The sequence below is a fragment of the Tepidimonas sp. genome (assembly GCF_036825565.1).
GTDB lineage: Bacteria > Pseudomonadota > Gammaproteobacteria > Burkholderiales > Burkholderiaceae_C > Tepidimonas.
On the sequence record NZ_DAISXZ010000001.1, the window covers coordinates 56,703 to 107,204 of the forward strand.

The 50,502-nt window shown below is 69.9% G+C and carries 48 protein-coding genes, 2 pseudogenes and 1 riboswitch; of the genes and pseudogenes, 14 read left to right on the top strand and 36 right to left on the bottom strand.

Annotated elements, in window-relative coordinates:
* Positions 1 to 31 precede the first annotated feature (31 nt).
* From V7026_RS00285 to V7026_RS00375, 19 genes and pseudogenes are all read right to left on the bottom strand, one after another.
* Entirely contained in the window at positions 32 to 1,885 is a 1,854-nt protein-coding gene (locus V7026_RS00285; RefSeq protein ID WP_334153244.1) for a sodium:solute symporter family protein, read from the bottom strand.
* Between the two features lie 16 nt (positions 1,886 to 1,901).
* Positions 1,902 to 2,162, bottom strand: coding sequence for a DUF4212 domain-containing protein (locus V7026_RS00290; RefSeq protein WP_334153245.1), 261 nt, complete (start codon positions 2,160 to 2,162; stop codon positions 1,902 to 1,904).
* A gap of 155 nt (positions 2,163 to 2,317) precedes the next feature.
* Positions 2,318 to 2,893: a histidine phosphatase family protein gene (locus V7026_RS00295; protein WP_334153246.1), complete on the bottom strand. Its 576-nt coding sequence runs from the start codon at positions 2,891 to 2,893 to the stop codon at positions 2,318 to 2,320.
* Positions 2,894 to 2,897: 4 nt separating this feature from the next.
* Complete coding sequence (locus V7026_RS00300; RefSeq protein WP_334153247.1) at positions 2,898 to 3,761, bottom strand: adenosylcobinamide-GDP ribazoletransferase; 864 nt, start codon at positions 3,759 to 3,761, stop codon at positions 2,898 to 2,900.
* A gap of 17 nt (positions 3,762 to 3,778) precedes the next feature.
* Entirely contained in the window at positions 3,779 to 4,852 is a 1,074-nt protein-coding gene (gene cobT / locus V7026_RS00305) for a nicotinate-nucleotide--dimethylbenzimidazole phosphoribosyltransferase (protein WP_334153248.1), read from the bottom strand.
* Between the two features lie 31 nt (positions 4,853 to 4,883).
* Positions 4,884 to 6,353, bottom strand: a complete 1,470-nt coding sequence (locus V7026_RS00310) for a cobyric acid synthase (protein WP_334153250.1) — start codon at positions 6,351 to 6,353, stop codon at positions 4,884 to 4,886.
* Positions 6,350 to 7,450 carry an aminotransferase class I/II-fold pyridoxal phosphate-dependent enzyme gene (locus V7026_RS00315; RefSeq protein WP_334153251.1) on the bottom strand — a complete coding sequence of 367 codons (1,101 nt, stop codon included), beginning with the start codon at positions 7,448 to 7,450 and terminating at the stop codon, positions 6,350 to 6,352. The genes V7026_RS00310 and V7026_RS00315 overlap by 4 nt, the downstream gene beginning before the upstream one ends.
* Entirely contained in the window at positions 7,447 to 8,430 is a 984-nt protein-coding gene (gene cbiB, locus V7026_RS00320; protein ID WP_334153252.1) for an adenosylcobinamide-phosphate synthase CbiB, read from the bottom strand. The genes V7026_RS00315 and cbiB overlap by 4 nt, the downstream gene beginning before the upstream one ends.
* Before the next feature lie 15 nt (positions 8,431 to 8,445).
* Positions 8,446 to 9,477: a biotin synthase BioB gene (gene bioB / locus V7026_RS00325; protein ID WP_334153253.1), complete on the bottom strand. Its 1,032-nt coding sequence runs from the start codon at positions 9,475 to 9,477 to the stop codon at positions 8,446 to 8,448.
* 89 nt (positions 9,478 to 9,566) lie between these two features.
* On the bottom strand, positions 9,567 to 10,283 hold the full coding sequence (gene bluB / locus V7026_RS00330; RefSeq protein ID WP_334153254.1) for a 5,6-dimethylbenzimidazole synthase: 717 nt from the start codon (positions 10,281 to 10,283) through the stop codon (positions 9,567 to 9,569).
* Between the two features lie 8 nt (positions 10,284 to 10,291).
* Positions 10,292 to 10,858 carry an SAM-dependent methyltransferase gene (locus tag V7026_RS00335; protein ID WP_334153255.1) on the bottom strand — a complete coding sequence of 189 codons (567 nt, stop codon included), beginning with the start codon at positions 10,856 to 10,858 and terminating at the stop codon, positions 10,292 to 10,294.
* A pseudogene (locus V7026_RS00340) lies at positions 10,848 to 11,525 on the bottom strand (energy-coupling factor ABC transporter permease). The gene V7026_RS00335 and the pseudogene V7026_RS00340 overlap by 11 nt, the downstream one beginning before the upstream one ends.
* Positions 11,500 to 12,426: an ABC transporter ATP-binding protein gene (locus V7026_RS00345; protein ID WP_334153256.1), complete on the bottom strand. Its 927-nt coding sequence runs from the start codon at positions 12,424 to 12,426 to the stop codon at positions 11,500 to 11,502. The pseudogene V7026_RS00340 and the gene V7026_RS00345 overlap by 26 nt, the downstream one beginning before the upstream one ends.
* The gene (locus V7026_RS00350) at positions 12,423 to 13,484 is read right to left on the bottom strand and encodes an iron chelate uptake ABC transporter family permease subunit (RefSeq protein WP_334153257.1); all 1,062 of its coding nucleotides are present in this window, start codon (positions 13,482 to 13,484) and stop codon (positions 12,423 to 12,425) included. Before V7026_RS00350 ends, V7026_RS00345 begins: the two co-directional genes overlap by 4 nt.
* The gene (locus V7026_RS00355) at positions 13,481 to 14,401 is read right to left on the bottom strand and encodes an ABC transporter substrate-binding protein (protein WP_334153258.1); all 921 of its coding nucleotides are present in this window, start codon (positions 14,399 to 14,401) and stop codon (positions 13,481 to 13,483) included. Before V7026_RS00355 ends, V7026_RS00350 begins: the two co-directional genes overlap by 4 nt.
* On the bottom strand, positions 14,398 to 14,961 hold the full coding sequence (locus V7026_RS00360) for a bifunctional adenosylcobinamide kinase/adenosylcobinamide-phosphate guanylyltransferase (RefSeq protein WP_334153259.1): 564 nt from the start codon (positions 14,959 to 14,961) through the stop codon (positions 14,398 to 14,400). The genes V7026_RS00355 and V7026_RS00360 overlap by 4 nt, the downstream gene beginning before the upstream one ends.
* Entirely contained in the window at positions 14,954 to 15,817 is an 864-nt protein-coding gene (locus V7026_RS00365) for a cobalamin-binding protein (RefSeq protein WP_334153260.1), read from the bottom strand. The genes V7026_RS00360 and V7026_RS00365 overlap by 8 nt, the downstream gene beginning before the upstream one ends.
* Positions 15,814 to 17,196 (bottom strand): cobyrinate a,c-diamide synthase, encoded by a 1,383-nt coding sequence (locus V7026_RS00370; protein ID WP_334153261.1) that lies wholly within the window; start codon positions 17,194 to 17,196, stop codon positions 15,814 to 15,816. The genes V7026_RS00365 and V7026_RS00370 overlap by 4 nt, the downstream gene beginning before the upstream one ends.
* Positions 17,197 to 17,205: 9 nt before the next feature.
* The gene (locus tag V7026_RS00375) at positions 17,206 to 19,065 is read right to left on the bottom strand and encodes a TonB-dependent receptor domain-containing protein (RefSeq protein WP_334153262.1); all 1,860 of its coding nucleotides are present in this window, start codon (positions 19,063 to 19,065) and stop codon (positions 17,206 to 17,208) included.
* 78 nt (positions 19,066 to 19,143) lie between these two features.
* Positions 19,144 to 19,387, bottom strand: a riboswitch (cobalamin riboswitch).
* A 35-nt stretch (positions 19,388 to 19,422) separates the two neighbouring features.
* Between V7026_RS00375 and V7026_RS00380 the strand changes: the two genes are divergently transcribed.
* The 3 genes from V7026_RS00380 (at position 19,423) to V7026_RS00390 (ending at position 21,127) form a co-directional block, all read left to right on the top strand.
* Complete coding sequence (locus V7026_RS00380; RefSeq protein WP_334153263.1) at positions 19,423 to 19,632, top strand: DUF904 domain-containing protein; 210 nt, start codon at positions 19,423 to 19,425, stop codon at positions 19,630 to 19,632.
* Between the two features lie 11 nt (positions 19,633 to 19,643).
* A complete protein-coding gene (locus V7026_RS00385; protein WP_443082292.1) occupies positions 19,644 to 20,006 on the top strand; it encodes a cell division protein ZapA in 363 nt (120 codons plus the stop codon).
* 308 nt (positions 20,007 to 20,314) lie between these two features.
* Positions 20,315 to 21,127 carry a sulfite exporter TauE/SafE family protein gene (locus V7026_RS00390; protein ID WP_334153265.1) on the top strand — a complete coding sequence of 271 codons (813 nt, stop codon included), beginning with the start codon at positions 20,315 to 20,317 and terminating at the stop codon, positions 21,125 to 21,127.
* On the opposite strand, the gene rraA is transcribed toward V7026_RS00390, so the two are convergent.
* Positions 21,106 to 21,609: a ribonuclease E activity regulator RraA gene (gene rraA / locus V7026_RS00395; protein ID WP_334153266.1), complete on the bottom strand. Its 504-nt coding sequence runs from the start codon at positions 21,607 to 21,609 to the stop codon at positions 21,106 to 21,108. The two genes, V7026_RS00390 and rraA, sit on opposite strands and share 22 nt — an antisense overlap.
* Before the next feature lie 178 nt (positions 21,610 to 21,787).
* Between rraA and V7026_RS00400 the strand changes: the two genes are divergently transcribed.
* Entirely contained in the window at positions 21,788 to 22,177 is a 390-nt protein-coding gene (locus tag V7026_RS00400; RefSeq protein ID WP_334153267.1) for an SWIB/MDM2 domain-containing protein, read from the top strand.
* Positions 22,178 to 22,287: 110 nt separating this feature from the next.
* Here the strand turns inward: V7026_RS00400 and V7026_RS00405 are convergent, their stop codons facing one another.
* From V7026_RS00405 to V7026_RS00420, 4 genes are all read right to left on the bottom strand, one after another.
* Positions 22,288 to 23,463 carry a branched-chain amino acid ABC transporter substrate-binding protein gene (locus tag V7026_RS00405; RefSeq protein ID WP_334153295.1) on the bottom strand — a complete coding sequence of 392 codons (1,176 nt, stop codon included), beginning with the start codon at positions 23,461 to 23,463 and terminating at the stop codon, positions 22,288 to 22,290.
* A 123-nt stretch (positions 23,464 to 23,586) separates the two neighbouring features.
* Positions 23,587 to 23,826: a hypothetical protein gene (locus tag V7026_RS00410; protein ID WP_334153268.1), complete on the bottom strand. Its 240-nt coding sequence runs from the start codon at positions 23,824 to 23,826 to the stop codon at positions 23,587 to 23,589.
* A gap of 164 nt (positions 23,827 to 23,990) precedes the next feature.
* Positions 23,991 to 24,470 carry a DNA polymerase III subunit chi gene (locus V7026_RS00415; protein WP_334153269.1) on the bottom strand — a complete coding sequence of 160 codons (480 nt, stop codon included), beginning with the start codon at positions 24,468 to 24,470 and terminating at the stop codon, positions 23,991 to 23,993.
* An 8-nt stretch (positions 24,471 to 24,478) separates the two neighbouring features.
* Positions 24,479 to 25,996 (bottom strand): leucyl aminopeptidase, encoded by a 1,518-nt coding sequence (locus tag V7026_RS00420; RefSeq protein WP_334153270.1) that lies wholly within the window; start codon positions 25,994 to 25,996, stop codon positions 24,479 to 24,481.
* A gap of 30 nt (positions 25,997 to 26,026) precedes the next feature.
* Here V7026_RS00420 and lptF point away from each other — a divergent pair, with 30 nt between their 5' ends.
* The 4 genes from lptF to V7026_RS00440 are packed head-to-tail and all read left to right on the top strand — an operon-like array spanning position 26,027 to position 30,418.
* Positions 26,027 to 27,130 (top strand): LPS export ABC transporter permease LptF, encoded by a 1,104-nt coding sequence (gene lptF / locus V7026_RS00425; protein ID WP_334153271.1) that lies wholly within the window; start codon positions 26,027 to 26,029, stop codon positions 27,128 to 27,130.
* Positions 27,127 to 28,236 carry an LPS export ABC transporter permease LptG gene (gene lptG / locus V7026_RS00430; RefSeq protein WP_334153272.1) on the top strand — a complete coding sequence of 370 codons (1,110 nt, stop codon included), beginning with the start codon at positions 27,127 to 27,129 and terminating at the stop codon, positions 28,234 to 28,236. The genes lptF and lptG overlap by 4 nt, the downstream gene beginning before the upstream one ends.
* Before the next feature lie 17 nt (positions 28,237 to 28,253).
* Positions 28,254 to 29,198, top strand: coding sequence for a CysB family HTH-type transcriptional regulator (locus V7026_RS00435; protein WP_334153273.1), 945 nt, complete (start codon positions 28,254 to 28,256; stop codon positions 29,196 to 29,198).
* Positions 29,199 to 29,227: 29 nt separating this feature from the next.
* Positions 29,228 to 30,418 (top strand): pyridoxal phosphate-dependent aminotransferase, encoded by a 1,191-nt coding sequence (locus V7026_RS00440; protein ID WP_334153274.1) that lies wholly within the window; start codon positions 29,228 to 29,230, stop codon positions 30,416 to 30,418.
* Positions 30,419 to 30,430: 12 nt separating this feature from the next.
* Here V7026_RS00440 and hrpA read toward each other — a convergent pair whose 3' ends face one another.
* Entirely contained in the window at positions 30,431 to 34,387 is a 3,957-nt protein-coding gene (hrpA, locus tag V7026_RS00445; protein WP_334153275.1) for an ATP-dependent RNA helicase HrpA, read from the bottom strand.
* Between the two features lie 67 nt (positions 34,388 to 34,454).
* Between hrpA and argA the strand changes: the two genes are divergently transcribed.
* Positions 34,455 to 35,804 (top strand): amino-acid N-acetyltransferase, encoded by a 1,350-nt coding sequence (argA, locus tag V7026_RS00450; protein WP_334153276.1) that lies wholly within the window; start codon positions 34,455 to 34,457, stop codon positions 35,802 to 35,804.
* A 15-nt stretch (positions 35,805 to 35,819) separates the two neighbouring features.
* Here argA and V7026_RS00455 read toward each other — a convergent pair.
* Positions 35,820 to 36,134 (bottom strand): annotated as a pseudogene (locus V7026_RS00455) (TerC family protein); the annotation flags it as partial.
* On the opposite strand from V7026_RS00455, the gene V7026_RS00460 reads away from it, so the two are divergent.
* Positions 36,121 to 36,336, top strand: a complete 216-nt coding sequence (locus V7026_RS00460; RefSeq protein WP_334153296.1) for a hypothetical protein — start codon at positions 36,121 to 36,123, stop codon at positions 36,334 to 36,336. The pseudogene V7026_RS00455 and the gene V7026_RS00460 sit on opposite strands and share 14 nt — an antisense overlap.
* Before the next feature lie 115 nt (positions 36,337 to 36,451).
* Here the strand turns inward: V7026_RS00460 and V7026_RS00465 are convergent, their stop codons facing one another.
* Entirely contained in the window at positions 36,452 to 36,664 is a 213-nt protein-coding gene (locus V7026_RS00465; RefSeq protein WP_334153277.1) for a hypothetical protein, read from the bottom strand.
* A gap of 200 nt (positions 36,665 to 36,864) precedes the next feature.
* Positions 36,865 to 38,058, bottom strand: a complete 1,194-nt coding sequence (locus V7026_RS00470; RefSeq protein ID WP_334153278.1) for a JmjC domain-containing protein — start codon at positions 38,056 to 38,058, stop codon at positions 36,865 to 36,867.
* 14 nt (positions 38,059 to 38,072) lie between these two features.
* Between V7026_RS00470 and V7026_RS00475 the strand changes: the two genes are divergently transcribed.
* A complete protein-coding gene (locus tag V7026_RS00475) occupies positions 38,073 to 38,570 on the top strand; it encodes an FKBP-type peptidyl-prolyl cis-trans isomerase (protein WP_334153279.1) in 498 nt (165 codons plus the stop codon).
* A gap of 57 nt (positions 38,571 to 38,627) precedes the next feature.
* On the opposite strand, the gene dut is transcribed toward V7026_RS00475, so the two are convergent.
* From dut to xseB, 7 genes are all read right to left on the bottom strand, one after another.
* Complete coding sequence (gene dut, locus V7026_RS00480) at positions 38,628 to 39,077, bottom strand: dUTP diphosphatase (protein ID WP_334153280.1); 450 nt, start codon at positions 39,075 to 39,077, stop codon at positions 38,628 to 38,630.
* 49 nt (positions 39,078 to 39,126) lie between these two features.
* Positions 39,127 to 40,911: a TRAP transporter large permease gene (locus V7026_RS00485; protein ID WP_334153281.1), complete on the bottom strand. Its 1,785-nt coding sequence runs from the start codon at positions 40,909 to 40,911 to the stop codon at positions 39,127 to 39,129.
* 14 nt (positions 40,912 to 40,925) lie between these two features.
* The gene (locus V7026_RS00490; protein ID WP_334153282.1) at positions 40,926 to 41,543 is read right to left on the bottom strand and encodes a TRAP transporter small permease subunit; all 618 of its coding nucleotides are present in this window, start codon (positions 41,541 to 41,543) and stop codon (positions 40,926 to 40,928) included.
* Between the two features lie 159 nt (positions 41,544 to 41,702).
* The gene (locus V7026_RS00495; RefSeq protein ID WP_334153283.1) at positions 41,703 to 42,782 is read right to left on the bottom strand and encodes a TRAP transporter substrate-binding protein; all 1,080 of its coding nucleotides are present in this window, start codon (positions 42,780 to 42,782) and stop codon (positions 41,703 to 41,705) included.
* A gap of 215 nt (positions 42,783 to 42,997) precedes the next feature.
* Complete coding sequence (gene dxs, locus V7026_RS00500; RefSeq protein ID WP_334153284.1) at positions 42,998 to 44,902, bottom strand: 1-deoxy-D-xylulose-5-phosphate synthase; 1,905 nt, start codon at positions 44,900 to 44,902, stop codon at positions 42,998 to 43,000.
* A gap of 22 nt (positions 44,903 to 44,924) precedes the next feature.
* Positions 44,925 to 45,857, bottom strand: a complete 933-nt coding sequence (locus tag V7026_RS00505; protein WP_334153285.1) for a polyprenyl synthetase family protein — start codon at positions 45,855 to 45,857, stop codon at positions 44,925 to 44,927.
* Positions 45,854 to 46,120 carry an exodeoxyribonuclease VII small subunit gene (gene xseB / locus V7026_RS00510; protein WP_334153286.1) on the bottom strand — a complete coding sequence of 89 codons (267 nt, stop codon included), beginning with the start codon at positions 46,118 to 46,120 and terminating at the stop codon, positions 45,854 to 45,856. The genes V7026_RS00505 and xseB overlap by 4 nt, the downstream gene beginning before the upstream one ends.
* A gap of 271 nt (positions 46,121 to 46,391) precedes the next feature.
* Between xseB and V7026_RS00515 the strand changes: the two genes are divergently transcribed.
* From V7026_RS00515 to V7026_RS00525, 3 genes are all read left to right on the top strand, one after another.
* The gene (locus V7026_RS00515; RefSeq protein WP_334153287.1) at positions 46,392 to 47,555 is read left to right on the top strand and encodes an aromatic ring-hydroxylating oxygenase subunit alpha; all 1,164 of its coding nucleotides are present in this window, start codon (positions 46,392 to 46,394) and stop codon (positions 47,553 to 47,555) included.
* Between the two features lie 109 nt (positions 47,556 to 47,664).
* Entirely contained in the window at positions 47,665 to 48,543 is an 879-nt protein-coding gene (locus V7026_RS00520) for a DMT family transporter (RefSeq protein WP_334153288.1), read from the top strand.
* Positions 48,540 to 49,418, top strand: coding sequence for a sulfurtransferase (locus V7026_RS00525; RefSeq protein ID WP_334153289.1), 879 nt, complete (start codon positions 48,540 to 48,542; stop codon positions 49,416 to 49,418). The genes V7026_RS00520 and V7026_RS00525 overlap by 4 nt, the downstream gene beginning before the upstream one ends.
* A 34-nt stretch (positions 49,419 to 49,452) precedes the next feature.
* On the opposite strand, the gene V7026_RS00530 is transcribed toward V7026_RS00525, so the two are convergent.
* The gene (locus V7026_RS00530; RefSeq protein ID WP_334153290.1) at positions 49,453 to 50,247 is read right to left on the bottom strand and encodes an EAL domain-containing protein; all 795 of its coding nucleotides are present in this window, start codon (positions 50,245 to 50,247) and stop codon (positions 49,453 to 49,455) included.
* Between the last annotated feature and the right edge of the window lie 255 nt (positions 50,248 to 50,502).

A 50,502-nucleotide genomic window follows, 5' to 3' on the forward strand; every position in this document is an offset into this window, starting at 1 on the left:
CGTCGGGCGCGATGCCCGACGCACATCGCGCTCAGTGCGCGACGGCCGAGCCCGCGCCCTTGGGCACGCGGACCGACTCGACCAGGTCCTGAATGTGCGACGGCACCGGCTTGGACACCGCGCTGACCGCGAACGCCACCACGAAGTTGACGATCGCACCGACGGTACCGAAGGCTTCCGGCGTGATGCCGAAGAAGCTGTTGGCGCCGCCGATGAGGTTCAGGTACTCGGTGCCCTTGACGAAGAAGATGCCCTTGTGCGCAAACACATAGAACAGCGTGACGAACAGGCCGGCGAGCATGCCCGCCACGGCGCCGGAGCCGGTCACCTTCTTGCTGAAGATGCCCATCATCAGCGCCGGGAAGATCGTCGAGGCGGCGATGCCGAACGCCAGCGCCACGGTGCCCGCGGCGAAGCCCGGCGGGTTCAGTCCCAGGTAGCCGGCGACGACGATGGCGCCGGCCATGGCGATCTTGCCGGCCAGCAGCTCGTTCTTCTCGCTGATGTTGGGGTTGATGGCGCCCTTGATCAGGTCGTGCGAGATCGCCGACGAAATCGCCAGCAGCAGGCCCGCCGCGGTGGACAGGGCGGCGGCCAGACCACCCGCGGCAACCAGCGCGATCACCCAGTCGGGCAGCAGCGCGATTTCGGGGTTGGCCAGCACGATGATGTCGGCATTGACGGTCAGCTCGTTGCCCTTGAGGCCAGCGGCCTCGGCCTTGGCCTTGACAGCCTCGTTCTTGGTCTTGTCGTTGTAGAACTGGATGCGGCCGTCGCCGTTCTTGTCCTCGAACTTCAGCAGGCCTGTCTTTTCCCAGCGCTTGAACCATTCCGGACGCTGCTCATAGGGCAGCGCGGATTCGGCCGCGAACAGGTCCGCATTGGCCTTGACGCGCTCGGCGTTCACCCGGACGCCACCGGCGGGATCCGGCTCTACGCCGACCGCGGTGTTGACGGTGCCGATCAGGTTGAGGCGCGCCATACCGCCGACCGCCGGGGCCGTGGTGTAGAGCAAGGCGATGAAGACGAGCGCCCAGCCTGCGGAGGAACGGGCATCGGAGACCTTGGGCACCGTAAAGAAGCGCACGATGACGTGCGGCAGGCCGGCCGTGCCAATCATCAGCGACACGGTGTAGAAGAACATGTTGAGCTTGCTGCCGGCCACCGCGGTGGTGTACTCGGCAAAGCCCAGATCCCTCACCACCTGATCCAGCTTGGCCAACAGCGCGACGTCCGTGCCTTTGAGGTCGGCACCAAGGCCCAGCTGCGGCAGCACGTTGCCGGTCAGCGCCAACGAGATGAAGATCGCCGGCACCAGGTAGGCCAGGATCAGCACGATGTACTGCGCCACCTGGGTGTAGGTGATACCCTTCATGCCGCCGAACACCGCGTAAGCGAACACGATGGCCATGCCGATGTAGATGCCCATGTCACTGGAGACGCCGAGGAAGCGCGAGAACGTCACCCCCACGCCGGTCATCTGGCCGATGATGTAGGTGATGGAGGCCACCAGCAGGCAGATCACGCCGACGTTGCGCGCGGTCTGCGAGTAGTAGCGGTCACCGATGAACTCGGGCACAGTGAACTTGCCGAACTTGCGCAGGTACGGCGCCAGCAGGCAGGCCAGCAGCACGTAGCCGCCGGTCCAGCCCATCAGGAACACGGCGCCGCCATAGCCCATGTTGGAGATCAGGCCAGCCATCGAGATGAACGACGCCGCGCTCATCCAGTCGGCCGCGGTGGCCATGCCGTTGGTCACCGGGTGCACGCCGCCGCCGGCGACGTAGAAGTCGGAGGTGCTGCCGGCGCGCGACCACACCGCGATGCCGATGTACAGCGCAAAGGTCGCGCCGACGACCAGATAAGTCCAGAGTTGCAAACTCATGGTGCGCTCCTTCGGATCAGTCTTCGGCCATGCCGAACTTGCGGTCGATGTCGCCCATCTTCTTCGCGTACCAGAAGATCAGCGCGATGAAGATGTAGATGGACCCCTGCTGGGCGAACCAGAAGCCCAGCGGATAACCGCCGAGCTTGATGCGGTTGATGGCATCGGCAAACAGGATGCCTGCCCCGTAGGACACCAGGAACCAGATGACCAAAACCTTGGTCAACAGCCCCAGCGTCGCGGACCAATAGGCCCGGGCGTTGCTGTCAAGGGACATGATGGATCTCCTCGGATACACATGTAGGAATCGGCGGTGGATGCCGCCGGCCGGAACATCGCTCGGGATGCGCAATGTTGCTGGGCGCAATATCTGGAGGAATGCTTACAGCGGCCTGATGATTCCGAGGAAAACGGTCAAAACTAGGGTAAGTCCTAACCCTCGCGGGTATCCGGAAGCGCCACGCAGACCCATTGCCCGGGGGCTGGGGCCTCGCGCGGCCAATGCCCGGCGTCAGGGGGCACGGCGGTACATCCCAATTGCAGGGTGTAACGAACGGCGCGGATCACCCCCGCGTGGGTGATCCAGACGTGGTCGCCCACACCGTCTGCCATCGCGGTGCGCAGGGCGTGCCGCACGCGGCGCAACAGCATCCGCACGGATTCGCCACCACCAGGACAGTAGTCGGCAAAGTCCGCTGCCCAGGCGTCGAGTTCGGCGCGCGGAACGTCGTCCCAGGGGAGGCACTCCCAGGCGCCGAAATTCAGTTCGCCCAGGGTGGAGTCCAAAACGGGGGCTGCAAGACCGGGGCGTCGCTCCTGCAGCGCCTGGGCAAGCTGGCGCGCCCGACGCAGCGACGAGACGCGCCAACCAAAGCGCGCCGGCAACGCGGCGTCCAGCCGCCGAGCCGCGGCGGCCGTAGCCACCGGGTCGGCGGGAATGTCGCTCGCCCCGTAGCAGACGCCAGGGGGCGAGGTAGTAGCAGCATGGCGCACGAGCCACAAGCGCACGGCCTCAGCCCCAACCGCGGGCCTGCAGCCCCAGCCCGACCACCAGCCCCAGATAAAAAGCCAGCTCCGTCATCTGCTGGGTGGCGCCCAGCGTGTCCCCGGTAAAACCCTGCAGGCGCCGCTGCAGCCACCGGCGCATGGCCTCCAGCGCGCCCCCCGCCGCCACGACCGCAGCACCCCACGGCGCAGACGGCAACAGCCCCACCACCAACGCCATCGCGGCGGCCCACCAGCTCAGCCCGACGATCGCGGCGGACGGACCAATTGCATCCGCCAGCGGCTTGGATTTGGAGCGTGGCGTATCCCCCACATGCGGCAGGGTGCGGATGATCCACAGCGGGGCCAGCCGCGACGTGACATGGGCGGCGAATAGACCGGCGGCCGCCAACGCCGTGCCGTGCTGGGCCAGCAGCGCCAGCAACCCCACTTTGGTCAGCAGGGCCAGCACCAGCGTCACCGCCGCATAGCTGCCAATGCGCGAGTCCTTCATGATCTCCAGCGCCCGCTCGCGCTCGACCACGCCGCCCAGAGCATCGGCCGTGTCGGCCAACCCGTCCTCGTGGAAGACGCCCGTCAGGACCACGCTCGCGGCCGTGGCCAGGGCGGCCGCCACCCAGGCCGACGCGGGCTGGGCCGGCAGCACCCACAGGGCCGCGGCGCACACCACGGCGCAAGCCCCGCCGACCAGCCACCCCACCCCCGGAAAATGCGCCGCACTGGCGCGAAGCATCGCCGGCGAATAACCGACCCACGCCGCTAGCCGCCCGGTCACCGGGATGCGCGTGAAAAACTGCAGCGCCAGCAAAAAATGCCGCACGCCGTTGGCCAAGGCGACCAGGAGGCGTGGGGGCGTCTCCGGTTCCGTCATGCGGTTGCTCCAGCGCGTCAGACGGCGGTGGACGCCGGATCCGGCGCGGCACGCGCCACGCCGGCGGCGCCGAAACTGGCCATCTCGCGCAGGATGGCGCAGGCCGATACCAGCAGCGGCCAGGCCAGTGCGGCGCCGGAGCCCTCCCCCAGCCGCAGGCCGAGGTCCAGCAGCGGCTGGGCCTTCAAGTGCGCCAGCAGCAGCGCGTGGCCGCGCTCGCCGGAGCGGTGCGCAAACACGCAGCGCTGCAGCACATGCGGGCGCAGCCGCGCCGCCACCAGCACCGCCGCGGTGGTGATGAAGCCGTCCACCACGATGACGCGCCGCTCGGCGGCGGCCTGCAGCACGGCGCCGGTCATGGCCGCGATCTCCAGCCCGCCCAGCGCCGCCAGCGCATCCAGCGGCTCGGTGGCCTGGGCGTGGCGCTCGAGCACCCGGCGCAGCACGTCGATCTTGCGCTGCACGCCGGCGGCGTCCAGCCCCGTGCCGGCACCGGTGCAGTCGGCGATGTCCAAGCAGGTGAGCCGACTCATCAGCAGCGCCGCGGCGGAGGTGTTGCCGATCCCCATCTCGCCCAGCAGCAGCACGTTGCCGGGCAGCCGCCGCACCAGCGCGATGCCGTGGCGCAGCGCCGCACCGCACTGCGCCGCGGTCATCGCTGGCTTCTGCAGCGCGTCCGCCGTGCCCCACGCCACCTTGGCGTCCACCAGGCCGGGCCGCGGAGCGAACGCATGGCGCACGCCGCAGTCCACCACGGTGAGGGCCAGCGCGTGCTGGCGCGCCAGCACGCTGACCGCCGCGCCGCCGGCGAGGAAGTTTTCCACCATCTGCCAGGTGACGTCGCTCGGGTAAGCCGACACGCCGTGCGCGGCCAGCCCGTGGTCGGCGGCGAAGACCACCAGTTGCGGCTCGCGCAGCGCCGGCTCCTCGGTGCCGAGGATCAGGCCGAGCCGCTGCGCCAGCGCCTCCAGCCGGCCCAGCGACCCCAGCGGCTTGGTCTTGTCGTCCAGCAGCGCCTGCAGACGCGCGGCCAACGCCGCGTCGTGCAGGTCGGGCACGGCGGGCAGCTCCTCGGGGTTTAAGCTTGTCATCGCGGACTCCTCATCGTTGGGGAATGTTTCTTCATGGCCCGGCCAGGGCCGCCAGCGCCCCGGGGGCGAAGTGCGCCTCGACCAAGTCGGCCAGGCCGTCGAACACGGCCGACAGCGGCCGGGCGCGCGTGCCCAGCAGCGCACGCAGCGCGGCCTCGTCCTCAAACAGGCCGTGCAGATACAGGCCCATGACGTTGCCGGCGGCGTTGCACCACGCCAGCCCGGGCAGCACCTCGTGCGCCACCTCGCCGCGCGCCGCCAGCGCCGGGTGCGGCACGGTGCGGCCGTGGTGGATCTCGTAGCCGCGCACGCGCACGCCACCCAAGGCCGCCCACGGGCCGGGCGGCAGGGGCCCGAACGTCGCGCTGGTGCGGCGCACGGTCTTGTCGCGCTCGAACACCGTCACCAGCGGCAACAGGCCCAGCCCCGGGGCGTTGCCGTCCACCCCGTGCGGATCGACCAGCGCCTCGCCCAGCATCTGCAGCCCGCCGCAGATGCCCAGCACCGCCCCGCCGCGCGCGGCGTGCGCGGCAAGCGCCGCGTCCAGCCCTTGCGCGCGCAGCCAGGCCAAGTCCGCCGCCGTCGCCTTGGAGCCGGGCAGGATGATCCAGTCCGCCCCGGCGCACTCCGCCGGCGAGCGCGCCCACACCAGCCGCACGCCGCGGGCGTTCTTCAGTGGCTGGAATTCGTCCAGGTTGCTCAGGCGCGGATAGGCCACCACCGCCACCGTGGTGCGCACCGGCCCGCCACCCAGTGCCGCGCGGTCGTCGAACACGCCGTCCTCCTCTGGCAGGCCATGCCCCCAGCGCAGCGGCAGCGTGGCCAGCGTCGGCACGCCGGTGAGCGCCTGCAGCCGCTGCGGCGCCGGGGCCAGCAGCGCCGCGTCGCCGCGGAACTTGTTCAGCACGAAGCCGCGCAGCGCGCCGCGCAGGTCCGCTGGTAGCAACGCCCAAGTTCCGTAGAGGTGCGCAAAGGCCCCGCCGCGGTCGATGTCGGCCACCAGCAGCGCGCGCGCCTGCGCGTGGCGCACCGGCGCGAGGTTGACGATGTCGGTGTCCTGCAGGTTGATCTCGGCCGGGGAGCCGGCGCCTTCCATCACGATCAGGTCGTGCTGCGCGCGCAGCTCGTCCAGCGCCTGCCGCACCACGGGCCAGACGTGCGGGGAACGCTCGCGCCACGGCAGGGCGGTCAGCTCGGCATCGACGTGCCCCAGAAGCACGACCTGGCTGCGCGTGTCGGCCTCGGGCTTGAGCAGCAGCGGGTTCATCCGCACGTCCGGATCGACGCCGGCGGCCAGCGCCTGAAAATACTGCGCCGCGCCGATCTCGCCCTCCGCGCCATCCGGGGTGGCGACGACGCGGGCGTTGTTGCTCATGTTCTGCGCCTTGAACGGCGCCACGCGCAGGCCCTGGCGCGCATACCAGCGGCACAGCGCGGTGACGAGCCAGCTCTTACCGGCGCCGCTGCTGGTGCCCCAGACCATCAGGCCGCGCGCGGTCATCGCGGCGCCCTCCGCCGCGTGGGCGTGGTGGGGGCGGCCGACGCGGGCGCATCCAGCGCTTGCGCCAGCGCCTGCAGGGCCTGCGGCGGCTGCGCCGACAGTCGCCACCAGCCCGGCAGGCCCAACGACGTGGCATCGCGCAGCTTCACGCCATGCGCGCGCAGCGCCGCCGCGTCGATCGGTTGCGGCGGGCGGGCGCAGAGAAACGGCGTGACGCTAGCGGCGACTTCCCAACCGCGCGCCCGCAGCATCTGCACGAGCGCCGCCTTCCATTGCGCCAGCGTGGCCAGGGTCGCCTCCAGCCAGCGCTGCGTGGACGGCTCCGTCCAGGCGGTCAGCAGCGCCACGCCGTCAGCCCCGATCGGCCACGACGGCGCCAGCGCCTGCAGCTCGGCGAGCTGCTCAGGCGGGGCATCCTGCGGCGCGATCACGTAGGCCGCACGCACGCCGGTCAGGCCCAGCGCCTTGTTCGGGCTGTGCAGCTGCCAGCAGCGGGCACGCTGGGCGTCGGACGGCACCGCGTCACCTTGCAGCCGCAGCGGCGCGTAGGCCAGGTCCAGCGTGACGGGTGCGCCGGCGGCCAGCAGCGCCTTGGCCACGGCGGCATCCTCCGGCTGGCCAAGCGGACTGCCGGGGTCGCACAGCCAGCCGGCGCGCGCCTGCGCCGGGCTGGGTGCGCGCACCAGCCCCCAGACCCCCGCGGCGTGCGCGTAATCGCCGTAGCCCGGCGCCGGCCACCAGACGGGGCCGGGCGCGTGTTGCGCGCACCAGGCGGCAAAGCGCAGGATCCATTCGCTGCCGCTGGCAGCCAGCAGCACGCGCGACGGCGCCACGCCGTGCTGGCGCGCCAGCCGATGGCGCAAGTCCGTGTAGGCGGGGTCGGGGTAGTGGCGCCGCGCCGCCGTCTGCACGCGCGCCCAGGCTTGTGGACAGGGCCCGCAGGCGTTGGCGTTGACGGAAAAGTCCCACGGCGGCACACCGTCGGCGTCGGGGCCGCCGTGCGTGCGCGGCGGCGGCCCCGCAGGCGACTGCGTCGTCCCCGGAGCCGGTTCGGTCACGCCGGCTTCGGCGGCCAAGTGTTCCAGCCGCTCTTTCATGACGGCCTCCCGAGCATCGCCACGCCCGCCAGACCCGCCACCAGCAGCGCGCCCCACCCGGCCACCGCGCGGCCGCACCATGCCAAGGCACGCGCGGTATCGACAGGCTGCGGCGGCCGCCCGGCTTCGTTGAGTGCATACACCCCGGGCTTGGTGAGCCGCACCCCCAGCCGCAGCGCCAGCGCGCCCATCGGCCAGCCGCCGTTCGGCGACGGCGTGCGCCGCGCCTGCGCGCGCAGCGCGCGCCACGGCACGCTTCGGCCGGAGGCGGCCAGCAGCAGCACAGCGGTCAGCCGTGCCGGCAGCCACGACAGCGCATCGTCGGCCCGCGCGGCCCAGCGCCCGCCAAAGGTCCAGTCGCGCCCGCCGCGCACGCCGCGGTATCCCCACATCGCATCGGCGGTGTTGGCCCAGCGGTACAGCGCCGCGCCGGGCAGGCCCGCGAGCGCGAACCAGAACAGCGGCGCCACCACCGAGTCGTTGAGGTTTTCCGCCAGGGTGGACAGCGCCGCCTGCCGCACGCCGGCCTCGTCCAGCGCCTGCACGTCACGGCTGACCAGCCGCGCCACCTGCGTGCGACCGGCCTGGAGCCCCCGCGCCTGCGCCGCTTCGACCGCGGCCACCTCCTCGCGGAGCATGCGCCAGGCCAGCAGCGGTTTGAGCAGCAGCCCAAGCGCCAGCCCCTGCACCCACCACGGCGCATGGCTCAGCAACGCCTGCGGCACCCACGCCAGCGCCACCACCCCAGCAGCCCCGAGCGTCCACGCCAGCATCCCGGCGGCAAACACGCGCGCCGGCGGCACCGGCGCGCCCGGCATCGGCGCCACGCGTCGCCCCAGCCTCTCCAGCACCCAGCCCATGGCAACGACCGGGTGCAGCCGCGCCGGCGGCTCGCCGAAGCGCGCGTCCCACGCCAGGGCGACCGCAACTGCCAACGCCAGCGCGCCCGCCGTCGGCCATGCGAGCGCTGCCTGCTCCATCGCCGGGAGTGCCTCTCAACCTGTCACCGGCACTGCTCGCGTGTGCAGGCCCAGCCGCGCCAGCAGCGCGCGGTCGGCCTCCACGTCGGGATTGCCGGTGACCAGCAGCTTGTCGCCGTAGAAGATCGAGTTGGCCCCAGCCAGGAAGCACAGCACCTGCGTCGATTCGTCCATGTCGCGCCGGCCGGCCGACAGCCGCACCTTGGCCCGCGGCATCGTGATGCGCGCCACGGCCACCGTGCGAACGAACTCCAGCGGGTCGAGGTCGGGCTGGTCCGCCAGCGGCGTGCCGGCCACCTTGATCAGATGGTTGATCGGCACCGACTCCGGGTAGGGGTCGAGGTTGGCCAACTGCGCGATCAAACCGGCACGCTGCAGCCGCGACTCCCCCATGCCGACGATGCCACCGCAGCAGACGCGGATGCCGGCTTCGCGCACGTGCTGCAGCGTGCGCAGACGATCCTCGTACTCACGCGTGTGGATGATGGCGCCGTAGAACTCCGGCGCCGTGTCGAGGTTGTGGTTGTAGTAGTCCAGGCCCGCCTTCCCCAACGTTTGGGCCTGCTCGGCGGTGAGCATGCCCAGCGTGCAGCACGCCTCCAGGCCTTCTTCCTTAACGACGCGCACCAGCTCGGCGACCTTGTCCAGATCGCGGTCAGTCGGCGCGCGCCACGCCGCCCCCATGCAGAAACGCTGCGACCCGGCCTGCCGGGCCGCACGCACGGCGGCCCGCACGTCCTCGGGAGACATCAGCTTGGTGGCCTTCACGCCGGTCTCATGGTGCACCGATTGCGGGCAGTAGGCGCAGTCTTCCGGGCAGCCGCCGGTTTTGACCGACAGCAGCGTGGCCAGCTCCATCTCGGCGGGATCGTGGTGCTGCCGGTGCACCTGCTGCGCCTGAAACAAAAGTTCCGGCAGCGGCTGCTCCAGCAACGCCAGCACAGCCTGCGGTGTCCAGCGCGCTGGCAGCGGCGCTGCGGCCGCGCGCGCAGGGCTGGAAGTCGATTCACAAGCTTCAGGGGATACAGCCCGTGGTACCTCAATCATGCCTCAAAACTCCTTCATGCCAACGCCAACGACCCTGAGCCCATCCGCTCAACGTGGCGGCGATCCTGAACCGCTGCGCCGTCCCGCCCTCATGCGGCGGGCGCATCGTCGCGCAGCGGTAACGTGCTGGGCTGCGCCCAGCGGTTTTCAAACACCACCTCGCGCAGCGGCAGGCGCTGAGCCCAGCGCTCGCGCTGCAGCATCGGCTCATCATAGAACAACTGCACCGGGCCCAGGCACAGCAGCGCCAGCGGACGCGACCCTGGCGGACAACCCAGCAGATCGGCCACCTGCTGCGGGTCGAAGATCGAGACCCAGCCCATGCCCAACCCCTCGGCGCGCGCAGCAAGCCACAAATTCTGGATGGCGCAAGCCACGGAGGCCACGTCCATCTCCGGCAAGGTGCGCCGGCCAAAGACATGTCGCTCACGTTCAGGCATCAGCACCACGGCCCAAAGCTCGGCGGCCTCCAGAATGCCTTCCACCTTCAGGCGCGCAAACGCCTCCCCGCGCTCGCCAAGCGCCTCGGCGGTGCGTGCCCGCTCCTGCTGCACCAGATCGTGCAAGCGTTGACGTTGCTCCGGTTGCGTGATGCGGATCCAGCGCCACGGTTGCATGAAGCCGACGCTGGGCGCCCAGTGCGCCGCGCGCAGCAGCCGCACCAGCACGTCGGGCTCCACGCGACCGCCGGCAAAGTGGCGCATGTCGCGCCGCAGTTCCATGGCGCGATAGATCGCCGCGCGCGAAGCGGGGTCAAAGGCGTGTTCGGCAACCTCGGGTTGCGCATGGGATGAGAGCGCAGACATGGCACGTTTCAGTTCCAATCGTTCAACGCCACGTGGTGGGCTTGCCAACGCTGCGCCCACTGGCGAGCCTGGCCAAGCGCGGGGTGATCGTCGTCGGCGTCCACCACCACACAGACCTCCAAAGCCGGGCGCGGCGGCGCCTGCCGCACCCGCCCGTCGGTAATCAGCCACAGCACCTGCCGCGCGCGCCCGCCTGTGCGCCGCGCCCACGCCAGCGCCAGCGTCTCGGCGCGCTGCAGAGCCGCCGCCAGCGGGGTGCCGCCGCCTCCTCCCACCGCGCGCACGGCCACCCCCAAGGCGCGCCGCGCTGGCGCGGGCGGCTGCAGCATCTGCACGCCCTGCCCGACAGCCAGCAGCAGCGCCACATGCTGGCCGCAGCGCGCGGCGCGCTGCAGCAGCGCCAGCGCCGGGATTTCGGCCAGGATGTCGGCGCCGATCAGGCGGTCGTGGATGACCACTTCGGCGCGACGCAGCCGATCCAGGGCGCGCAGGGTGAGCAAATCCAACGGCCCAGGGCCGGCGCCGACGATCGACACCCACCCCGGCGCCATCGGCACCGCAGCCTCAAGCAGCATGGTAGAGCCGGCGCTGCACCGCCACGCTGCGCTTCAGCGCGTGCAGAGCTTTGGCTGCCGCCAGCACCGCCAGGTCGATCAGCGGCTCCGCCACGATCACCGCCACATACGCCGCGCCAAACGCGCCGATGTTGGCCAGGTTGTCCGCCTCGAGGCCATGACCATACAGCGCCCAGAACGCCACCCAAGCCACGATGCCGCCCTGATAGGCCACGGACAGCTTGAGCGCCTGCGCGTAGCGCAGATCGACGTAGGCCACCTGCTGCGGGATGACCCGCTGCGCCAGCGCCGCGGTGGCATACAGCGGCACCAACAGCGTGGTGACGTTCATCCCGTATTGCGGCAAATCCGCCGGCGCAAAAAACAGCCCTTGAATCAGCAGCCCGCCAGCCAGCCCCAAGGCAGCTGGCGCCACCCCGAACAGCAGCAGCAACGTGGTGCCCAGGATCAGGTGCACCTCCGAGACGCCGACCGGATGGTGCGGCAGCACCTCGAAAAAGCAAAACACCAGGGCGGTGGTCAACAGCGAGCGCAGCAGCAAAGCCTGCGCCCCCTCCTGTCGCAGCATGTCCTAAGCCAGCTTGCCAGCCCAAGCCACCGCAGCGGTGCCGGTGGCGTAACCGAGTAACGCTTTGCTGCCTTCAACAACTCCGGGTTCGATGTGCATGACAGACCTCCTCACAGATGAATGCGCCCGGGCGGGCGCGGGGGGCCTGGGCGACCTCACCGCCTTCGGCAAAAACGGGCTCCTTGGGCAGCACCACCCAACGCGCCGACACGCCATCCGCGCCGGCGGCGCCGGCGTCCAGCGGCCGCACCGCGATGCGCTGCCCGAACACCTGCTCCAGCGCGCGGTGCGTCGCGGGATCGTCCGCCGTCCCTTGGTGGCGCACGCGGCCGGCGTCCAGGATCAGCAGCTCGTCGGCGTGCAGCGCCATGGTGAGCTCGTGCAGCACCGTCACCACCGTCTGCCCCTGACGCGTCAGCGCGCGCACCAGCGCCAGCCAGTCGGCCTGATGCGGCGGATCCAGGTGCGCCAGCGGCTCGTCCATCAGCAGGATCGGCGCCTGCACCGCCAGCAGCCGCGCCAGCAGCACGCGCTGGCGCTGCCCGCCGGAAAGCTGCGCCAAGGGCCGCTCGCGCCAGTCCCACGCCTGCGTCTGGCGCAACGCCTGCTCCACCGCTGCGCGGTCGGCGGCGCTGGCCGCGCCCAGCCACGGCTGGTGCGGCAGGCGGCCCAGCATCGCCACGTCCCAGGCGGTCAGGTCGTCGCCGCCCGGCTCGGCCTGCCCGAGCCACGCCACCGCGCGGGCGCGCGCCCGGCGCGGCCAGTCCCGCAGCGCCCGCCCGAGCAGCTCGACGCGCCCACCCTGCAGCGGCAGCAGGCCCGCCAGCGCCTTCAGCAGCGTGGACTTGCCGGCGCCGTTGGGGCCCACGAGGCAGGTCCAGCGCCCGCGCGGCAGTGCCGCCGTCACGCCGTGCAACACGGGGTGGCGGCCCAGCCGCACGCTGACCCCCTGCGCGGCCAGCGCCAAGGGATGGGATGGGCAGGCCACCTCGTCCCTCATGCCCCCTGCCCCCGCAGACGGCCGCGGTGCAACAGCCACAGCAGGTAGCCGCCGCCCAGCACTGCCGTCAACACGCCCACCGGCACCTCCTGCGGTGCCAGCCACCCCCGTGCCAGCGTGTCGGCCGCCAGCAGCAGCGCGCCGCCCGTTGCCGCCGCCAGCGCCATCAGCCAGCCGTGCGCCGTCGCCACCAGCGAGCGCACCAGGTGCGGCGCCGCCAGCCCGACGAAGGAGATCAGTCCGGTCTGCGCCACTGCGCTGGCGGTGGCCAGCGCCAGCACCGCCACCAGCGCCAGACGCAGCGTCGCCAGCGGCATGCCGAGGCTCGCGGCGGTGGCCTCGCCGAGCGCCAGCGCGTCCAGTGCGCGCGCCAGCAGCGTCGCCGCCGCGGTGCACAGCGCGGCGGCGGCCAGCATCAGCCCCGCCGAGGGCCAGCCGACGAACGCCGTGGAGCCGAGCAAAAACGCCTGCATCGCCTGCAGCGCATCCGGCGCCAGCAGCAGCACGAGCTGCGTGCCGGCCCCCAACACCACGCCGACCACCACCCCGGCCAGCAGCAGCCGCAGCGTGTGCTGCACGCCGCGCGCCAGCGCCAGCGTCAGCAGCACCGCCACCCACGCCCCGACGAACGCCGCTCCGGTCAGGCCCAGCCGCACCCAGAGGCTGGAGGACAGCACGCTCCAACCCAGCCCGCCGGAGCCGCCCAGCATGCCAGCCGAGCCGCCCAGCGCCACCAGCGCCAGCGCCACCGCCAGCGACGCCCCCGCCGCGCTACCTAGCAGGAACGGGTCGGCCAGCGGGTTGCGAAACAGCCCCTGCGCCACTGCGCCCGCCACGCCGAGCAGCGCGCCGGCAGCCCAGGCGCCCAGCGCCCGCGGCAGGCGGATCTCCCAGACGATCTGCGCTGCCAGCGCCGCCTGCGCTTCGTCCGGCGAGGACGCCAGCACCGTCCACGCCGGCTCCAGCCCCTGGCTGCCGACGCCGACCGCCAGCACCAGCAGCCCCGCCGCCGCCGCAAGCAGCGCGAACAGCACCCCGGCGGCACGGCGCGCGTTCACGGGCGCCCTCCTGCCGCCGCAGCGGTCGGGCGCGCTGGGTCGGCGGCGCGCGCCAGGCAGTCGGCCATCAGCCGTGCCGCCTCGGCCATGCGCGGGCCGGGGCGCACCAGCACGTCGGACTGCGCGGCATCGAACGCGCACACCCGCCCCTGGCGCACCGCGCGCAGCCGGGCCCAGCCGGGCCGCTGCGCCAGCGCCTCGGCGGCGCGGCTGCTGACCAGGATCACGTCCGGGTCGGCGCGCACGACGAACTCCGGGTTGAGCTTCGGAAAGGGCCCAAGCGTCGCCGGCACCACGTTGCGCGCGCCCAGGCGCTGCAGCGTCTGGCCGATGAACGAGGCCTCGCCTGCCGCATACGGACCGGGGCTGACTTCGACATAGACGCGCAGCCCACGCACCGCCGGCGGCAGCGACTGCGCCGCCGCCGACACCGCCGCGTCGATCGCACGCCAAACGCGCGCCGCATCCGGCACGTCCAGCAGCGTACCCAGCGTCAGCAGCACGCGCTGCACGTCCTGATGCGTGCGTGGCTCCAGCGCTACCACCGTCAACCCCAGCGCGCGCAGCCGCTCGATCGCACGCGAAGAGGTGGCCAGCAGCACCACGTCGGGCCGCAGCGCCACGATTGCCTCGACGTTGGGGTCCAGCCCGCCGCCAACCCGCGGCACGCCGGCCAGCGCCGGCGGCCAATTGGTGTAGCGGTCCACCCCCACCAGCCGCTCGCAGCGGCCGAGCTCGCACACCGCCTCCGACAGCGACGGCAGCAGGCTGACGATGCGCTGCGGCGGCTGCGCCAGCCGCACCTGCACGCCCTGGTCGTCGGTGAGGCGCACCTCGGCGCGCGCCGGCCACCCGAGCAGCAGCGCGGCCGCCAGCAGCCACGCCCGCCGCCATCCGAGCCAGCCCGCGCGTCTCATGCCGCCCCCTTCACCGTTAGTGGACAGCCCGCCATCATCAGCGTAACGCGCTGGCAACAGGCCGCCACGCGCTGGTTCAGCGTGCCCAGCGCATCCACGAAGGCGCGCACCTGCGCCCCGAGCGGGATGATGCCCAGGCCGATCTCGTTGCCGACCAGCACCACCGGGCCACCAGCGGCCTGCAGCGCCTGCTCCAGCGCCTGCATCGGCGCTTCCAGCGCCTCGGGTTCCGCCGCCGTGGCCCGTCCCGGCGGCCACGCCAGCTGCGTCAGCCACAGCGTCAGGCAATCGACCACCACCAGCGCCTGCGGCGAACTCTGGCGCAGGATCGCCTGCGGCAGCTCGGCGCCGGCCACCTCCAGCGTTTCCAGCCCCGGCACGCGCGCGGCGCGCTCGCGCCGATGGCGCTCGATGCGCGCGCGCATCTCGGCGTCGCGCGGCTGGGCGGTGGCCAGCAGCACCGCGCGGTGGCGCGCATCAGCGGCCAGCCATTGCGCCGCACGGCCCTCGGCCCAGCGCGACTTGCCGCTCTTTTGCCCACCCAGCACCAGCTCACGCATCGCCGTCCTCCCGTGGCGCCGCGCCCGCCGCCGGGCGGCCCGGCCCATCCATCCAAGCCAGGATGAGGCGGTGCAGCTGCGCCACCCCATCGGTCAGCGCCGCTGGGCCAGGCTGCAGGATGTGGGCGCTCTTGATCTCGTGCAGCTGACCGTGCCGCACCGCCGACACGTCCTGCCAGCCGGGGCGCGCAGCGACGCGCTCGGGTCGGAACTTCTTGCCACACCACGAGCCAATGATCAGATCCGGGGCGCGGTGCACCACCTCCTGCGCATCGGGCAGCACGCGGTCCTTGGCAAGCGGCTCGCACGCCCGCTCCGGGAAAATGTTCTGCCCGCCGGCCAGCTCAATCAGCTCCGACACCCAGCGGATCGCGGTGATCGGCGGGTCGTCCCACTCCTCGAAATACACCCGCGGGCGCCGCGCGCCGTGCTGCAGCCGCTGCTGCACCGCAGCGCGCATCGCGGCGTGCTGCGCCCGCATCCCGTCCAGCAGCCGCTCGCCCTGCTCGGCGCAGCCGACCAGCGCCGCCACCTGCCACAGCATCGCCACGATCTCCTCGACGCTGCGCTGGTTGAACACCGTCACCGCCACCCCGGCGCGGATCAGCGCCGCGGCGATGTCGGCCTGCAAATCGGAAAAACCGAACACGTGATCCGGCCGCAGCGCCAGGATCTTGTCGATCTTGGCGTGCAGGAAGGCGCTGACGCGCGGCTTTTCCTGCCGCGCTTGCGGTGGGCGCACCGTGTAGCCGCTGATGCCAACAATGCGGTGCTGCTGCCCGAGCAGGTAGAGCCATTCGGTGGTCTCCTCGGTCAGGCAGACGATGCGCTGCGGACCATAGTCGGGCCGGCTCATACGGCGGCCTCCTGCGGCGCGGCTGGCGCCCAAGCGTCCTGCGGCAAAAACAACTGCGCCGCCGCCTGCGCCGCGGAGGCAAACCAGGCGTGGAAATAGCTCGCCATGACGGACCCGTGGCGCCAGATGGCCTCGGGCCGGCCGTGCGCCCGCGCCGGGGTGGTGTGGGCATGCGGCGGCAACGGCATCTGCGTCTCCGAATAGTGGAAGGTGTGCCCACGCAGCTCGCCCCATGGCATGACCCAGGCGTGCGGCCCGAGTGCCACCAGCCGCGCGCGCATGACGGCCTCGCCCGGCAGCAGCCCCCACATCGGCACGCTCCGTCCGTCGGCCAGCGTCAGCGCCTGCAGCAGCGCGAGCATCCCGCCGCACTCCGCCCACACCGGACGGCCGGCCTGCACGTGGTGCTGCACGCTGGCGCGCGTGCGCCCCGCCGCGGTCAGCGCATCGGCGTGCAGCTCGGGGTAGCCGCCCGGCAGCCACAGCGCATCGGCCGGCGGCAGCGGCTCGTCCGCCAGCGGCGAGAAGAACACCACCTCGGCGCCCAGCGCCTGCAACGTCTGCACGTTGGCAGGGTAAATGAAGCTGAACGCCGCATCGCGCGCCACGGCGATGCGCCGCCCGGCCAGCCACGGCGGCGGCGCTGGCGCGGCGGGTGCCTCCAGCGCCACCGCCCAACGCTGCCATTCGGTCCAGGCAAGCTCCCCCAACGACGTGGCCTCCAGCGCGTCGGCCAGCCGATCCAGCCGCGCCTGCGCATCCGGCAGCTCGGCGGCCTGCGTCAGGCCCAGATGGCGCTCGGGCCAAGCCATCCCCTCATCACGCGGCAGCGCCCCCCACCAAGGGCCGTCGCCGTCGCGCAGCGCGGTCTGCAGCATCCGTGCGTGCCCCGCGCCGGCCACGCGATTGGCCAGCACCCCAGCCCACGGCAGCCCGGGTCGGTAGTGGCGCAGTCCGTGCACCACGGCACCAAAGGTGCCCGCCATCGCCCCGGCGTCCACCACCGCCAGCACCGGGATGCCGAGACGCTGCGCCAGCTCGGCGGCGCTGGGCTCGCCGTCGTAAAGGCCCATCACCCCCTCGATTAGGATCAGGTCGGCCTGCCGTGCTGCGCGCGCCAGCCGCGCGCGCACGTCGGCCTCGCCATTCATCCAGAGGTCGAGGTTGTCCACCGGGTGGCCGCTGGCCAGCTCCAGCCACTGCGGATCCAGAAAATCCGGCCCGCACTTGAACACCCGCACGCGCCGCCCTCGGCGGGCCTGCACACGCGCCAGCGCCGCGGTGACGCTGGTCTTGCCCTGGCCGGAGGCCGGGGCCGCGATCAGCAGCGCGGGGCAGCGCAGAGTTGCCGCGCTCATGGCGGCGACACCGGTGGTCATGGCTCTGCTTCAGCGCGGCGCCCAGCTCAGGCCGACGAACACCGTGCGGCCTGCCGTGGCGTAGCCCCGCACCGATTCGTAAGCGCGATCGGTCGCGTTGTCGATACGCGCGAGCACGCGCCAGTCGCGCCCCAGTGGCCGCTCTGCCGTCAGGTTGAGCAGCGTGTAGCCAGGCAGCCGCTGCGTGTTGCGCGCGTCGTCGTGGCGCTCACCAACGACCTGCACTTCGCCCCCCAGACGCCAGCCCGCTGCGTGGGTGTCGGCCGTCAACGTCGCCTGCGACCGCGGCCGGCGTGGCAGCCACTTGTCGGTCAACTCGTTCTTCGGCCGCATCACATCCCACGAGCCCCCCAGATCGACCGACCCGAGCCGGGCACCACCGCTGAACGTCAGCCCGGTGATGCGGGCCCGCCCGACGTTGTCGTAGCAACCGGGAAAGGGTCCCACACCATTGGGACACGGCCCCGGCCCACTGACATAGCCGATCAAGTCACGGATGCGGTTGCGATAGGCGACCACGGACAGGCGGTCCGAGCCGGACCGCCAGTGCACGCCAGCCTCGACGTTGCGCGCCGTTTCCGCCCTCAGGTCGGGCGTGCCGTAGATGCTGAAGCGCTGAAACAGCGTCGGCACCCGAAACGCCGTGCCCGCCGACGCCGTCAGGCGCAGCGTGCGGCTGACGTCATAGCCATAAGCCAGCAGCCCGGTGGACTGGCCGCCAAACTCGCTGTCGTCGTCGTGGCGCGCATTGAGCTGCAGGTTGTGCGGCCCCGAGCGCCAGCCGTAGCCCACGGCCAGCGCATTCTGATGCCGGTCGGTGCGCTCCGGCGTGGTGCTGCGGTTTTGCAGCGCATCCTCGCGCCGCTCCAGATCCACCGTCATCAGGCCCTGGCCCAGCCGCACTTCGTTGCGCAGCAGCGCGGTGGTCACGCGCGTCTCGGTGAGGTACGGCGATGGCGTCGTCTCGTAGCGGTCGGTGCCGCGGGTCAGAGTGGCGCGCGTGGACCAAACCTCGCTCCACTGCGCCGTCCAGTGCAGCCCAGCCGTGCGCAGACGGTGCAGGCTCTGGTCGTCCAACCCGGGCGTAAAGCCGTCGTAGCCGGCGCGCTGCTGGCTGTCCAGCAGCGTCACCTCCAGCTTCTGACCTGGCGCCAACTGCCAGCCGATGCGGCCGGAGAGGTTTTCGTTGCGGTAGCCGTCGCGGTCCGGGTTGCCCTGCGGGCGGACGTTGAAACCGTCGCTGCGCTCGGTGCCCACACCCACCGCATAGTCCACGCCGTCGGCGGCGCCGCGCAGCGACACCGCGAGCGAGCGCGTCGCGTGACTGCCCAGCCCCACCCGCACCGACGGGAAGAACCCGGCCTCACCCTGCCGCGTGAAGATCTGCACGACCCCGGCCAGCGCGTCCGAACCATATATGGCCGCGGCCGGGCCGCGCAGCACCTCGATGCGCTCCACCTGCGACAGCGGGATCGTATTCCAAGTCGCCCCGCCGGTGGATTGCGAATCGATGCGCACCCCGTCGATGAACACCGCCGTGAAGCGGCTCTCGGCGCCGCGCAGGTAGACGCTGGTCGTCGTGGCCGACCCGCCGTTGCGGCTGAACGTGACTCCCGGCAGCCGCGCCAGGACGTCGGCCAGCGCGGTCGCGCCGCTGCGCTCGATCGCGTCGCGGTCGATCACCGTGACATCGGCGATCACATCGGTGATGGGCTGCTGCGAGCGGGTGGCGTTGACCACCACCGCTTCGAGCAAAGCCCCGGTCGGGGCCTCATCGGCCGCGTGGGCCGGGGAAACACACCACAAGGCACCCGCCGGCAGGGCAGGCGCGAGCGCCGCCGCGGCGGCGCGCACGAGAGGCTTTTTCATGAAAGCACGAACCAGACGAACGTGTCCGCACCGCCTTCCCCGACGGTGCATGGACGTCACGACCGGCCCGACCGCGTCGAGCCGATCACCGCGTTGGCCGGTATCCGGGCTGGTGGAAGCAACCTTCGCGGGCCTTCCCAGATGCCAAGCATCCAGTGGCCGACGGGCGAAAGCGGGTGCGTGTGCGAGACGCACCCGTCCACTTACCGTTGCGGGGGCAGCGCTGGTTAGGACCCGGCCGAGCGGCCGACATCCCCCCAAGCTTCCCGTTTAACTGCACCGCGAGAACCGCGGTGCGAGCACCAACGCCACGCATTGTATTTCGAACCCTTGCGCGCGCCCTACAATTCGCGGGTCATGACGCCTGCGATCATTGAAGAGCTCGCCCAGCGGCTCGAGCGGCTGCTTTTGCGGCATCAGGAACTGCTGCGCTCCCAGTCCCTGCTACAGCAGGAGGTCCAGCGCCTGGCGCAGGAGCGCGATCACCTGCTCGCGCAATGCGCGGCCGCCCGGCAGCGTCTGGACGCCGTGATCGCCCGTGTCGCCGCCGAGGAGGACGCCCCATGAGCAAACCGGGCATCAAACAGGTCGAGGTCCAGATCATGAGCCAGACCTACCTGCTGGCCTGCCCCGTGGACGGCCAAGAGGCGCTGCGCGAAGCGGTAGCCAAGGTCGATGCCGCCATGTGCCGCATCCGTGACGCGGGCAAGGTCAAGGCGCGCGACCGCATTGCCGTGCTCGCCGCGCTCAACATCGCCTTCGACGCCTCGAACCGGGACCCATCGCTGGCCTTTCGCAACTCCTCCTTCGGCACGAGCGAAGGGAGCGACACCCCCACGGCCGACACCGCGCCGGCTCTGTCGGCTGAAGCCGACGAGGCCCTGCGCCGGCTGATCGCGCGCATCGACGGCGCGCTCGCGGCCGACGACCGGCTACTCTGATGCCCGGAGGCGACGACTCCCGGGGTGCGACTGCGCGGCATGCCGGCGCACGGCCGGCTTGACACCGGCGTACAATGAGGGTGTCTGTCAACCGCCGGGCTTTACATTCCTTGAACCAATGCTCTTTGGAGCCCGGGCTTGGTACATCGCGCAGTGGGCGCGATCGTCTCGCGTCAGACGAACCCGAAGCTGCGCTGCCCTCGCCCACCTGAACCCCCGCGTTCAGGATGCTGGCCCGGCGGCTTGGCAGACACCTCTTTGCCCACCACCGGCGCCGACCTGCGCGCCGGCACCGCTGTGCTGTTGGCATGCTCGACCCCCTGTTGATCGCCGAGTTGGCCGCTCTGGGCCTCGTGACCGGATTTTTTGCGGGGCTGCTGGGCATCGGCGGCGGCATGATCCTGGTGCCCTTCATCACTTTCATCCTGAGCCACCGCGGCATCTCGGCCGATCTGGCGGTCAAGATGGCCATCGCCACCTCGATGGCCACCATCGTGTTCACCTCCATCTCCAGCGTGCGTGCGCACCATCGGCGGGGCGTCGTGCGCTGGGATCTGGTGGCGCGGCTGGCTCCGGGCATCGTGCTCGGGGCCGCGCTCGCGGGTGCGGGGGTCTTTCGCATTGTGCAGGGGCGCTGGCTGGCCCTGCTGTTCGCCGGGTTCGTCGCCTTTTCGGCCACGCAAATGCTGCGGGGGCGCAAGCCCGCCGCGCACCGCAGCCTGCCCGGCCCAGGCGGGCAGTTTGCCGCTGGGGGGGTGATCGGCTTTCTATCCGGCCTGGTCGGGGCGGGCGGTGGCTTCATCAGCGTCCCCTTCATGACCTGGTGCGGCGTCGCCATGCACCAGGCGGTCGCCACCAGCGCGGCGCTCGGCTTTCCCATCGCGCTGGCCAACGCCGTGGGCTACACCTGGTCGGGCGCCCAGGTGGCTGGCCGACCCTCGGGGTCTCTGGGCTTCATCTTTTTGCCCGCACTGGCCGTCATCGCCAGCGCCAGCGTGCTCACGGCCCCAGTGGGGGTGCGCGTGGCCCACGCCCTGCCCGTCTCCACCCTCAAGCGCGTCTTCGCGTTGATTCTGTACGGACTGGCGGCCGCGATGACTTACGAGGCGTGGAGCGGTTGAGCCGCGACGACGATGCCGTCCGCATCGGCGTATAGCCAATCGCCCGGGCGCACCCAGACGTCCTGAATCTGGATGGCGATGTCGCGCTGGCCCTGCCCCCGCTTGTCGGTGGGCAAAGGCATCGCCGCCAGGGCGCGGATGCCGACGGGGGTCGCTGCCAACTCGGCCACGTCTCGCACGCAGCCATCCACGACCACACCGGCCCAGCCGTTGCGCGCCGCCGCGGCCGCCAGATTGCCCCCGACCAGCGCGCGCCGCAGCGAGGCCCCGCCATCCACGACCAGCACCCGTCCCTGCCCGGGCTCGTCCAGCGCGGCTTTGACCAGGCTGTTGTCCTCGTGGCACTTGACGGTGCTCACCGGGCCGCCGAAATGGCCGCGCCCGCCAAAATCCCGAAACACCGGCGGCAGCACGCGGAATGCGCCGCTCGTGTCGCCTTTGTGGGCATCGCACAAATCGCAGGTGGAAAACGCGGTCGTCATGGGCCAACGCAATGGAGAAGTCGATCCAGTCCGCATCATAAGTCACGGCCCAGGCCCCGCCGGCGTCGGCGCGGCGCAACAGCCACCCCGCCCCGACGCGGGAAAACCCCGCCCAGACGCCAAAACGCCCGCTGCGCTCTAGAAAAACCGGGGCTTTGCGTATACGATGCGCTCATCCATGCGAGCGCCATACGCTCCGTGGCGAGCTTGCAACCAACCGAAGGAACCCTCCATGGCCACTGCGAAGAAAGCTGCCACCGCCAAGTCTGCCCCCGCGGCCAAGACCGCCCAACCGGCTGCCAAGGCCGCCGCGCCGAAGCGCACGCCCAACGCGGCTTTCATGAAGCCGATGACGCCGAGCGCCGATCTGGCGGCCATCGTCGGTGCCAAGCCGCTGCCGCGTACCGAGGTGACCAAGAAGGTGTGGGAATACATCAAGAAGAACAAGCTGCAGGACGCCACCAACAAGCGCATGATCAACGCCGACGCCAAGCTCAAGGCCGTGCTCAAGAAGCCCCAGGTGTCGATGTTCGAAATGACCAAGATCATCAGCGCCCACCTGTCGTGAGCTGAGATCGTTGGACTGCGGCTGGGCGCGCGACGCGACGGGCGACGCGACGGCCCAGCCAACAAAAAACCCCGCCGCGGCGGGGTTTTTTGCGCAGGGGCGAGCCGCGATCAGCGGATGACCGCGATCTCCGAGCGCTGGCCACCTTTGTAGGTGTACAGCGTCAGGGCGCCGTTCTTGATGTCGCCCTTCTCGTCGAACTCGATGTTGCCGGTCACGCCCTTGTAGCTGATCGACTTGAGCGCCGGCAGGTACTTGGCCGGATCGGCCGAGTTGGCGTTCTGCATGGCCTTGACCATCACGTTGACGGCGTCATACACATACGGGGCGTACACCTGCACGTCGGTGCCGAACTTGGCCTTGAAGTCGGCGCGGAACTTCTCCATGCCGGCCTTCTGTTCGCTTTCGACGCCACCCGCCTCGGCGCAATAGACCTGCTCGTCGGCCATGCCGTCGCCCGCCAGCTTGGGCAGTTCACCGGTGCAGATGCCATCGCCGCCCATGAACTTGGCGTTGATGCCCAGTTGCTTCATCTGCTTGAGCATCGGACCGGCCACGGCATCCATGCCGCCGAAGAACACCACGTCGGGCTTCTTGGCCTTGATCTTGGTCAGGATGGCATTGAAGTCGGTGGCCTTGTCGTTGGTGAACTCGCGGTCCACGACCTCGCCACCGGCGGCCTTGACGCCTTTCTCGAACTCATCGGCCACGCCCTGACCGTAGGCGGTGCGGTCGTCGATGACGGCCACCTTCTTGGCGCCCAGCTTCTCGACCGCGTACTTGCCCAGGGTGCCACCCAGGTGCGTGTCGTCGGCCACCATGCGGAACACGTTGTTGAAGCCCTGACGGGTGTACTTGGGGTTGGTTGCGGACGGCGAGATCTGCGGGATGCCGGCCGCGTTGTACAGCTGCGACGCCGGGATGGTGGTGCCCGAGTTCAGGTGGCCGATGACGCCGTTGACCTTGGCATCGACCAACTTCTGCGCAGCGGCCGTGCCCTGCTTCGGATCCGCCGCATCGTCTTCGGCCAGCAGCTCGAACTTGACCGGCTTGCCTTCGATCTGAATGCCGGCGGCGTTGAGCTCGTCAATGGCCATGCGGGCGCCGTTTTCGTTGTCCTTTCCGAGGTGCGCGATCGGGCCGCTGGTGGGGCCGACGTGACCGATCTTGACGACCAGCTGTTCGACAGCCGGGCCTTGCGCCGCAGCGGGCTTGGCTTCTTCCTTCTTGCCGCAGGCAGCCAGAGCGATGGCGGCAGCGGCGACGATGGCCAGTTTGTATTGCATTTGCATGGTGACCCTTGTCAGACGAAATGGTTGAACGGTTTGCGCAACACGGAACTTTTCGCGCAGGCCTTTACGATACACGAAAAACGTCAGGTCCTCGTCAGACGAGGGCGTCTGAAAGGGTCAATTGCGGGTTGACCCTAATGCATCACCCAACGCTTCGCGGACATGATCCGCGATTTCATCGCGCAATGTCGCGGCAATCACCGCGGCACCGGCACTCGACTGCGCCAGCATCCAGGCCTGCAGCGCATCCGCAATGCGCCACTCCAACTCAGGCAAAAAGCGTGCCATCACCCGGTCGGTGATCGGGTCCACCAGCGCCTCGGTCGGCAGGACGGGGGCCGCGGCCTCGGTCGCCACCCCATCGGTCGCCACCGCCTCGGGAATCGAATGAGGCCCCGGTGGTGATGACGCGGGTGGCACGAACGACGGCGCGGACGGCGCTGGGGCCGGAGCCACCGACAGCCCCGCCACCACATCGGTGAGCGTGGGGACGACCGGCGGCGGCTGACGACCCGGTGGTGTCATGCCCCCACCCCGGCCGGTGCCGGCGCAGACCGTTGGGCCCGATCGTGCGCGACCGGGCTCACACCCATGCCCTGGTAGCGGCGCCAGCGCTGCCGCGCGGCGGCCTTGTCGGCCTCGTCGGACGAGACCACCTCCACCACGCGCGCAAACCGCACACCGTCGGCCTCCAGCACGCTGGGCCATTCGGGCTGGGCATTGACGAGCACGCCGCGTTCGCCCGCCAGGGGATCGGCGGGCCCGGCAATCACGACGGGCGAGCGCTTGCGCAGCAGCTCGGCCGCGTCGGCGCGGACATGGGGGACGAAATCATCGACCGGCAGCGTCCACAGCGCTTCGTCGAGGGGCGCCACCTCGTCCGGCGCGACCACCACCCACACCCGCGCCCCCGCTGCATAGGCCTTGGCCAGCAGCCGGCAGAGGTAGGTGCTGCGCGCCGACCAGGGGGCCGGCACGTTCAGGTGAAACGCCACGTCCATGGCGGCATTCAGCCGGCCGCGCGCCGACCACGCTTGGACGGACGGGCCGGGCGGTCCGGGTGAACCTGGGTCTGCGCCCGCGCTGCCTCATCGAGCAGATAGCGCACCAGCAGCGGGACGGGGCGCCCCGTGGCGCCTTTGTCCTTGCCGCTCTTCCAGGCGGTGCCGGCGATGTCCAGGTGGGCCCACGGCACGTCCTTGACGAAACGCTGCAGAAATTTGGCCGCGGTGACCGCACCTGCCGCGCGTCCGCCCACGTTGGCCACGTCCGCAAAAGACGACTTCAGCGCCTCGCCGTACTCCTCGTCGAGCGGCATGCGCCAGCAGGGATCGGCCGCCGCATCGCCCGCCTCGAGCAGGGCGCGCGCCAGCTCGTCGTCGTTGGCGAACAGGCCCGAGCGCACCTGGCCCAGCGCGATCACGCAGGCCCCGGTGAGCGTGGCGATGTCGATCACCGCGCGCGGCTGCAAGCGCTGCGCATAGGTCAGCGCGTCGCACAGGATCAGCCGCCCCTCGGCATCGGTATTCAGAATCTCGATGGTTTGACCGCTGAGGCTGCGCACGACGTCGCCCGGCTTGACCGCTCGGCCGCCGGGCATGTTTTCGCAGGCCGGGATCAGGCCCACGACGTTGAGGGCCGGACGCAGATGGGCCAGCGCCTCGAACGTGCCCAGCACGCTGGCCGCGCCACCCATGTCGAACTTCATCTCATCCATGTCCGCCGCCGGCTTGAGCGAAATGCCCCCCGTGTCGAACGTGATCCCCTTGCCGACCAGCACCACCGGCGCGACCGACTTGGCCGCCCCACGGTAGTGCAGGACGATGAAGCGCAGCGGCTGATCCGACCCCTGCGCGACGGCCAGAAAGGCGCCCATGCCGAGCCTGGCCACCTCTTTGGGGCCGAGCACCTCCACCGCGATGCCGCGGCCCTGCAGGGCCTTGGCCGCCTCCGCCAGGTTCGACGGCGTGGCATGGTTGGCGGGGCGGTTGGCCCATTCCTTGGCCAGCTCCTGCCCGCGCACGGTGGCCACGGCCTCGTCGAAGGTCGCTTGCACCGCCTCGTGGTTTGCCACCCCCACCGTGACGGTGGACAGGGCGCGCGGCTGCGGCTCGGACAGCGTGGTCGTGTAGCGGTAGCTCGCCTCGGCCACGGCCAACACGGCGACCCGCACGGCCAGCGGCGACAGCGCACCCAGTTGCAAGACCAGACGGCGCACCGGCGCCCCACCCTTGAGGGCACCGAACGCGGCCGAAACCGCCTGCCGCACCCGGCGCGCGCTGCCGTCGCCGCAGCGCACCAGCACGACGCGCCGCGGCCGCACACCGGGCAGCCGGTGGGCGGCCAGCCACTGTCCGGGCTCGGCCTTCAGATCGCCCTCGGCCAGCGCCTGGCGCGCCCAGAGGGTCAGCGGATCGGCCTGGGCGACATCCCCACCATCGCCGGCATCGGGCCACAGCAGGATCAGCGCATCGGCCTCGGTGGAGGCGGCCTCGTGCGCCGTGAGCGTCTTGAGTCGGAAGTCCATAATGCGGGCTATCGTTTCGAACCACCGTCGATGTTATTCGAATCCTCGATTCGCCGCGAACTGGCGCGCAGCTTTGGCGCCGCGTTGGTCGTGATGCTGACCGTCGTCATCACCATGATGCTGGTGCGATCGCTCGGCCAGGCCAGCCGCGGCGAGGTGGACCCGCAGACGCTCGTGCTGTTTTTGACCTACGGCATGCTTGGGCAACTGGGCCCCGTGCTGACCGTCGCGCTGTTCGTCGCGGTGGCGGGCACGCTGTCGCGCATGTACCGCGACAGCGAGATGGTGATTTGGCACATGAGCGGGCTGGGGCTCGGGCGCTTCATTCGTCCCGTGGTCCGGTTTGCGTGGCCCATTTGGGCCGCGATCGCCGTCCTGATGGCTTTTGCCGCGCCGTGGGCGCAGCAGCAGCGCGACGAGATGCGCGCGCGCTACGAGCAGCGCGGCGATCTCGAGCGCATCGCGCCCGGGCAGTTTCAGGAGTCCAGTGGCGGGCGCCGGGTGTTTTTCATCGACCGCGACACGCAAAATGGCCGCGAGGGCCGCAATGTGTTCGTCGCCAGCGTCGAGCGCGATGGCAGCGAAAGCATCGTGTCGGCCCGCGCGGGCCGCGTGGTGACGGTGGACGGGGTGATCTATCTGGTGCTGGAGGACGGGCAGCGCTTGTGGCGGCCGGCCCAGGACAGCCACGAGGCGTTGCAGGTCGGTGAGTTCGAGCAGCACTGGGTGAGGGTGCACGGCGCCAGCGCCCCGGCGGGCCACGTCAGCCGGCGCGGTGCGCTGCCGACCTGGATGCTGCTGCAGGACGGGACGCCCGCCAGCCGCGGCGAGCTGGCGTGGCGGGCCGGCATGGTGATCAGCGCCATCAACCTCGCCCTGCTGGCCATCGCCGTTGCGGCCACCAATCCGCGCGCGGGCAAGAGCGGCAATCTGCTGTTCATGCTGTTGGCGTTCGTCACCTACTACAACCTGCTGAGCGTGGGCAACGACTGGATCGCCCGCGAACGCGTCGGCGCTCTGCCCTTCATGCTGGCGCTACACGGGAGCGTCGCCCTGGGGGCGCTGCTGTGGATGGCGCACCGTGACCACCCCTGGACCCTGCGGCTGCGCCGCCGCACCGAGGCACCCGCATGAATACCGTTCGGCGCTTGATCTACGGCGAGGTGCTGGCGGCGGTCGCGTTCGTGCTGCTGGCCTTCCTAGCGCTGTTCTCGTTCTTCGACCTGATCGACGATCTGTCGTCACTGGGCCGCCCTTCTCTGGTGCGCCCGGGAGACCAGTACGCCGTGACCGACGCTCTGCTCTACGTCGGCCTGCTGCTGCCCAGCCGCTTGTATGAGCTGATGCCGATCGCGGTGCTGATCGGCACGATGTATGCGATGGCCCGGCTGGCTCAGGGATCGGAATTTACCATTTTGCGCACCAGCGGCCTGGGGCCGGGGCGGGCCCTGCGGCTGGTGGCGGTGCTGGGCGTGGGCTTCGCGGTGCTGACCTTTGCCGTAGGCGACTACCTAGCCCCGGCGGCCGAGCGCCAAGGCCAACTGCTCAAGGCGCAGTTTCGCGGGGGAATCAGCATCGGGCAGACCGGCGCCTGGCTGCGGGAGCGCACGCAGGACACGCACACATCGGTGAATGTGCGGGCCCTGTCGCCGGAGGGCGAGTTGCGCGGCATCCGGCTGTTCGTCTTCGACGCCCATGGCCGTGTGCGGGAGACGGTGCGGGCGGCGGCCGGCACCATCAATGCGCAAACGGGCGTCTGGCACCTGCGGGAGGTGGAGCGCCAGCGGTTCGATGACGCGCAGCACACCCGCCGCGAAGCGTTGGCCACACTCGACTGGCCCTCCTCCCTGAGCGCGGACATGCTCAATGTGGCCCTGCTCAAGCCCCAGCGCATGCGAACGCTGGACCTGTTCAACTATGTACGGCACCTGGAGGCCAACGAACAGACCGCCCAGCGCTACGAGATCGAGTTCTGGCGCAAGCTCTTCTACCCGTTGAGCTGCGTAGTGATGGTGGTGCTGGCGCTGCCGTTCGCCTACCTACACTTCCGCAACCAGGGGCTGTCGGCCTATGTGTTCGCGGGCATCATGATCGGCATCAGCTTCTTCGTGATCAACAGCGTGTTCGGCCACATCGGCAACCTGCACGGCTGGCAGCCCTGGCTGGCCGCGGGGGCGCCGTCGGCCCTGTACTCGCTGCTGTCGCTGGCGGCCTTTGGCTGGCTGGTGCTGCGCCGCTGACGCGTTGGAGGTCGTGCGTGAATCTGCATCAGTTTCGCTTCGTGCAAGAGGCCGTGCGCCGCAACCTCAATCTGACCGAGGCGGCCAAGGCCTTGCACACCTCGCAGCCGGGCGTCTCCAAGGCAATCCTGGAACTGGAGGACGAACTCGGCATCGACATCTTTGCGCGCCACGGCAAGCGCATCAAGCGGCTGACCGAGCCCGGCCGGCAGGTGGTGCGCAGCATCGAAATCATCCTGCGCGAGGTGCAAAACCTCAAACGCATCGGGGAGCATTACGCGGCCCAAGACAGCGGCACGCTGTCCATCGCCACCACGCACACCCAGGCGCGCTATGTGCTGCCCGCGCCGGTGGCGCGGCTGCGGCAGACCTACCCCAAAGTTAGCATCAGCCTGCATCAAGGCTCGCCCGATCAGGTGGCGCGCCTGGTGCTCGAAGACGGCGCCGACATCGGGATTGCAACGGAGTCGCTGTCGCACTACGACGATCTGGTCACCCTGCCCTGCTACGAATGGCAACATATGCTGGTGCTCCCCCCTGGCCACCCGCTGCTGGAGCGCGAACGCATCGGGCTGGAGGACCTGGTCGCGCAGCCGCTCATCACCTACCACCCCACCTTCACCGGGCGCACACGCATCGACCAAGCCTTCGCCCAACGCGGCCTCACGCCCCAGATCGTGCTGGAAGCCATCGATTCCGACGTCATCAAAACCTACGTCAAGCTGGGCATGGGTGTGGGCATCGTGGCCGAAATGGCCGTCCAGGGCGAGGAGCGCACGCCGGATCTGGTGGCCCGGCCGGCGGGCCACTTGTTCGGCCAGAACGTGGCGCGGGTGGCGTTCAAACGCGGTGCGTACCTGCGCCAGTTCGTGCTGCGTTTTGCCGAGTTTGTCAGCGACCGTCTCTCGCGCGACCTCATTCTGCGCGCGATGGAAGGCGGCGGCCACGACTACCAACTGTGACGCCACTGACGCCAGCGGCCCCACCGACCATGAACGCCCCGATCGCCCACCAGCCTCCGCGCACGCCCGCGCTGACCAGCCGGCTGCCCCACGTCGGCACGATCATCTTCACCGTCATGTCTGCCCTGGCGCAGGAGACCGGTGCCGTCAACCTGGGGCAGGGCTTTCCGGACTTCGACTGCGACCCCCGGCTGCCCCAGGCGGTGACCGCCGCCATGCAGGCCGGGCACAACCAGTATCCGCCGATGGCGGGCGTGCCGGCGCTGCGCGAGGGCATCGCGCGCAAGGTCGAGGCGCTGTACGGCCGCCGCTACGACCCCGGCACCGAGATCACGGTCACGGCAGGCGCCACCCAGGCCATCCTGACCGCCATCCTGGCGCTGGTCCACCCCGGGGACGAGGTGATCGTGCTGGAGCCGTGCTACGACAGCTATGTACCCAACATCGAGCTGGCCGGCGGTACGGTGGTGCGCGTGCCGCTCGTGCCCGGCACCTTCCGCCCGGACTTCGACCGCCTGGCCGCCGCCCTGAGCCCGCGCACGCGCGCCATCCTGGTCAACACCCCGCACAACCCGAGCGGGACGGTCTGGGGTGCCGACGATCTGCAGCGCCTGTACGACCTGGTGGCCGACACGGACGTCTGGCTGATCAGCGACGAGGTCTATGAGCACATGGTCTACGACGGCCAGACGCACCAGAGTCTGGCCACGCACCCCGGACTGGCGGCACGCGCGTTGATCGTCAGCAGCTTTGGCAAGACCTACCATGTGACCGGCTGGAAGGTGGGCTATGTGCTGGCCCCGGCGGCGATGATGGCCGAGTTCCGCAAGGTGCACCAGTTCAACGTCTTTACGGTCAACACGCCCATGCAGCACGGGCTGGCGGCCTATCTGGCCGACCCGGCCCCCTACCTGGGCCTGAGCGCCTTCTACCAGGCCAAGCGCGACCGCTTCCGCGCCGGACTGGCGCGCACCCGGTTCCGCCTGCTGCCGTGCGAGGGCACCTATTTCCAGTGCGTGGACTACAGTGCGCTGGCTGTGCCCGAGCGCGACCTGCCCGAAGCCGCTTTCTGCGAATGGCTGACGCGCGAGGTAGGCGTGGCCGCGATCCCGCTGTCGGCTTTCTACGGCGACGGGTTCGATCAGCGGATGGTGCGCTTTTGCTTTGCCAAGCGCGATGCCACACTGGACACGGCGCTGGAGCGGCTGGCCCGGCTGTGATAGAGGCCTCCGTCAGCCGATCTGCGCCCAGACCTTGTCCAGCCGCTTGAGGCTGACCGGGTAAGGGGTGCGCAGCTCCTGCGCGAACAGGCTGACGCGCAGCTCCTCGAGCATCCAGCGCAGCTCCTGCAGGCGCTCATCGAGCTGGCCCTTGCGTTCGGCCACCAGACGCCAGAAGCGCTGCTCGTGCAGGCGCAGGTCGGCCAGCCGCGCGGCATCGCGCGCCGGATCGGCGCGGCATTTGTCCACTCGCAACTGCACCGCCTTCAGATAGCGCGGCAAATGAGTCAGCGCCTCCCACGGGGTGTCGTGCAAAAACCGCTTGCTCACCAGCCGCTGCAAGTGCTGTTGCTCGTCGGCCGCCGTGACGGGCGGAGGCTTGCCGTCGCGCAACTTGCGCTGGGCGGCGGCCCACTCGGTGAGCACCTGCGCGGCCAGCCGTGCGACCTCGTGGGCGATCAGCACCAGCCGCCCGCGACCCTCCTGCAAGCGGCGCTCGAACGACTCGCCATCGTGCGGCAACGGCGGCTGCAGGAAGGCGCGCTCGATGGCCAGCTCCACGATCTGGGTGCGCAACTCCTCCTGCGTGCCCAGCGGCATGTACAACACGGCCATTTTCTGCCAATCCGGCAGGTTTTTCTCCAGCGCCTTGAGCGTGTCGCGCAGCTGCAGCGCAAACAGCCGCCGCAGCCCCAGGCGATGGTGGCGCGCGGCCAGCTCGGGCTCGTCGTAGACGGCCAGCGTCACGGCGTCGCCCGCGTCCAGCAGCGCCGGGTAGCCGATCAGCGTCTGGCGGCCTTGGCGGATTTCCATCATCTCAGGCCAGGGGCCGAAGGTCCAGCGGGTGTGGCGGGTGCTGGCGTCGGGCAGATCCAGCTGCGCGGGCGCAGCCAGGCGGTCCGGGGCGCGGTCGGCGGGGGGCCGGTCGGCAGACTGAGGGGAGGTCTGGGCAACAGGCGACGGGGCGGACTCGGGGACGGCGGCGGTGCCGAGTTTGAGCGCCGCGAGCGCCTGGAAGGCACCCCGCGCCTGCCCCCCCCACGCCGCCTTGAGGGCCGGCAGGTTGCGCCCCATGGCGAGCTGGCGGCCATGCTCATCCACGACCCGGATGTTCAAGAACAAATGGGCGGGCACCGTCTCGAGCTTGAAGTCGGCGCGCTGCACGGGCAGACCGGTGCGCTCGCGCACGACGGCCAGCACGGCGTCGAGCAGGCTGCCCTGGGCCCAACGCGCGGGCGCGAGCAGCGCCTCGGTCACGCTCTGCGCCGTCTCGGGCAGCGGCACCAGCCGTGCGCGGGGCTTTTGCGGCAGGCTCTTGAGCAAGGCCAGCACCTTGTCCCGCAACATTCCCGGCACCAGCCACTCGGCGCGCTCGGCCGACACCTGGTTGAGGGCGAACAAGGGCACATCCACCGTCACGCCGTCGCGCGGGTCGCCCGGCTCGTGCAGGTAATGCGCCCGGCAATCCACCCCGCCCAGGCGCACCACGGGCGGAAAGGCCTGCGTGGTGATGCCTGCCGCCTCGTGGCGCATCAGCTCATCGCGGCTAAGCATCAGCAGCCGCGGCTGGGTGCGCGACGCCTCGCGCCACCAGCGCTCCAGGTCGCGGCCCGTGCAGATGCCGGCCGGGATCTGGCTGTCGTGGACGGCATAGATCAGCGCATCGTCCACCAGCACATCCTGGCGCCGGGCCTTATGCTCCAGCGCCTGCACCTCGCGCAGCACGCGGCGATTGTGCGACCAGAAGGGCAGTCGGGTGTCCCAGGTGTCCTCGGTCAGCCCGGCGACCAGCGCCTCGCGGATGAAGACCTCGCGCGCGGCCGCGGGGTCGATGCGGCCGTAAGCCACACGCCGCTGGCTGTACACCGTCAGCCCGTAGAGGGTGCCGCGCTCGTGGGCGACGACCTCGGCGCTGCGCTTTTCCCAGTGGGGATCGCCCACTTGGCGCTTGATCAGATGCGCCCCTACCTGCTCCAGCCACTGCGGCTCGATCGTGGCCAGCCCGCGACCGTACAGGCGCGTGGTTTCCACCAACTCGGCGCAGAGGATCCAGCGGCCGGGGCGCTTTTTCAGGCGCACACCCGGGTGCGGCACGAACTTGATGCCGCGCGCGCCCAGATAGACGTCCTCCGTCTCGTGCTTGCAGCCCACGTTGCCCAGCAGCCCCGCCAGCAGGCTCAGGTGAATCTGCTCGTAGCTGGCGGGCTGGGCGTTGGGCTTCCAGCCGTGCTCCGCGGCCACGGTGTGCAGCTGCTGGTGGATGTCGCGCCATTCGCGCAAGCGGCGCAGGTGAATGAAGCGCTCGCGCAGCAGCGCCTCGTACTGCCGGTTGGACAGCCGGTGCGTCGGGGCCTCGCCCGGCGTATGCACGCCGCCGCGCGCCTTCTCCAGCCAGTCCCAGAGCTTGAGGATGCCGACGAACTCGCTGCGCTCGTCGTCGAAAGCCGCGTGCGCCTGGTCGGCCTTGGCCTGCGCCTCCAGGGGCCGCTCGCGCACGTCCTGCACGCTCAGGGCGCTGGCGATGACCAGCACCTCCGCCAAGGCCCCGCGGTCTCGCGCCGCCAGGATCATGCGCCCCACGCGCGGGTCCAGCGGCAACCGGGCCAGCTCGCGCCCCAGCGGGGTCAGCGCCAGACTGTCGTCCAGCGCGCCCAGCTCCTGCAGCAGTTGGTAGCCGTCGGTGATGGCGCGTCGCGACGGTGCCTCGAGAAACGGAAACGCCTCCACGTCGCCCAGCCCCAGTGCCTTCATGCGCAGAATGACGCCGGCGAGCGACGAGCGCAGGATCTCCGGGTCGGTGTAGCGCGGCCGCGCAGCAAAATCCCGTTCGTCGAACAGGCGGATGCAGATGCCCTCGGCGACACGGCCGCAGCGGCCGGCGCGCTGGTTGGCCGCCGCCTGGCTGATCGGCTCCACCAGCAGCTGCTCGACCTTGCTGCGCAGGCTGTAGCGCTTGACGCGCGCCAACCCCGAGTCGATCACGTAGCGGATGCCCGGAACCGTCAGCGACGTTTCGGCCACGTTGGTGGCCAGCACCACCCGGCGTCGGCCACTGGGGTGGAAGATTCGGCTCTGCTCCGCCGCGCTCAATCGGGCATACAGCGGAAGCACCTCGGTGTCGCGCAGCGCCGGCTGGTGGCTCAGGTGGCGGCGCAAGTGATCGGCAGCGTCGCGGATCTCGCGCTCGCCGGGGAGAAAGACCAGGATGTCCCCAGCGTGCGCCCCGCCGCGCCACAGCTCGTCCACTGCGTCGGCGATGGCCTCGTCCAGGCCATAGTCGCGACTTTCCTCGAACGGACGCCAGCGAATTTCCACCGGATAGGTGCGTCCGCTGACCTGAATGATGGGCGCCGGCCCGGCCGGCCCGGCGAAGTGCTGCGCGAAGCGCTCCGCATCGATCGTCGCCGAGGTGATGATGACCTTGAGGTCCGGGCGCTTGGGCAGCAGCTGCTTCAGATACCCGAGCAGAAAGTCGATGTTGAGGCTGCGCTCGTGCGCCTCGTCGATGATCAGCGTGTCGTAGGCACGCAGCAGGGGATCACGCTGGGTTTCGGCGAGCAAAATGCCGTCGGTCATCAGCTTGATCGCCGCACCCGGCTGCAGCCGGTCGTGGAAGCGGATCTGATAGCCGACCAATTCGCCCAGCTCGGTCTGTGTCTCTTCCGCGATACGCGCCGCCACCGAGGTCGCCGCCAGCCGTCGCGGCTGGGTGTGGCCGATCAGCGGTCGCCGACGCCGCGGCGCCTCGGCCTCTGCGCGCCAGTCCACGCCACCGCCACGGCCCATCGCCAGCGCGATTTTGGGCAGCTGCGTCGTTTTGCCCGAGCCCGTCTCCCCGCTGACGATGACGACCGGATGCGCGCGCAGCGCGGCCTCGATCTCGTCGCGCCGGGCGGACACCGGCAGCGATTGCGGAAACGCGATCACCGGCGCCCGAGCCGGCTGGTGGCACACTTCGTTTTGCGGCATGACCGCGCGATTATCCCGATCCCGACCGCCCCCACGCCGCCACCGGCGGCCGCCTGCTGCACACCCGATGTCCACCGTCTTCAATTTCACCTTCGTGCCCTGGTTCCGATCGGTGGCACCGTACATCCACAAGTTCCGCAACCAGACCTTCGTGGTCGGCGTGCCGGGCGAGGCCATTGCCGCCGGCAAGCTGCCCAACCTGGTGCAGGACCTCGCGCTCATCCAGAGCATGGGCGTGCGCATCGTGCTGGTGCACGGCTTTCGCCCACAGGTCAACGAGCAGTTGCGCGCCAAGGGGCACGAAGCCCGCTACCACCGCGGCATCCGCATCACCGACTCGGTGGCACTGGACAGCGCCCAAGAGGCCGCGGGCCAACTGCGCTACGAGATCGAGGCCGCCTTCAGCATGGGGCTGCCCAACACGCCCATGGCGGGTGCCACCGTGCGCGTCATCTCGGGCAACTTCATCACCGCGCGGCCGGTGGGCATCGTCGATGGCATCGATTTTCAGCACTCGGGGCTGGTGCGCAAGGTGGACGCCGTCGGCATCGTGCGCGCGCTGGACATGGGGGCGCTGGTGCTGCTGTCGCCCTTCGGCTTCTCGCCCACGGGCGAGGCGTTCAACCTCAGCATGGAGGAGGTGGCCACCAGCGTCGCGGTGGCGCTGCAGGCCGACAAGCTCATCTTCGTCACCGAGATCCCCGGCATCCGCGTGCGGCCGTTCGACCCGCCGGGCGACGACAACCCCATCGACACCGAGCTGCCGCTGGCCGACGCCGAGCGCATCCTGGCCGAGGGGCCGCAGCCCGCGCAGCCCACCGACCCGGGCTTTTACCTGCAGTACTGCCTGCGGGCCTGCAAGGGGGGCGTGGAGCGCAGCCACATCATCCCCTTTGCCGTGGACGGCTCGCTGCTGCTGGAGGTGTATGTGCACGACGGCATCGGCACCATGGTCGTGGACGAGAAGCTGGAGAGCCTGCGCGAGGCCAATGCCGACGACGTGGGCGGCATCCTGCAACTGATCGAACCGTTCGAGAAAGACGGCACGCTGGTCAAGCGCAGCCGCACCGAGATCGAACGCGACATCGCCAACTACACCATCATCGAGCACGATGGCGTGATCTTTGGCTGCGCGGCACTCTACCCCTACCCCGAGGCCCGCACCGGCGAGATGGCCTCGCTGACCGTCTCGCCGCAGGCGCAGGGCCAGGGCGACGGCGAAAAACTGCTCAAGCGCATCGAGCAGCGCGCGCGGCTGATGGGGCTGGAGAGCATCTTCGTGCTCACCACCCGCACCATGCACTGGTTCCTCAAACGGGGCTTTCAGCCCGTGCCGCCCGATTGGCTGCCCGAGGCGCGCAAGCGCAAATACAACTGGGACCGGCGCAGCCAGGTGCTGGTCAAGCGCCTGGGTTGAGGCGCCCCCCGCCCCTCACATGACGCGGTGCGGGCCGCCGCGGGCGGCCTCGTCCTGGCGCGTCTTCCACAGCGAGTACAGCACGCCTCCGGCGATCAGGCCCAAGGTCACCGACAGCGAAACCACCGCCGGGATCTTGCCCACGATGCCGACCAGGAAAATCTTTGCCCCGATGAACACCAGCACCGCACCCAGACCGATCATCAGGGCACGCAGAACGATCACGCCCAAAATGCCCCAGAACAGCACACGGTGCTGGTACGGGCGCGCAATGCCCAGAATGCCAAAGATCAGCGCGATCACGAAGACGTTTTCCATGGACAGCGCCCTGATGGCCGTGTTTGCCGCGCGCGGGATGGGGGTCTTTCCCGCCAGCCGCCTGGGCCTGAACAGCGACGGGCCGCTGCCCGGACTGCTGCCGCTGGGCGCGTGCGAGGGCGTGCGGGAAGACATCCACGCCATCCTCAGCCGGCACATGCGCCAGCACCCGCTGGTGCAACGGCTGCTGCAGCACGCCACCAGCCCCCCGTAACCCGGCCCGAGAAAAAACGAAACCGCCCCCGTGGGGGCGGCTCGGTGGCAGCCAGATCAGGGCCCGGCATGCCCGATCGCTCAGGCGCCGGCGCGCATGCCGGCGCGCGACGACATCACTGCTTCTGCTCGGCCGGCTTTTGCTCGCCAGCGGGCTGCTGTGCGGGTTGCTGGGCCTGGTCGCCAGCGGGCGGCTGAGCCGGCTGCTGGGCGTTGTCGGCAGGCGCCGCAGCCGGGGCGGGCGCGGGCGCCGGAGCTTCTTCCTTCTTGCCGCAGGCAGCCAGGCTGGCGGCGGCGATCAAAGCAGCGATCAGAGCGGTCTTGTTCATGTGAGGTCGATTCCGAATCGGGGGGACACCGGGAGTCCGTGTTGCACAACCGCCGCCCCGCCGGCACGGGGACGACTTGTGGTCCGTATGCACCAACCGGAAACCGGCCGTGCACCAAACAGATTCATTATGGAACCAACCTAGGGTTTACCCTTGTAAGCAATCGTAACATTTGCTACCGAAGTTGTCCGCCGCGCCCATCAAGGCGCCGCATGCAGCCAGCCAGCCTCGAACCACTGCGCCAGCGCGGCGCGGGCGTCGTCGCTGGCGCGCCGCACCTCGTCGGCCGACAACTCGCGCGCATCGGCCAGCCTGCGCATCAAGCGGGCGTCGCGCCCGCGCGCGATCAGCGCCTCGCCGTTGATGAAAACATGGTGCTCGTCGTACGCCATGCGGGTTCGCCGGTCCAGCACGACGGCGCCCGGCGTCCAGGGGACCTCGGCCGGTTCGAACCACACGCGCGGCTTGGGTTCGGTCAACACCTCGCCCAAGGCGCAGGCCAACGCCCGCTCATCCGCCACCAGGCGCTGCAGCCCCTCGCGCGCAAAGGCCTGCAGAGCCGTCGGGATGCGTGCGGGTTCGGTCGTGGCGGGCTGGCGGGGGTCGCGGTACAGGGCCTCGTCCTCGTGTTCGTCGGCCAGCCGCAGCACCAGCTCGGCCGCCAGCCCGCCGCGCTGCGGCACCCGGAATCCGATGGAATACGTCATGCAGTCGTCGCCCACGGCCACCCCGTCGTGGGCCCAGCGCGGCGGCAGGTAAAGCATGTCACCGGGCTCGAGCACCCAGTCCTGCTCGGGCTCGAAGCGCTGCAGAATCTTGCACGGCAGATCGGGCCGCAGCGCCAGATCCCGCTGCCGGCCGATGCGCCAGCGGCGCCGCCCGCTGGCCTGCAGCAAAAAGACGTCGTAGCTGTCGTAGTGCGGCCCCACCCCGCCGCCGTCGCTGGCCCAGGAGATCATCACATCGTCCAGCCGGACGTCGGGCACGAAGCGAAACCGCTGCATCAACGCATGCACCCCATCGTGGTGCAGGTCCACGCCTTGCACCAGCAGGGTCCAACCCGGGCGCCGCAGCGGCGGCAGCGCGCGCTCGCCCCGCCGTGCGCGGGGATCGAACGGCCCGTGCCGCAGCTGCCAGGTCCGGGCCGGATCGTCGGCCTCGGGGTGCTGCTCGACCACGCGCGACTCCACGTCCTCGCGCGCGGCCAGCGCAAACAGCTCGGCCCGCGACAGCAGCGGGCGAAAGCCCACCACCGCCTGTCGGATCAACAGCGGGCGGCGCTGCCAATGGCGCTGCATGAACTGCTCGGGCGTCAGCCCGCCGAGCAGCGGGGTCGGCTCGGTCGGCCGGGGCCGGGAGAACGGAAAGGCGCTGGAGGGCGTGGGTCGTCTCATGGGACAATTGTCCGATGAAAATCGCACCCCCCTGCGTGGCCAGCCTGAGCTGGACCCTGAAGGACACCTTGGGCGACGTGCTCGACGCCTCGGACGAGCCGGTGGAGTTTTTGGTTGGCGGACGTGACCTGCTGGCCAGTATCGAGCAGGGCCTGGTCGGCCGTGGCCCGGGTGACCGCGTGGAGCTGCACCTGGAACCCAAAGACGCCTTTGGCGACTTCGACGACCAGTTGATCTACCTGGAGCCGCGCTCGGCCTTCCCGGCCGAGCTGGAGGTGGGCATGGCCTTCGAGGGGTTGCCGCCGGGTTGCACGCCGGACGCGCCGCGCGACCGGCTGTACTTCGTCAGCGAAATCTACCCCGAGCACGTGGTGCTGGACGCCAACCACCCCCTGGCCGGCATGGCCCTACGGCTGACGCTGCGGGTGCACGATGTGCGCGAAGCGACAGTGGACGAGGTCGGCCGCGGCAGCACCGGCACGGGTTTCTTCCAGGTGCATTTGCGCGACTGACGGCGCAATCGGCTGCGCGGTTGACCGCCCCGCACCCGGGCGTGGACCGCGTGGGGATCACGCGCGGCCGGTGGAGCCGTAGCCGCCCTCGCCGCGCGCCGTCGCCTCGACAAACGCCTCGACGACACGGAACTGCGCCTGCACCACCGGCACGATGACGAGCTGCGCGATGCGCTCCAGCGGCTCGATGGTGAACGGCACGGGGCTGCGGTTCCAGGCGCTGACCATGAGCTGCCCCTGGTAGTCGCTGTCGATCAGCCCGACCAGATTGCCCAGCACCAGACCGTGTTTGTGGCCCAGACCGGAGCGCGGCAGGATCAGCGCTGCATAGCCCGGGTCGGCCAAATGGATGGCCAGGCCCGTGGGCACCAGTTGCCAGGCGTTAGGCGCCAGCGTCAGCGGGGCATCCAGGCAGGCACGCAGGTCCAGACCGGCGCTGCCCGGTGTGGCGTAGGCGGGCGGCTGTCCGTGCAGCCGGGGATCGAGGATCTTGACGTCGACGTGCATGGGCGTGGGATGCGCGGGGCAGCACCGATGTCGAGCCGCCCCGACTGAGTCACTGCTGGGCCTTCTTGGCGGCTTCCTCGAGCGCCTTGACGGGATCGATCTCCTCGCCCTCCTTGCCAGGGGCGGATTCGTCCTGCTCGTCGCCGGGGTTGGCCTCTTCGTCATCGCCCCAGGGCGAGGAGCCATCACCCCCCAACTGATCGAGCTTTTCCATCAAGACAGCATCGTCCACCTTCGTCTTGGGGCCCAGGTGGTCGACGACCAGCCCGGGGAAGGCCATGATGGTCGCCACCATGAGGATCTGCAGCACGATGAAGGCGATTGAGCCCTTGTAGATCTGCGTGGTGGTCACGGCCGGGATTCGGCGGCCCGTCACCTTGTCGGTGTAGTCCTCGCGCGCCGCGACGCTGCGCAGATAGAACAGCGCAAAGCCAAACGGCGGCGTCAGGAACGACGTCTGCAGATTCATCGCGATGATGACGCCGAACCAGATCAGGTCGATCCCCATCTTGTCGGCCACCGGCGCCAGCAACGGGATCACGATGAACGCGATCTCGAAGAAGTCGATGAAGAAACCGAGCACGAACACCAGCAGGTTGACGAAGATCAGGAAGCCGATCGCCCCACCCGGCAGCTTGTCGAACAGGTGTTCGACCCAGACATGGCCGTCGGCGGCGTTGAAGGTGAAGCTGAACACCGTCGAGCCGATCAGGATGAACATCACGAAGATGGACAGCTTGGTGGCGTTCTCCATCGCCTGCTTGAGCAGCGACAGCGACAAGCGTCTGCGCGAGGCGGCCATGATCAGCGCCCCCACCGCCCCCATCGCACCGCCTTCCGTCGGCGTGGCGATGCCCAGGAAGATGGTCCCCAGCACCAGGAAAATCAGGATCAGCGGCGGGATCAGGACGAAGGTCACGCGCTCGGCCAGTCGCGACAACAGGCCCAGTCGCGCGACATGGTTGACCACGGCCAACAGCAGCGCCGTGAAGGAAGCGATGGCAACCGAAAAGATCACCAGCTCGTCCCCCGGTGCAGGACCATCGCGTCCGGTGAGGGGATTGATCAGCGCCTCGTGGTTCTGCCACCACAGATAGCCAGCCGCGGCTGCCACCAGCAACAGCGCGAACAGCGAACGGTGCCCGCTGGCGCCGTTGGCCTCGGAGTAGATACGCGCCTCGGGCGGCAGCGGGGGCACCCACGACGGCCGTACGACCGCCACAGCGGCGATGAACACCAGATACAACCCCACCAGCAGCAAGCCCGGAATCAGCGCACCGGCGTACATGTCGCCCACCGAGCGGCCGAGCTGGTCGGCCAACACGATCAGCACCAGCGACGGCGGCAATGCCTGCGCCAGCGTGCCCGATGCGGTGATGGTGCCGGTGGCGATGGTGCGGTTATAGCCGTAGCGCAGCATGATGGGCAGAGAGATCAAGCCCATCGAGATGACGGCCGCAGCCACGACGCCGGTGGTCGCCGCCAGCAGAGCACCGACCAGCACCACGGCCACCGCCAGCCCGCCGCGCACCGGGCCGAACACCTGGCCGACGGTCTCCAGCAGGTCCTCGGCCATGCCGCTGCGCTCCAGGATAATGCCCATGAGCGTGAAGAACGGGATGGCCAGCAGCGTGTCGTTTTGCATGATGCCGAACACGCGCAGCGGCAGCGCCTGGAACAGCGTGTCCGCAAACAGGCCGATCTCCATGCCGATGAAGCCGAAAAACAGCCCAGTGGCCGCCAAGCCAAAGGCCACGGGAAAGCCGCTCAGCAAAAAGACCAGCAGCCCGGCGAACATCACCGGAACGAAGTTGTTGGTGAGGAATTCGACCATGGTCGTCTCGTCGCTCAGTGTTGGCGGGCCGCCGCGGCGACCTCTTCTTCATGGCGCTTTTCGGCCTCGGCGATGTCCTTGGCGAGCTGCTGCGCCTCACTCGGGCCCGTATGCGCCAGCACGTCCGGACCGTGCCCGGTGAGGAAGGCGATGCGCTTGATCAACTCGCTCACACTCTGCAAAAACAGGATGACGAAGCCCACCGGGATGAGCAGATAGACCGGCCAGCGAATCAGCCCCCCGGCGTTGGATGACATCTCACCCGACTGCCAGGCACGCTCGAACAGCGGCCAGCCCAGCACCACCATCATGTAGCACAGCGGCAGAATGAAGACGAGGATGCCGACGATATCGACCCAGTTGCGAGCCCGGTCGGAGAAGCGGCTGGACACGAAGTCGATGCGCACATGGGCGTTGCGCAAAAACGCGTAACCGCCACCAAGAAGAAAGACCGCCGCGAACAGATACCACTGGATCTCGAGGAAAGCGTTGGAGCTGAGGTCGAACACCTTGCGCGAGACGGCATTGGCGGCACTGATCAACGTGGTCAAGAGAATCAGCCACATGCCGAGCTTGCCGATGCGGTCGCTGATGGCATCGATCAGCCGAGAGAAGGTGAGCAGCGCTTGCATTCCTATCCCCTGGTTCAGGGTCCCGAACGAGAAAGCCGGGCAGTATACCGACCAACCGGCACGGCCCGCAGGGCGTGCCGGTGCCGCCCGGCACCACACCCAACGGTCACCCACAAAAAACCCCGCTTGCGCGGGGCTGGGGATGACCGCCCTCGTCGATTACAGCTTGGTGCCCTGCATGTAGCGGTCGAACGCCGCTTCCGGCAGGCGGAACCACAGGTTCTGGTCGCGACGGAAAGCCGCGTAGTCGCTGTAGATCTTCTTCCAGTTGGGGTTGGAGTTGCTCAGCTCGTCGTACAGCGCCATGGCCTGCTTGAAGGCCTCGTCCATCACCGTCTTCGGGAACGGCGCCACTTTGGTGCCAGCCGCGACCAGACGCTTGAGCGCTGCCGGGTTGCGGGCGTCGTAGCGGGCCTGCATTACGGCGTGGGCATAGGCCGCCGCCGACTCGACCATGGCCTTGTATTCGGCCGACAGGTCGTTGTAGGCCTTCTTGTTGATGTAGAAGTCGAGCTGGGCGCCACCTTCCCAGAAGCCCGGGTAGTAATAGTTCTTGGCGACCTTGTTGAAGCCGAGCTTCTCGTCGTCGTACGGTCCGATCCATTCGCAGGCGTCGATCGTGCCCTTCTCCAGCGCCTGGTAGATTTCACCACCCGGGATGTTCTGCGGCACCGCGCCCAGACGGCTGAGCACCTTGCCGGCGAAGCCGCCCATGCGGAACTTCAGGCCCTTGAAGTCCTGCGGGCCCTTGATCTCCTTGCGGAACCAGCCGCCCATCTGGGCGCCGGTGTTGCCGCCAGGGAAGTTGACGATGTTGTACTGGTCGTAGAACTCGCGGAACAGCTTGAGGCCGTTGCCTTCGTAGTACCACGCCGTGAGCTGGCGGCTGTTCAAGCCGAACGGAATGGCCGTACCCAGGGCGAAGGTGTCGTCCTTGCCGAAGTAGTAGTACGGTGCGGTGTGACCGGCTTCCACCGTGCCCTGCTGCAGGGCGTCGACGATGCCGAATGCCGGCACCAGTTCACCCGGGGCATGCACCGTCACCTGGAACTTGCCACCGGACATCTCGCCGATCTTCTTGGCGAACACGTCGGCCGCGCCGTGGATGGTGTCCAGCGACTTGGGGAAGCTGGAGGCCAGGCGCCAGCGGATCGTGGCCTGGGCGTGCACCGCGGGTGCGGCCGCAGCGGCCAGGATGCCGGCCATGCCAGCGTGCTTGATGACGGAACGACGATCCATGTCGGAAAACTCCTTGGGGTTGATTGCCTGACGCCGCCAGCTCTCGGCGAACCGGACGGCGTAGCGGAGGCGACTATAGTGGACGCCCGCCGGCCGCAGCGGGAGTGTTTACCCTGAGAGCGGGCTTTCGCTGGGAATTTTGAATTTATTTCAAACGTCAAACAAATCGTTTCCATGCCCCCCATGCCTGTGCACACGGGCCGCACATTGGCCGTTCAGGCGGCGGGATGCACCACTTCGAGCACCGGCCGGGCCACCAGATGCGCACCGAAACGGTCGCGCACGCTGCGCTCGATCCCGGCCGCATCCAGCCCCAGCCGCGCCAGCAACAGCGCCGGGTCACCGTGCTCGATGAAGCGATCGGGCAGGCCGAGCGGCAACACCGGGCGCACCACGCCTTCGGCGGCGAGCAGCTCCATCACCGCGGCCCCGGCACCGCCGGCGATGGCGCCCTCCTCCACCGTGACCAGCGCCTCGTGGTCGCGCGCCAACGCCAACACCAGGTCGCGGTCCAGGGGTTTGGCCCAGCGCATGTTGGCCACCGTCGCGCCCAGCGCCTCGGCTGCCTGCAGCGCCGGGTGCAGCAGGGTCCCGAAGGCCAGGATCGCCACCCCCCGGCCCCGTCGGCGCACCTCGCCCCGGCCGTAGGGCAGTGCCTGCGGCTCGCGCGGCAGGGCCGCGCCCACGCCCGCGCCGCGCGGGTAGCGCACCGCCACCGGATGCGACTGTTCGTAGGCGGTGGTCAGCAGCTGGTAACACTCCGCCTCGTCCGACGGACACGCGATGGCGACGTTGGGAATGCAGCGCAGGAACGGGATGTCGTACGCGCCGCAGTGGGTCGGACCGTCGGCACCGACGATGCCGGCACGGTCCAGCGCAAACACGACGGGCAAATTTTGCAGCGCCACGTCGTGGATGGCCTGGTCGTAGGCGCGCTGCAAAAAGGTGGAATAGATCGCCACCACGGGCTTGAGGCCCTCGCAGGCCAGCCCTGCGGCAAAGGTCACCGCATGCTGCTCGGCAATGCCGACGTCGTAATAACGGTCCGGAAAACGCCGGTGGAACTCCACCATGCCCGAGCCCTCGCGCATCGCGGGCGTGATGCCGATGAGCCGCTTGTCGCGCTCGGCCATGTCGCACAGCCACTGGCCGAACACGGCGCTGAAGGTGGGCTTGGGCGGCTGCGCCGGGGGGACGACGCCGACCTGCGGGTCGAACTTGCCCGGGCCGTGGTAGGTGATCGGGTCCGCCTCGGCCAGTTTGTAGCCCTGCCCCTTCTTGGTGACCACGTGCAAAAACTGCGGACCCGCGCCGTCGTCGAGCAGGCGGCGGATGTTCTCCAGCGTGGGCACGAGCGATTCGAGGTCGTGCCCGTCGATCGGGCCGATGTAGTTGAAGCCGAACTTCTCGAACAGCGTCGCGGGCACGACCATGCCCTTGGCGTGCTCCTCGAAACGGCGGGCAAACTCCAGCAGTGGCGGGGCCACGCTGAGCACCTGCCGACCGACGCTGCGCGCCGCCGCGTAAAACCGCCCGCTCATGAGCTGCGCCAGATACCGGTTGAGCGCACCGACCGGCGGGCTGATCGACATGTCGTTGTCGTTGAGCACGACCAGCAGCGGGGCCTTGGTGACGCCCGCGTTGTTGAGCGCCTCGAACGCCATGCCGGCGGTCATGGCCCCGTCGCCGATCACCGCCACCGCGCGCCGGCGCTCGCCCTTGGCCTGGGCAGCCAGCGCCATACCCAGCGCGGCGGAGATGCTGGTGGACGAGTGCGCGGTGCCGAAGGCGTCGTACTCGCTTTCGCTGCGCACCGGAAAACCGCTGATACCGCCGAGCTGCCGCAGGGTGTGCATGCGCTCGCGCCGGCCGGTCAAAATCTTGTGCGGATAGGTCTGGTGGCCGACGTCCCACACCAGCCGGTCGTGCGGCGTGTCGAACACATAGTGCAGCGCGACCGTCAGCTCCACCGTCCCCAGGTTGGAGCTGAAGTGCCCGCCGGTGCGCGCCACGCTTTGCACCAGAAACTCGCGCAGCTCATCGGCCAGCGGTCGCAACTGGGGACGCGCCAGCCGGCGCAGATCGGCCGGTGAGTCGATGGACAAGAGCAATCCGTTCATGGCTATCCCCCTGTCGATACCGTCAATACCGGCGCTGCACCACCCACCGCGCCAGCGCCGCCAGGCGTTGCGTCGGTTGCCCCGGCATGTCGTGCAAGGCCTGCAGGGCCTGCGCCAGCAGCGCCTGCGCATAGGCCCGCGCCGGCTCGACGCCCAGCAGCGAAACGAACGTGGGTTTGTCGGCGGCGGCGTCCTTGCCCGCCGTCTTGCCCAGCGTGGCAGAGTCGGCCGTGGCATCGAGCACATCGTCGATCACCTGGAAGGCCAAGCCGAGCGCGCGGCCATAGCGGTCCAGTGCCGCCAGCGCGGCGCCTTCCCCCCCGGCCGCCAACGCCCCCATGCGCACGCTGGCCAGCAACAGCGCGCCCGTCTTGCGGCGGTGCATGTCCTCCAGCGCCGGCTGGTCCAGGCGCTGCCCGACCCCGGCCAGATCGATGGCCTGCCCGCCCGCCATGCCCGCCGCGCCGGACGCCACGGCCAGCTCCCGCGTCAGCGCCACGGCCAGCGCGGGCCGTGCCTGCGCCCAGGGCGACGCGACCAGCCACTCGAAGGCCAGCGCCTGCAGCGCATCACCGGCCAGCAAAGCCTGCGCCTCGCCGTAGCGCACATGGACGGTCGGCTTGCCCCGCCGCAGGACATCGTCGTCCATGCAGGGCAGGTCGTCGTGCACCAGCGAATAGGCGTGGATGAGCTCGACCGCCCCCGCGACCGACCACACGGGGGCGTCCGCCGCCGGATCAACATCGCCGGACACCGCCTCCCAGGCCGCCAGGGCCAGCAGGGGGCGCAACCGCTTGCCCCCGTCCAGCACGGCATACCGCATGGCATCGCCGAGCCCGGCCGGCGCATCGGCGGGCAGGTGCGCGTCCAAAAACGCCTCCATCTGCTCGAGGCGCCGGGCCATCCACTCCCCCAGTCCGGCCGCGGGCGCGGCCGGCAGCGCCACGTCCGTCATGCCCCAGGCTCCCACGGCCGGGTCTGCTGGCCATCCACCACGCGAATCTGCTGCTCGACCGCCTCCAGCCGCGAGCGGCAATACGCCAACAGGGCCGAGGCGCGCTGGTACGCCCCGAGCAAATCGTCCAGCGGCATTTGCCCGGACTCCAGCCGCGCCAGCAGGGCTTCGAGCTCCTGCACCGCCGCCTCGTAGGTGCTGGGCAGCGGCTCGGAGGCCGCGTCGCTGTCGGCAACGGCGGGGGAGGACTGGGCGCGTGGCATATCGGGATCCGTTGCGTCGGGGCGCGTCATGGCGGATGGACGCCGTTTTTTGATCCGGCTCAAAAAGTCTTTCATTGTAGTGGGTTGCCCCGCCGACGGGGGTGGGGGTAGAATGCGCCGTCCCCCGCGGCCTGGATTCGTCCAGACTGGCGGGGGACAGTGCTTTCACCCCACAAGGAGGTGTGTTTCCCCAACCCCGCGCCGAACCGTCCCCACGTTTCTGTAGCGCTTGTATGCCCCGTCATCGGGGGAGTCTGAGGTCAGGATCATCATGTCCGATTTGAGTCTTCCATTGCAGCAGGCGAAAAGCCAACTGCCGGTGTCCGTGTATTTCGACGAGGCGCTGTTCCGGCGCGAGCTGGAGACGATCTTTCAGTCCGGGCCCCGCTACGTGGGGCACGCCAACGCGGTTCCGAACGTCGGGGATTATTTTGCGCTGCCGCAGGAGGGTGAGGGCCGCGCGCTGGTGCGCACCGAGCGCGGCGTGGAGCTGGTCAGCAACGTCTGCCGCCACCGGCAGGCCGTGATGCTCAAAGGCCGCGGCAACCTCAACCACGAGGGACAGGCGCACGCCGGCGGGCACATCGTCTGCCCGCTGCACCGCTGGACCTACAGCGGCGGCCTGGGCCAGAACCTGCCCACGGGCACGCTGATCGGGGCGCCCCACTTCGCGCAGGACCCGTGCCTGAACCTGCAGCGCTGGAAGCTGCGCGAATGGAACGGCCTGCTGTTCGAGGACAACGGCCGCGACATCGCCGCCGACCTGCGCGCGATGCAGGTGGCCGATGTGTTCAACTTCGACGGCATGGTGCTCGGCCACGTCGAGCTGCACGAGTGCAACTACAACTGGAAGACCTTCATCGAGGTCTATCTGGAGGACTACCACGTCGTGCCTTTCCACCCGGGGCTGGGCAATTTCGTCACCTGCGACGATCTGCGCTGGCAGTTTGCACCCGAGTTTTCGGTGCAGACCGTGGGCGTGCAAAACCTGGGCGCGAAGGCCGGCAGCCCGGTGTACGAACGCTGGCACGAGGTGCTGATGCGCCACCGCGAGGGCCGCCTGCCCGAACACGGCGCGGTGTGGCTGACCTACTACCCGCACATCATGGTCGAGTGGTATCCGCATGTGCTGACGGTCTCCACCCTGCACCCGATCGCGGTGGACAAGACGCTCAACCTGGTGGAGTTCTACTATCCGGAAGAGATCGCCGCCTTCGAGCCCGAGTTCATGGAAGCGCAGCGCGCCGCCTACATGGAGACGGCCATCGAAGACGACGAAATCGCCGAGCGCATGGACGCCGGCCGCAAGGCGCTGCTGCAGCGCGGCACCAGCGAGGTCGGCCCCTACCAGAGCCCGATGGAAGACGGCATGCAGCACTTCCACGAGTGGTACCGCGCCCGCATGGGGATGCCGGTCGGCGGCGTCGGAGGCTGACCCCCTGCGCCACGATCCCGCCAGCGCCGCCGGGGCCGCCAGGACCACGACGGTCGGCTCCCCCCCGGCCGCGTCCCCGCGCCGCGAGCGCCCCGCCCAGGCCCTGTGGATGGTCGTGGGCGCGTTCCTGTTCGCCTCCATGGGGGTGTGCATCAAGTTCGCGTCCAGCCACTTCCACAGCTTCGAGGTGGTGGGCTACCGCGGCCTGATCGGCATGCTCTTTTTGCTGGTGCTGACGCGTTCGCGCGGGGTGTCGCTCGCGACGCGCGTGCCGATGATGCACCTGTGGCGCACCATCGTCGGCACCGCCTCGCTGCTGGCGTGGTTCTACGCCATCGCGCAATTGCCGCTGGCCACCGCGATGACGCTCAACTATGTGAGCAGCGTATGGGTGGCGGCCTTCCTGCTCGGCGGCGCATTGCTGCTGCAGCGCGGCAGCCAGCCGCTGCGGGACCAGACGCCGCTGTTCCTGACGGTGCTGGTGGGTTTTGGCGGGGTGGCGCTGGTGCTGCGCCCCACCTTCGACGGGACGGCGGCACTGGGGGGCCTGTCCGGCTTGCTGTCCGGGCTGACGTCGGCGCTGGCCTATCTGCAGGTCGCCGCGCTGTCCCGCGCGGGCGAGCCGGAGAGCCGGACGGTGTTCTACTTCTCGGTGGGGGCGACGCTGGTCGGCTTTGCGGGCACGGCCGTCATCGGGCCCAGCCCGCTCACGACACCCCAGGCCCTGTGGCTGATTCCCATCGGGCTGCTGGCGGTGCTGGGGCAGTTGTGCATGACGCGCGCCTACGCCAGCGGGGCGACGCTGGTCGTGGCCAACCTGCAATACTTTGGCATTGCCTTTGCCGCGCTGTACGGCTTGGCGGTGTTTGGCGACCGCCTGCCGCCGACCGGCTGGCTGGGCATGGCGCTGATCGTCGCCAGCGGCATCGCGGCCACCTTTTTGCGCGAACGCGCCATCCCCAAGCTGCCGGTCGAGGAACACGCATGACCACCGATCTGCCCTTCCCCCTCATCGATGCCGCCACCCTGCGCGAGCGGCTGGCGCACGGCCCCACGACGCGGGTGTTCGATTGCAGCTTCGACCTGGCCAACCCGACGGCGGGGCGCGCCCAGTACCGCGCCGGGCACATCCCCGGGGCGCGGTATGTGCACCTGGACGACAACCTGAGCGCCAGCGCCGACGACGAGGCGCCTGCCGCCAGCGGCGGGCGCCACCCCCTGCCCGCGCGCGAAGTGTTCGCCCAGCGACTGCGCGCCTGGGGCCTGAACCGGGACGAGGCCGTGGTGGTCTACGACCGCCAGGGCGGCATGGTCTGCGGGCGCTTGTGGTGGATGTTGCGCTGGTGCGGGCATGCACCGGTCGCCGTGCTAGACGGGGGCTGGGCCGCTTGGGTGGCGGCGGGCGGGGCCGTCGAAACCGGCGACGCGGCCCCCGCGACGGCCGGGGACTTTGCCCTCGGCCCGGAGCGGGTGGCCCTGCGCCGCGCCGACGAGGTGGCGGCCGCTCTCGGCACGCCCAGACAAACGCTGATCGATGCCCGCGCCACGCCGCGCTATCGCGGGGAGGTAGAGCCGCTGGACCCCGTGGCGGGCCACATCCCGGGGGCGCTGAACCGGCCGTTTACCGAAAACTTCGACGCCGACGGCCGCTACAAATCCCCCGACCGTCTGCGGGCGGAATTCGACGCTTTGCTGGCTGGGCGCGATCCGGCCACGGTGGTGCATCACTGCGGCAGCGGGGTCAGCGCCATCCCGAATGTGCTGGCCATGACGATCGCGGGACTGGGAACGCCACCCCTGTTTGCCGGCAGCTGGAGCGAGTGGTGTAACACGCCGGGGCTGCCTTGCGCCCGGTCGTGCTGAAGGACGCGGCCCCAGGCGTGGGGACGCTCGGCCATCAGTCCAGCGCGGCCCAATCGGGCTCGGGCAGTGCTTCGACCTCGGGCCGCGCGATCAGAAAGCCCTGGAACAGCGCCACGCCCATGGCGCGCAGCTGGTCGTACTCGGCGCGCGTTTCCACCCCCTCGGCAATCACGCGCACCCCCAGCGCCGCACAGGTGCCCAGCACGCCGCCGACGATGGCCTGGCGTGCGCGGTGGCGGTCGATGTCGCGCACCAACGCCATGTCGAGCTTGACCAGTTGCGGCTGGAACTCCGCCAGCAGATTCAGCCCCGAGTAGCCGGCGCCAAAGTCATCGATCGCCGTCAGAAAACCGCGGTGCTGGTAGTCGCGCACGATCCCCAAGGCATGCTGCGGATCGCGGATCTTTTCCGCCTCGGTCATCTCGAAGATGAGGCGCCGGGGGTCGAAGCCGACCTTGTGCGCCGCCGCCAGCGTCAGGCGGATGCAAGTGGCCGGCTCGTACACGGCATTGGGCAAAAAATTGATCGACAGCCGCACGCGGATACCGAGCCGCTGCGCCGTGTCGATGGCCAGGACGCGACACGTTTGATCGAAGCTGTAGAGCTGCTCTGGCCGCACCTCGGCCAGCACCGCACCGGCCGGCTCACCAGCCGGGCCCCGCACCAGCGCCTCGTAGGCGAACACCTCGCGCCGCGCCACGTCGGCGATCGGCTGAAACGCCATGCGCAGCGCACCCGGGTAAGCTTGCGCGCCGCGACAGCGCAGGCAACCCACGATGGCCTCGGACTCCCCGTCGAAAAAGCGTTCCAGAAACGTCGACGTCTGCATCCCCCGCATCATAACGACCGCACCCCGTACCACCAAGCGTTGCTCGTTTGCGCTGCCGATCGGCCGCGCGGCGCACGCTTTGGTATGCTTTTCATGGGCGGCAGACCCAGCGCTCGAAACGCGGCCAGTTGCGATTCGTGCCGATATTCCTATTCCTATCGCCCCTCTTGCGTGACGGTCATGCGCAGGTCGTGGATTTCCATGCTTGCCTTAGGGAAGCGCTGATTTATTCCTAGATCGCATCCTCTGCTCCAT

Excerpts from the sequence above, each read along its gene's own strand:
- V7026_RS00485 (WP_334153281.1), bottom strand. The coding sequence starts at position 40,911 with ATGGTCGAATTCCTCACCAACAACTTCGTTCCGGTGATGTTCGCCGGG.
- V7026_RS00290 (WP_334153245.1), bottom strand. The coding sequence starts at position 2,162 with ATGTCCCTTGACAGCAACGCCCGGGCCTATTGGTCCGCGACGCTGGGG.
- V7026_RS00345 (WP_334153256.1), bottom strand. The coding sequence starts at position 12,426 with ATGAGGGACGAGGTGGCCTGCCCATCCCATCCCTTGGCGCTGGCCGCG.
- lptG (WP_334153272.1), top strand. The coding sequence starts at position 27,127 with ATGAATACCGTTCGGCGCTTGATCTACGGCGAGGTGCTGGCGGCGGTC.
- V7026_RS00310 (WP_334153250.1), bottom strand. The coding sequence starts at position 6,353 with ATGACCGCGCGCGGCCTGATGGTCTGGGGCACCAGCAGCGGCGCCGGT.
- V7026_RS00380 (WP_334153263.1), top strand. The coding sequence starts at position 19,423 with ATGACGCCTGCGATCATTGAAGAGCTCGCCCAGCGGCTCGAGCGGCTG.
- cobT (WP_334153248.1), bottom strand. The coding sequence starts at position 4,852 with ATGACAAGCTTAAACCCCGAGGAGCTGCCCGCCGTGCCCGACCTGCAC.
- bluB (WP_334153254.1), bottom strand. The coding sequence starts at position 10,283 with ATGTCTGCGCTCTCATCCCATGCGCAACCCGAGGTTGCCGAACACGCC.
- V7026_RS00490 (WP_334153282.1), bottom strand. The coding sequence starts at position 41,543 with ATGCAAGCGCTGCTCACCTTCTCTCGGCTGATCGATGCCATCAGCGAC.
- lptF (WP_334153271.1), top strand. The coding sequence starts at position 26,027 with ATGTTATTCGAATCCTCGATTCGCCGCGAACTGGCGCGCAGCTTTGGC.
- V7026_RS00520 (WP_334153288.1), top strand. The coding sequence starts at position 47,665 with ATGGTCGTGGGCGCGTTCCTGTTCGCCTCCATGGGGGTGTGCATCAAG.
- V7026_RS00390 (WP_334153265.1), top strand. The coding sequence starts at position 20,315 with ATGCTCGACCCCCTGTTGATCGCCGAGTTGGCCGCTCTGGGCCTCGTG.
- V7026_RS00370 (WP_334153261.1), bottom strand. The coding sequence starts at position 17,196 with ATGACCACCGGTGTCGCCGCCATGAGCGCGGCAACTCTGCGCTGCCCC.
- V7026_RS00400 (WP_334153267.1), top strand. The coding sequence starts at position 21,788 with ATGCGAGCGCCATACGCTCCGTGGCGAGCTTGCAACCAACCGAAGGAA.
- V7026_RS00415 (WP_334153269.1), bottom strand. The coding sequence starts at position 24,470 with ATGGACGTGGCGTTTCACCTGAACGTGCCGGCCCCCTGGTCGGCGCGC.
- rraA (WP_334153266.1), bottom strand. The coding sequence starts at position 21,609 with ATGACGACCGCGTTTTCCACCTGCGATTTGTGCGATGCCCACAAAGGC.
- V7026_RS00375 (WP_334153262.1), bottom strand. The coding sequence starts at position 19,065 with ATGAAAAAGCCTCTCGTGCGCGCCGCCGCGGCGGCGCTCGCGCCTGCC.
- V7026_RS00515 (WP_334153287.1), top strand. The coding sequence starts at position 46,392 with ATGTCCGATTTGAGTCTTCCATTGCAGCAGGCGAAAAGCCAACTGCCG.
- argA (WP_334153276.1), top strand. The coding sequence starts at position 34,455 with ATGTCCACCGTCTTCAATTTCACCTTCGTGCCCTGGTTCCGATCGGTG.
- cbiB (WP_334153252.1), bottom strand. The coding sequence starts at position 8,430 with ATGGAGCAGGCAGCGCTCGCATGGCCGACGGCGGGCGCGCTGGCGTTG.
- dut (WP_334153280.1), bottom strand. The coding sequence starts at position 39,077 with ATGCACGTCGACGTCAAGATCCTCGATCCCCGGCTGCACGGACAGCCG.
- V7026_RS00420 (WP_334153270.1), bottom strand. The coding sequence starts at position 25,996 with ATGGACTTCCGACTCAAGACGCTCACGGCGCACGAGGCCGCCTCCACC.
- V7026_RS00470 (WP_334153278.1), bottom strand. The coding sequence starts at position 38,058 with ATGAGACGACCCACGCCCTCCAGCGCCTTTCCGTTCTCCCGGCCCCGG.
- V7026_RS00300 (WP_334153247.1), bottom strand. The coding sequence starts at position 3,761 with ATGACGGAACCGGAGACGCCCCCACGCCTCCTGGTCGCCTTGGCCAAC.
- V7026_RS00440 (WP_334153274.1), top strand. The coding sequence starts at position 29,228 with ATGAACGCCCCGATCGCCCACCAGCCTCCGCGCACGCCCGCGCTGACC.
- dxs (WP_334153284.1), bottom strand. The coding sequence starts at position 44,902 with ATGAACGGATTGCTCTTGTCCATCGACTCACCGGCCGATCTGCGCCGG.
- V7026_RS00315 (WP_334153251.1), bottom strand. The coding sequence starts at position 7,450 with ATGAAAGAGCGGCTGGAACACTTGGCCGCCGAAGCCGGCGTGACCGAA.
- V7026_RS00460 (WP_334153296.1), top strand. The coding sequence starts at position 36,121 with ATGGACAGCGCCCTGATGGCCGTGTTTGCCGCGCGCGGGATGGGGGTC.
- xseB (WP_334153286.1), bottom strand. The coding sequence starts at position 46,120 with ATGCCACGCGCCCAGTCCTCCCCCGCCGTTGCCGACAGCGACGCGGCC.
- V7026_RS00365 (WP_334153260.1), bottom strand. The coding sequence starts at position 15,817 with ATGAGCCGGCCCGACTATGGTCCGCAGCGCATCGTCTGCCTGACCGAG.
- V7026_RS00335 (WP_334153255.1), bottom strand. The coding sequence starts at position 10,858 with ATGCTGCTTGAGGCTGCGGTGCCGATGGCGCCGGGGTGGGTGTCGATC.
- V7026_RS00355 (WP_334153258.1), bottom strand. The coding sequence starts at position 14,401 with ATGAGACGCGCGGGCTGGCTCGGATGGCGGCGGGCGTGGCTGCTGGCG.
- V7026_RS00530 (WP_334153290.1), bottom strand. The coding sequence starts at position 50,247 with ATGCAGACGTCGACGTTTCTGGAACGCTTTTTCGACGGGGAGTCCGAG.
- V7026_RS00285 (WP_334153244.1), bottom strand. The coding sequence starts at position 1,885 with ATGAGTTTGCAACTCTGGACTTATCTGGTCGTCGGCGCGACCTTTGCG.
- bioB (WP_334153253.1), bottom strand. The coding sequence starts at position 9,477 with ATGATTGAGGTACCACGGGCTGTATCCCCTGAAGCTTGTGAATCGACT.
- V7026_RS00360 (WP_334153259.1), bottom strand. The coding sequence starts at position 14,961 with ATGCGTGAGCTGGTGCTGGGTGGGCAAAAGAGCGGCAAGTCGCGCTGG.
- V7026_RS00475 (WP_334153279.1), top strand. The coding sequence starts at position 38,073 with ATGAAAATCGCACCCCCCTGCGTGGCCAGCCTGAGCTGGACCCTGAAG.
- V7026_RS00525 (WP_334153289.1), top strand. The coding sequence starts at position 48,540 with ATGACCACCGATCTGCCCTTCCCCCTCATCGATGCCGCCACCCTGCGC.
- V7026_RS00465 (WP_334153277.1), bottom strand. The coding sequence starts at position 36,664 with ATGAACAAGACCGCTCTGATCGCTGCTTTGATCGCCGCCGCCAGCCTG.
- V7026_RS00405 (WP_334153295.1), bottom strand. The coding sequence starts at position 23,463 with ATGCAATACAAACTGGCCATCGTCGCCGCTGCCGCCATCGCTCTGGCT.
- V7026_RS00495 (WP_334153283.1), bottom strand. The coding sequence starts at position 42,782 with ATGGATCGTCGTTCCGTCATCAAGCACGCTGGCATGGCCGGCATCCTG.
- hrpA (WP_334153275.1), bottom strand. The coding sequence starts at position 34,387 with ATGCCGCAAAACGAAGTGTGCCACCAGCCGGCTCGGGCGCCGGTGATC.
- V7026_RS00505 (WP_334153285.1), bottom strand. The coding sequence starts at position 45,857 with ATGACGGACGTGGCGCTGCCGGCCGCGCCCGCGGCCGGACTGGGGGAG.